The sequence below is a fragment of the Bacillus cereus group sp. MYBKT14-1 genome, from assembly GCF_051915185.1.
In the GTDB taxonomy this organism is placed as follows: domain Bacteria; phylum Bacillota; class Bacilli; order Bacillales; family Bacillaceae_G; genus Bacillus_A; species Bacillus_A cereus.
Genome location: NZ_JBQAEF010000001.1, coordinates 1 through 57,671, shown reverse-complemented (window position 1 = coordinate 57,671; position 57,671 = coordinate 1). Strand labels below are relative to the sequence as shown.

Here is a 57,671-nt window from a genome sequence, read left to right as displayed (position 1 = left end):
GCTAGTAAAGTAGATTTAATTATCGTCTTTGGTGGTGACGGCACTGTATTTGAATGCACAAATGGCTTAGCACCTCTTGAAACTAGACCTACACTTGCAATCATTCCAGGCGGAACTTGCAACGACTTCTCTCGCACACTTGGCGTTCCGCAAAACATTGCAGAAGCGGCAAAACTTATTACAAAAGAACATATAAAACCAGTTGACGTTGCAAAAGCAAATGGACAACATTTCTTAAACTTCTGGGGGATTGGTCTCGTATCTGAAGTATCAAACAATATCGATGCAGATGAAAAAGCAAAGCTTGGTAAAATCGGTTACTATTTAAGCACAATTCGAACTGTAAAAAATGCTGAAACATTCCCAGTAAAAATTACTTATGACGGACAAGTATATGAAGACGAAGCTGTCCTTGTCATGGTTGGAAATGGTGAATATCTTGGTGGTATTCCATCCTTTATTCCGAACGTAAAATGTGATGACGGAACACTTGATATTTTCGTAGTCAAATCAACAGGTATTCAAGCATTTAAAGATTACATCGGAAAGAAACTATTCGAGGATTCAAATGAAAATGACATCTTCCACGTAAAAGCAAAATCCATTCATATTGAAACGAAAGAAGAAAAAGAAGTAGATACAGATGGAGAAAGTTCGCTTCATACACCTTGTCACATTGAATTATTACCAGGACACTTTACGATGATTTATAATCCTGCGGTTGTGTAAAGAAAAAAACGAGTGCTAGCACTCGTTTTTTCTCTTCTAATCTAGCTATGTCTTTGAATCATTTCTTGTATTTCTTTAACTCTCTCTAAAGTAATTCCATTTCTTTGTTCGATTGCTAAAGGATGCTCGGTTGGCTCTAATTCAACATACGGTGCCGTTCCAACTTCTCTTATATGTACATTTGTTTTTAAATTTAATGTTTCTGGATAAAATGGTATTTCTACAGATAACCAACCAAAATAAGGATCACTATTTTCTCGGCCTCTCTCATCCCACTTTTCTAATACTTCATCATAACTTTCTTTACTAAGTGATACCCAAACAGTCCATATGAAATTTTCGTGGTAATCAATGATAGGAAGCTCTAAACATCCTCTAATAAAATAATGTTCATCATCCATTACACAAAGATCCGATGTTAAATGGAAGCGTCCCTCTCTTTCATGGGGCGCTACCTCGTAATAATAATATGGCGCTTCACTTCCGTAGCATAGAGGTAGTGCAAAACGATGCATTTGTACTTTTTCTCCGGATTTTCTTCTTCTTTTCATTTGTTATTCTTTCTCCTATCCTTTTCAGTCACAATCAAACGCTACCCAATTTCTCCAATGCGTATTAGCATTTTCATTCACAATAACACTTGGATCTTTCTTCTCTATTGCAGAGGCTACTGATTGGAAGAATTCATTTTCACTTACTTTTTCGTCTTCAACATGTTTCCATTCTTCCGTTTCATACGCTAGTTCCCAATTACCTTCTAAACCGAACTCTTCTAAAATCTCTTCTTTACTCCACCATAATAATGTTCTAACTTCTTCATTAGTAGCAAGCATACGCATAAAGTATGTTGGATAATGCTCTGTCGTTTGTACTTCTATTCCATTATTTATATAATCCTCTTCTGTAAATTCATATTCAAAATGATGCTCACGAATTTTTAAACTGCCGTTATAAATATTCGGCATAAATTCACCTTCATCATCAAACAACTCATAATTGCCATCATTTAATTGTAAAATGCAATCATCACCCATTGAATGAGTAATTCTATCTCCATATACTTGAATATCATTACATACACCTAATGAACCTACACCAACAAGTTGAAACACCATTAACCAATCCTTAGTATCTTTAAAGAAAAGAGAGAATTTCACTTGCGAAATATCCATATATTCATTATCAAATGCAGGAAATTCATAGTTACTTTGCTTTTTATCTAATAGTTTTAAAATATCTTTTTGCATAATAAGACCTTTCTAAGTATAGAGAGCATTTCTTAATAAAAACTCGTGCGGTTTCTTAACTTTTTCTTAATGTCACAGGGCTTTGCATCAGCACTTCGATAAATAAAGCCATATTAATAATAAAAGGAGGCTGCCGCCTCCTTTATTTACTCATCACTGTATTTCTTTTTTGTCTGTAAAAATAAAACACACTCACAATCAATGCAATACTCCCGCCAAAATACAAACCATACTCTATCGCAGCTGCTACAATCCTTTCAATATGTTGTCCAAATAAAGAACCGAGCACAAAATAAACGAGTGTCCAAACAAATCCTGTCGTATAGGAATACAAAGCATATATCCGAAATGACATGTTATTCATCCCAACTAAATACGGTACGATATGTCTTACAACTGGTATGAAATAGCTTGTAACTAACGCGTACTGTCCGTATTTATCAACCATTTCTTGTGATTTCATCAAATACTTCGCTTTTTTCTTTTTCATTAATTTATGGAGTACCTTCGTTCCAAAAAACTTCCCTAATATATATCCTAAAGAAAGCCCTGATACAACACCTAAATATGTTAATACGAATGAAGGAACAACACTTAATATACCTACTGAAGATACGAAACCACCACTCATAACAATCATTTCATCTGGAATTGGCATACCGATAATCCCTAACCATAAACAGAAAAATAAAGCCCAATAACCGTATTGTTCAATATAAGATAATAATTCATGTAATTCCATTATGCATATGCTCTCCTTAGTTCTTTTTTGCAACTAAAGACGTAGGCTGGCGGGAAATTGAGCCATACTTTTTCTAGTGTAATTTCAGGGAAGAAATGCTGTATAAACCCTTTTTTCACAAGTGAATATTGAAATGTAATGAACTCACCATTCTCATGTATCGCTTCCATCGCATTATTTAAAATGCGCTTTGAAACTTCTTCTGGTAAAGAAGTGAAAGGCAACCCTGATAAAACGTAATCAATGCATTCTATATTGAGCTCCTCCATATACTTCTTTATATTTTCAGCTGAACCGTGTACAACAATGACATTCTGCTCATCTTTAAACTTTCTTTTTAATTCTTTGAAAAATACTTCATTAATTTCAATAAGAAGAAATATCGTTTCCTTCTTTTTTCTCTTCATAATCTCTTTCGTAAAAACCCCTGTGCCAGGCCCTAACTCTACAATACATTTCGCTTTATTAAAATCAATTACATCGACCATTTTCTTTGCTAATATTTTTGAACTTGGCGCAATTGCACCAGTATGTTTTGGATGCTTTATAAATTCATGTAAAAATGTAATGAGCTGCATGTAAACCTCTCCTCATTCGTTCGATAGTTTTTAACTTGTGTCTAAGTATAACTATCGTTTCTTAATAAAAATTGAGGAAGTTTCTTAAGATTTTATGAAGAATAAAAAAAACAGCTATCGCGTGTAGCGATAGCTGCCCCTTATTACTTCACACTCACGATCTTATAATAAGAACGAACCGTTAAGAAGTAATATCCAATATAGATGACACCGTATACTCCAATACTAATGAGAAGCGGAATCATAATCTCAAATGGTAATATATTTGATAAACCTTTTAGTGCAAATAAACTGTGTAAAATACCGATTACTAACGGAATAGCGAAGATAAAGCTTACTTGTTTTGCGATAGCTTTCTTCATTTCTTGCTTCGTTACACCAACTTTATGAAGGACAATGTAACGATCACGGTCAGCACTTGCTTCTGTTAATTGTTTAAAGTAAATGATTGAGCCTGTTGCTAATAGGAATACTAATCCTAAGAATAACCCAATAAACATCATTAAGCCTGTCGTTTCAAGCCCCATTTGGAATCCTGTATAGAAATCGTTAAATGGTTTTAAAACTTCTGATTCTCCAGCTGGCATAATACTTGCTAATTTTGCTGTTAACTCTTTACTATTTCGCTCACCTTTTACATCAATATTTTTTACAGTACGCGTTTCGTTTACTTGTTTCACTTGCTCATATGTTTTATCAGGAACGATTACAAATAGTTCATTTAAATTTGTAAGGCTTCTATTATTTACACCTTTAATTTTTAATTCTTTTGACTCATTTCCAACAGGGAATACAGCTGTATTTCCTGTATAAAGAGGACCAAAATCAAGTTTCTCAATATATAAGCTATCATATACGAAAGCTTCATTCGCACTCAAATTTACAGGTTCTACATCTAAATGTTTCACATGTTTATTAAAGATTGATTGAGAAATAAGCTGGTACTGATTCGTAACATTATAGTGTGTGTTCAGAACTTGATCAGCTCTTTCACCTTTAAATGTTCCTTTCACAGGAATCATTTCAACTTCTGATTCATATGTGACTGGGTGATTATTCTTCTCTCCAGCAAGTATTTCATTTACTTTTTTATCTAATGCTGCATCTTTTTTCTCATAGGAATAACTATACGGCGCAGCAACTTTTGATTGCGTAAATGTGTTGTAATACATCGTAACTGACGTACCAACCGCTGTTAATGTAACTGCACTTAAAATAGCGATTGTCGCCAATGATTTCGCATTTCCTTTAATACGATATAGTAACTGCGATGTCGTTACCATATTCATACCATTATAAAATGCTGACTTATTATTTCTTGCACGTTTCAATACAAATACTGTGAAGAACATGAACAGTAAATAAGTCCCTGCTACTGTCGCTAATAAAATATATAATGCAACGACCATAAAGTCTGCATACATAACTGCTTTCATGTACATTAGCGCTAAAAAATAACCTGAACCGATTAAGAAAACTGAAATTAATGCCATGATGACAGATCCTTTTGGCATTGCTTCTCCTTCACGTTCTGCGCGGAAAAGTTCAATTAACTTAAAGCGATAAATTAAACGATATCCTTGAAGTGATGTATATAAAATAATCACAAAGAAAATAATTGCTGTATCAATAATGGCAGCCATCGGTACTTCAAAATGAACATTTAAATTTAATCCCATCATATTTACTAATAACTCAAGGAATAATTTCGAAAGGACACTACCAATCGCAATACCGATAATTAAAGACATTAATCCCATTAACATATTTTCATAAAAGAGCATTTTACCAATTTGTCTTTTACGAATACCTAATAACGAATATAAGCCAACTTCTTTTTTACGTTTACGTGTAAAGAATCCGTTCGAATATATAATGAACACTGCTACGAAAATGATAAGCATCACACTGGAAACTTGGAACGCTCCGCTAATCTTTTTAGAAGCTTCTGCTGCTTTTTCCATTTGTGAATTATATTGCAGTGCTTTAAATGTAAAATAAATAACGATACTAAAAATCATAGATGCGAAATATACAAAGTAGTCTTTAAAGTTCCGCTGTATGTTGCGGAGGGCAATGCTAGATAAGGTCATCAGCCATACCTCCAGAAATAGAAGACATTACGTCAACAATTTTTTGGAAGAACTGTTTACGCGTTGATTCACCACGGTGCAATTCTTTATATAGTTCACCATCTTTAATGAAAATAACTCGTTTACAATAACTTGCTGCAAATGCATCATGCGTTACCATTAAAATTGTTGAGTTATCATATTCATTTAATGACTTCATACTTTCAAGTAAATCTGTTGCAGATTTAGAATCAAGCGCTCCAGTTGGCTCATCCCCGAAAATCATACTTGGATTCGTAACGATTGCACGTGATGCTGCGCAGCGCTGCTTCTGTCCACCAGATACTTGATATGGGAACTGACTTAAAATATGATCAATGCCAAATTTCTTTGAGATTTCAAGAACGTGGCGATCAATCTCACTCGCTTTCACCTTTGATAACGCAAGTGGTAAAGCAATATTCTCTTTCACTGTTAACGTATCTAATAAGTTATAATCTTGGAAAATGAAGCCTAAATGATCGCGGCGGAATAATGCTAACTTATCATCATTCATTTTCACAATATCTTTTCCATCAATTAAAATTTCACCGTTCGTCGCATTATCAATTGTAGAAAGAACATTTAGTAAAGTCGTCTTACCAGAACCAGAAGGTCCCATAATTCCAACGAACTCACCTTCTTTTACTTGTAAGTTAATACCTTTTAACGCTGCAAATTTATTACCACCCGTGTCATATACTTTTTCAATATTTTTTGCTTCTAATACTGTTTTCATCTCGACATCCCTCATTTCTTCTATTCTCTATTTTCAACTATATACACTCTCTACTCTTGCCACTATCGATGTTTCTTACACAAACATGACAGTTATGTAAGGCACATAAGTAAAGAAATCAAAAAGTTAACGTAATGAATTAAAGTACTTTGTTACTATAACATTGGGATATCATACCATCCATTCATTCTCCTTACAGGAACATTACAATTTTGTAAGGTAAAAAATGCACCTACAAAGTTGTGCACGAAATGTCGGATGGAGCTATTTCGTTCCTGCTATTCTATGTACAGAGGAGGTCATAATATGGATTCACTTAAAAATATGAATGCTGCAATGCGCTATATTGAAGATAACCTTACGAATGAAATTGATTTTAAAGAAGTTGCGAGGCTAGCTCTTTGTTCTGAGTATCACTTTAAAAGAATGTTTTCGTTTTTAGCAGGTATATCACTATCTGATTATATTCGCTGTAGACGTCTTACTCTCGCTGCCTTTGAACTAAAAAACAGCAATGTAAAAGTCATTGATATCGCTATAAAATATGGATACAACTCACCAGATTCATTCGCTCGTGCATTTCAAAACTTGCACGGTATAACACCTTCAGAAGCCCGAAATAGTAGCCATTCTTTGAAGGCTTATTCACCAATGACCTTCCAATTATCCATTCAAGGAGGAAATGAAATGAATTATCGAATTGAAGAAAAAGAGCCATTTCGAATTATAGGTATTACAAAACGAGTACCAATCGTTTTTAACGGTGTAAATGAAGAAATTGCTTCTATGTGGAAAAGTTTAAACCCAGAGTCTATTCAAACATTAAAGTCCCTTTCGAACATTGAACCTACTGGAATTATTAGTGCTTCTACTAATTTTTCTGAAGGAAGAATGGAGGAAAAAGGAGAACTTGATCACTATATTGGAGTAGCCACAACAAAGGATTGTCCAGAGCAATTCGCGCAACTTGAAGTCGCAGCTTCAACATGGGCTATATTTGAAGCTGTCGGTCTATTTCCTGATGCATTACAAAATGTGTGGGGGCGTATTTATTCTGAATGGTTCCCTTCTTCGAACTATGAACTAGCGGAAGGACCGGAAATATTGTGGAATGAACAGAAAGATATATCTTCTCCAAACTTTAAAAGTGAAATTTGGATACCGGTTTTGAAGAAGTGATAAAAAAAAACAAAGCTGCTCTTCCCTAAAAGGAAAAGCAGCTTTATTTACATTTTCAACTCTTCTTTATAAATACTATATGACTTTATTGTTGATACGATAATACATATTAATATGATTCCAATCCCCATAAAAATATTAAATGGATCTGGAAGCAAAGCCCCGGCATATATACAAAGTGAACCTATTACAAATACCCTCGAAGCAAATCTATGTGTTTTTCTCCAAACTACAGGATTTTCTAATGTCCAGTCCATTCGGATGCCTACTAACCCGTTCGGCTTCGTTTGTTGCATGTAATTACCTAGTACAAGAAACAATGTTCCAAGTCCAAAATTAAATGCAATTGAGCCCGATGCAATATAATTAGACGCTGCTAATAGTGCAAATATGTTACATCCAAATCCGATAAAGAGAATGGCATAATTAATCGCTGAAAGAACTTTGGATTGCTGTGTAGACTTATCTTTTATGAATCCAAAAACTAGCCATATCATATAGAGCACTACCATACTACCTATCGAGAATGAACTTGCTTCTATTTTAGAAAAATATCCATCTACTACTCCTGCTGCATTATAATGGCGTGGAATTTGTTCTGGTAAATATGGCCATACAATATACCATCCAATTGCAATGCCAATAATTAAACTCCATGGTACTACGTGTCTTTTCATCCTCTCTCCCCCATAATTTTTTATTAGGCCCCTATTTCTTTTTTATAAGCAATATATGAATATCCCATCGTTAATCCTACTGCACCAATAATAATTCCAACCATTACGAAAGATTTCCACGCCACTGGTGCAAAAACACTTAAAATCATAATGATCCCCAATGCAACAAACACCTTTCCGCTAAAACGGTGCGTTTTTCTCCACACTTCTTCGTTACTTAATGTCCACGGTGTTTTTATACCTACAAAGTAGTTTGGTTTACATTGTGGTAAATAGTTTCCGATGACTATAAATAAAATACCCACTAATAATTCCGGCACGCGATTAATGAATAAATTGTATCCTAATCCACTTGTAATAATATCTATATTCCCTACAAATAGTAGCAGTAGTATCCCGTTATTCATCATCATAAAAGCTTTAGAAAACTTCTCGTAGTTCGCTTTCTTTGGATCAATCTTTGGTAACACGTTTAGAAAAATATATAAAACAATCATAATTCCAACCATAGAAAGCATTCCATACAATTTAGAAGAATATCCATCTACTTTACCGCCGCTCCAATGCGTTGCAATTGTATCCGGTAAATGTGGCCAAGCAAACGCCCAAGCTAAACAAGTTATAACAATTAATAAGATTGCAAAAAGATGCTTTTTCATTTCCCCTCTTCCCCCTTATTCGTAAATGTAAACACCCAAGTCAATAAATCTTGAAAGACCGTTGTGTTTAAAGAGTACATAACGAATTGCCCTTTCTTTTCATCTTGAATAAGTTCAGCATTTTTAAGTGCATTTAAGTGGTGTGAAATACTTGGTTTTGTCATATTGAAATGTTCAGCAATCTCACCAGCGGTTAGATCGCCTTCTTTTAATAAGTCTAAAATTTTTCGCCTTGTTGGATCTGCTAATGCTTTGAATGCTTGATTCAATGTCTTTCTTCCTTTCGATAATTAGACATTTAGATATTTATCTAAATATTAAACCAATTACCGTTATTTGTCAATTTCATCCAGCGCCCTTTTTACTTTTCTCACTTTTAACCTATACTGTTTACTAGCTTATCTTTCAACATAATGAAAAGACTTGAAACACATGATACACTATAGCTACAATTGTTTTTTTGAGGAGGAATATACATATGTATAAAATTTTAATCGTTGAAGACGATCCAAATATTTCATCATTACTGCAATCTCACATTCAGAAGTACGGTTATGAGGCTGTGGTAGCGGAGAATTTCGATGATATTATGGAATCGTTTAACGCAGTGAAACCACATCTTGTTTTACTTGATGTAAACTTACCGAAATTCGATGGTTTCTACTGGTGCCGTCAAATTCGTCATGAATCTACTTGTCCAATTATTTTCATTTCAGCGCGTGCTGGTGAGATGGAACAAATTATGGCAATTGAAAGCGGTGCGGATGATTACATTACAAAACCATTCCACTACGACGTTGTAATGGCAAAAATTAAAGGACAATTACGCCGTATTTACGGTGATTATGCACCAAATATTTCTGAACGTATCGTTGAAGTAGAAGGTTTAAAACTATTCCCTGAACGTCCAGAAATTCATTTTGGATCTGAACAAGTTCTTTTAACGAAGAAAGAGGCAATTTTAGCAGAAATGTTATTATCTAAATTCCCTCGTACAGCGAGCCGTGAAGATTTATTAGCTGCGCTTTGGGATGACGAAAGTTTCGTTGAGGAAAATACATTAAACGTAAACATTACACGTCTTCGTAAAAAGTTTAATGAGCTTGGCATTGAGAACTCTATTGAAACAGTACGTGGACTTGGGTATCGTTTTAACGCAACTTGGAGTGAATAAGCATGAAGCTATTTTTACGTGATCATTTTGCATTTTTCCTACTGTACGTATTAAACTTCGGTATCATTTTCGTTCTTTATGATGCAGTAGATGGATTTCAAAACAATAAATTTTACTTCGTCGTTTTAAGTTTATACTTATTTATTTGTTTCCTCGCTTATCGTTACGTTCGCAATCGTAGAATGTACCATAGATTAAGTGAGCAACCAGAAAAAATGGAAGATGCGTTTATTGAAAGAGCGACTGCTCCGATGCCTCACGGTGTCAATGAACTCGTGCGTACGCAGTACCGCCTCTTCCAAAAAGAACTACAATCGTATGAAGTAAAACAACAAGAACATCAATTATTTATTAACCATTGGGTACATCAAATGAAGACACCTGTATCCGTTATGCAGCTTATGGTGCTCGAAATGGAAGATGAGCATTTGATTCCGAAATTCAAAAAAGAATTAGAACGATTAAATCAAGGACTCGATATGGCTTTATATATGGCAAGGCTAAATAACTTCCATGAAGATTTCCATGTTGAGACAATTTCATTAAAAGATACAGTAACAAAAAATATTAACGGATTAAAAGAACTATTCATTCGTAATGGTGTCTTCCCTGTTTTAGAAGTCCATTCGGATTTAAAAGTTGCTTCTGATGCGAAATGGCTAAAATTTATCATCTATCAGTTAATGACAAATGCTGTTCGTTACTCTGGGGAACGCGGAAAGAAAGTATTCTTATCTGCTTACCGAAACGGAAAAGATATTATTTTAGAAGTTCGCGATGAAGGTGTTGGTATTCCGCAAGAAGATATTCGAAGAGTATTTGAACCATTTTACACTGGGAAAAACGGTCGCGCGTTCGGAGAATCTACTGGTATGGGACTTTATATTGTAAGTAAAATTTGTGATTATTTAGGTCACTCTGTCAAACTAGATTCTGAAGTTGGTAAAGGAACGACGATTAAAATCATCTTCCACAACGCTGCAAATAATCAAGCAGAACATACGGAGAAGGTGACCGAGGCATGATCGTAACATATGCAAGCAAAATGTATGAGAACTCACTCTCATACATTTTTTGCAATACAACTACTTCTATATCTTCTAGCCGGAGGTATAATCTATGACATTTTGGCAATTTGCATTTAAAAACGTCACGCGCAACTCAAGAGCTTATTTTGCTTACTTTGTAAGTAGCTCCTTTTCCATTGCTGTGTTCTTTTCGTTTGCTGTTTACTTATTCCATCCGAAATTACAAAACTTTGACATGACCTCTGAAATTTCAGCATTAATGATATTTTCAGAAGTAGTAATTGTATTTTTCTCTTTCTTCTTTTTACTATATTCCATTGGTACTTTTTTAAAAGTTAGAAAAAAACAATTTGGTATTTTGACCATTTTAGGAATATCGAGAAAACAATTACATCGTCTTATTTTTATGGAGAATATGTTAATCGGGATTTTATCTATCTTTTTCGGCATGCAGTTTGGAGTTGTTTTTTCTCAATTTTTCTTATTAGTAACAGCCAAACTTACCCATGTTCCAGGAATATATTTATACGGGCCTACTAACGCGTTTATTTTAACAACCATTGTTTTCCTTAGTCTTTTTATCATTGTATCTACATTCACACCAATGCTTATTCGTACAAAAAAAGCAGTACACCTTTTAAAAACAAATGGTGGAAAACAAAAAGAAAGAAAACCATCCATACTTGTTTCATTATTTGGTGCGATTTGTTTATTTGGTGGTTATGCGTTAGCTGGAAATCCTAAATATTTCGTATCAGTAAGCCCGCAAATCGGTGTTATATATATGGTTTCAAGTATTTTCGTTATCCCAACGCTTGTTACAATTGGAACATATTTCTTCTTTTCACAAATTAGTTTCTTACTTATTTATATTTTAAAGAAAAGAAGGAAGTTTTATATGAAACGGATTAATATGCTTTGGATTTCGGATTTAGCGAGCCGTATTCGAACGAATATTAATATGCTGTTTATTGTAGCGATGCTATCTACAATTGCTTTCACAATGATTACGTTTCTATATGGATTCGGGAAATTTATTAAGCTAGAGGTGAATAGAACTTCTCCTTTTCCAATTTCTTATTTTTCTTATGATGCGAACCCTTTTGTTACAGAGCATTTAAATTGGCTTGAACAACAATTACAAAAAGAGCATTTCCCTTATCAACAAATAAAAGCTGATATATATGAAACACCACTAAAAGAAGATAAAGATATAGCTATTTATAATGACGTATACGCAATTAAGCAAAGTGACTATAACAAACTTGCAGATTCTTTACGAATGAAACAACTATTTATGGATGATAACGAAGCATATGTGCTAACAGGGACATCTTATATCACCATATTCAACGAATTTGAGCAAAGCTACAAAAGAGATTACATTACACTCTCTAGTACAAATACGAAATTACGAGTAAAAGGTTATGAGCATGTAAACGCAATCCCATCTGACTTTTCATATCAAACGATAGTGTTGCCTGATATTATCGTAAATAACTTACCTAACACCATAAAACATATATCAGCATACAATTACAAAATTCAAAACTGGGAACAGACATATGAAATTGCTGATAATTTTATAGAAAAAGTGCAAAAAGATCGAAATAAATCCCAGTATGAAGGACCTCTTATTCGTTCCTTTGAATCAGCAGGATCGTTATACAAAATAACATCAGGCAGTGCTGCATTTTTCCTAATTGGGACATTTTTAGGAGTTATTTTCTTCATTGGAGCTGGTAGCGTTCTTTACTTTAGAATGTATACGGATTTGACGAACGAACAAGAGAAATATATAACGATTTCTAAAATCGGTGTAACAGATACAGAGATGAAACGATCTGCAACCATTCAACTTAGTATTTTATTTTTCATTCCGTACATTATGGCATCCATTCATACAATGTTCGCAACAAAAATGCTACAAGATGTAATTGGTTTATCTCTGTTCAAAGAAGTTTCAGCCGTTCTTATTATTTTTGGATTCGTTGAAATCATATTTTTCTTATTCATTCGTTCACTTTATATGCAAAAATTATCACATTACACGAGTGGACAAAATATTTAAAACAAACTTGATGAAAAGAGTATCTCTCATACTCTCTTCATCTTCACCCTATTAGGAGGTTTAGGTGAATGACATTTTGGCAGTTTGCATTTAAAAACGTCACAAGAAACGCCAGAGCTTATTTCGCCTATTTTGTAAGCAGTGCGTTCTCCATCGCAATCTTTTTCTCATTTGCAGTTTATTTATTTCATCCTAAATTGCATATGACAGACGTAAATTATTCTCTGAACATATTAATGACAATTTCAGAAGTTGTCATTGTGTTCTTTTCATTTTTCTTTTTACTGTATTCAATCGGGACGTTTTTAAAAGTACGAAAAAAACAGTTCGGGATTTTAACAGTACTTGGCATATCTCAAAAACAATTAAAGCGACTCATATTTATAGAAAATATGTTAATTGGTGCTCTTTCTATATTTTTTGGCATTCAACTTGGAGTTGTCTTTTCACAGTTCTTTTTATTAGTTACCGCCAAAATTACACACGTACCTGGTTTATATTTATATCCGCCTACAAGTGCTATCGTTTTAACTATCATCATCTTTCTTGGGCTCTTCATTCTCGTATCATCTTTTACACCGATGCTCATTCGTACGAGAAAAGCCGTACGTCTTTTAAAAGAAGGAACACAACAAAAAGAAAGAAAAGCATCCGTGCTCATCTCTCTATTTGGTGCGACGTGTTTAATATGTGGATATGCGTTAGCCGCAAATCCGTTGTATTTTATGTCGCTAGGTGACATCATTGGGCTTTTATATGCCGTCTCTAGTATATTTGTCATCCCATCGCTTATTGCAGCTGGAACATACTTTTTCTTTTCACAAATTAGTTTTTTACTTATTCGTATTTTAAAAACGCGAAGAACGTTTTATATGAAACGAATTAATATGCTTTGGATTTCCGATCTAGCATCACGTATTCGGACAAACATTAACATGCTCTTTATTGTAGCGATGCTATCGACGCTCGCTTTTACAATGATTACATTCTTATATGGATTCGGGAAGTTTACAAAGTTTGATGCGATTAGACAAAACCCTTTCCCGTTTACGTATTTATCGCATACTGAAAATACATTAGCTGATGAACATTTAAACTGGTTAGAGCAGAAATTTAATGAAGAGCATTTTACTTATACGAAATTTAAAACGGATATATATGAAGTATCTTCAGCTGAAGATAACACGCAGCTCTATTACGCAATTAAACAAAGTGACTATAATGTACTTGCTAAGACTTTAAATTGGGAAACGCTCACGGTAAATAAGAATGAATCTTATATTCTTATGAAAGACTTAGATGATCAAGTTATTGGAACACTTCATAATAAAGAACAGAAAAATACTCTTACACTTACTCAAAACAATTTACAACTACAAGTGAAAGAATATAAAAGTTATAGCCCATTCCCAAACAGCTTAATATACAAATTACTCATACTATCTGATGAAAATGTAGAAGCCTTATCCACAGTTTCCAAACAAATGAGTGTATATAACTTCAAAGTTACGGATTGGGAAAAAGCACATAATATCGGTTCATCGTTTATAACAAAAATCGATAACGATAATGCAGCAATTCAAGCAGAGCACCCACCTTTCCATGCAAGTGAAGCGAGCGATTCTCTATATAAGAAAAAACTAAATGTTGCCTCATTCTTCTTAATTGGTACTTTCTTAGGTGTTATTTTCTTTATCGGTGCTGGTAGTGTTCTTTACTTCCGAATGTATACAGATTTAACAAATGAGCAAGAAAAATATATAACGATTACGAAAATTGGCTTAACTGAGACTGAAATGAAACGTTCAGCGACAATTCAGCTTGCGATTCTTTTCTTCGTGCCTTACATTATGGCATCAATCCATACGATGTTTGCGACAAAGATGCTACAAGAAATATTACATCTCTCGTTCTTCGCTGAAATTACAGTCGTACTTATGATTTTTGGAACAGTTGAAATTTTATTTTTCCTTTTAATTCGTTCCTTTTATATGCAAAAATTATCACAACACATTAAGTTTTAAAAAGTAGAAAGGTGATTACTATGGAAGAAGTATTACACATAAAAAACGTCTCAAAAGTATATGAGGGAAAAGTCCCTCATACTGCTTTAAAAAATATAAATTTACACGTGGATAAAGGTGAATTCGTTGCCATTATGGGACCATCTGGTAGCGGGAAATCTACATTTTTAAACGTTATCTCTACAATCGATTCTCCGACTTCTGGTGATGTCGTGATTAACGGAAAAAAACCGCACACATTTCGTAGAGAGAAGTTAGCTATTTTCCGCCGCCAAGAGTTAGGATTTGTTTTCCAAAACTTTAACCTACTAGATACACTAACAATCGGTGAAAATATCGTACTACCTTTAACATTAGATAATGTTCCATTAAAAGAAATGGATGAAAAGCTTGATAACATTTCAAAAAAGCTTGGAATTGATCATATTTTGGACAAGCGTATTTTTGAAGTTTCCGGGGGACAAGCACAGCGTACCGCAGTAGCACGTGCTGTCATTCATCATCCTTCACTTCTACTTGCCGATGAACCGACAGGAAACTTAGATTCAAAAGCGGCAATTGACGTAATGGAGCTATTTACGAAATTAAATAAAGAAGAAGATGCAACGATTTTAATGGTTACGCACGATCCGTTTGCAGCAAGTTATTGTAACCGTGTTATTTTCATTAAAGATGGAGAGCTTTACAATGAACTACACCGCGGATTGTACCGTGAGAAATTTTATCAAGAAATATTAGATGTTTTAGCATTATTAGGAGGAAGACGTGGATGACATTTTGGCAATTCGCATTTAAAAATGTCTCACGTAATTCGAAAGCATATTTCGCCTACTTTGTAAGTAGTGCGTTTTCTATCATGGTTTTCTTTTCATTTACTGTATACGCGTATCACCCGCGGTTACAAAGTGTACAAAGTTTCCAAGAACGTGATCCTCTAATGAACTTAGCTAGTACAGCACAGCTTGTGATTGTTATGTTCTCGTTCTTCTTTCTCTTATATTCAATTGGAACATTTTTAAATGTACGGAAGCACCAATTCGGGATACTCACCATTCTCGGTATCTCACAGAGACAATTAAAGAGACTGTTATTTACTGAAAATATGATAATCGGGATATTGTCTATCTTTATCGGCATTCAAGGTGGACTTGTATTTTCTAACTTTTTCTTATTAGTCACTTCGAAATTAACAAACGCGAAAGGTCTCTATTTATATTGGCCAACAGAAGCGATTATCGTTACAACCGTAACGTTTATCATCTTATTTTTAATCGTTTCTACATTTACACCAATGTTTATTCGTACTCGAAAAACAACGAAGCTTATTAAGGGCGTTAACAAAGAGAAGAGCGAAAAAAAACCATCTATACTGATTTCACTATTTGCTTTAACTTGTTTAGGACTATGCTATTATATTGCTGGTTATCCGCAAGGCTACATAACGGAAAAAAATGCACAAAATGGATCTGTATTCTTAATTATGCTATCTATTTTACCGCTTGTAGTAGTTGGGACGTATTTATTTTTTTCACAAACATTTCTTCTCTTTATCTATATTTTAAAGAAACGAAGAAAGTTTTATTTAAAACAAATAAATATGTTATGGATTTCAGATTTAGTTTCTCGTACACGCAGTAATATTAATGTACTCTTTATTGTTTCTATGCTATCTGCACTTGCATTTACAATTATTATCGGGTTATTTGCTGCAAACAATAATACGAAAGCACCCATACTAGAACGATATCCAATACCATTCACCTATACATCAGAAGGTGTTAATGTATTTGAACAAAAGCATATTACTACGATTGAAACTGAACTTACAAATGCTAATTTTCAATATGACAAATATAAGTTTACCGTTTTAAAAGATACAGCTTCAAAAGAATCAATTGCCATTATGAAAATGAGTGATTATAACGCAATAGCACAGCAATTAAACAGACCAAAAATCACTCTCGATTCTTCACAAGTTTATAATATTTCTCGCTATTCACCAGTGTTATTAAATCTCGTGTCTAACCCATTTGCGAAGCAGAACACGATTACACTTGGCTCTAATAAAAAGGAATTTCAAATTAAAGGTTTTATTAATAGAGGAATTGAGCCTCCCTTTGCATTACCTCACTTAATTGTGATGCAAGATGAAGTAATTGAAAATATGATTCCTCATATTGAAACAATTACAGTCTATAACTACTTCGTGGAAAATTGGGAAAATGCAATTGTCCCAACAAAAAATATATTAAAAAGCTTAAATCATGATGCAGAAACCTTGTATGAAGCACATAAAAATGAAGAAGATTTCATTAAACCATTTTATATTTATACAGCTACGGATGAACTCGTTCATAGTAAAGGAAATGCAGTCGCTCAATTCTTTATTTGGGCATTTCTCGGCTTTATTTTCTTTATCGGAGCAGCTAGTGTTTTATATTTCCGTATGTATAATGACTTAACAACTGAAAGACAAAAGTATATTACGATTACAAAGCTTGGCTTAACTGAATCAGAAATGTTTCGCTCTGCAACGATTCAATTAGGAATTTTATTTTTCGTTCCTTATATCGTTGCTGGTGTTCACACATTATTTGCGGTTAAGTTTTTACAAAGCATGTTTTCTTTCTCCTTATTAAAAGAGACATGTATCGTACTCACCTTTTTCGGGATTATCGAGATCATTTTCTTCTTCTTAATCCGTTCTCTTTACATTAATAAATTATCACAGCATATAAAAATATGAATAAAATAGCCTTGTGCAATATGCACAAGGCTATTTTCAATAGTTTTTAATAATTAGCAGCAATATCCGCCGTAGCCGCCAGCATAACCGCCATAACCACCATAGCCACAACCGCCGCCTCCGCCGAAGCAGCTAGCACCGATGATAATTAATAAAATAAACAATACGATTAGAAGCGCAAAACCGCCTCCGCAACCATGTCTGCGGTTACAATCATCATGTCTGTGTTCACACTTTTCGCTCATTACCCTATTCCTCCTTCAGTATCATTCATAACAAGTTCACCTTGCTCTAAATGAGGGGATTCCATTTATATTATGTTTTCAGGGCGAATAGGAAGCTTGGCTTACCTAAAAACGGGCTTGTTTTAGGAATTGGGCTTAATCAAAAAAAAGATACCTATTTAGGTATCTTTTAAAGAAACATATTCAACAAAAGAGCAAAACCAAATGCAATAAATGATAACAATGTCTCGAGTACCGTCCACGTTTTAAACGTTTCCTTCACCGTCAAACCTAAATACTCTTTTACAAGCCAGAACCCTGCATCATTTACGTGAGAAAACATTAATGAACCTGCACCGGTTGCAATAACGAGAAGCTCTAAATTCACACCAGACATGTGCTGAATAACTGGTGAAACAATCCCTGCTGCTGTCGTTAATGCTACTGTAGCTGAACCTGTTGCAATTCGAATTAAACCAGCTACCATGAAAGCTAATACGATTGGTGATAACGAAATATGTTCTGCCATTTGTGCAATAGCTGTTCCAACGCCGCTTTCAATTAATATTTGTTTAAATCCACCGCCTGCACCAATTATTAAAATAATAGAACCGACAGGCAATAAACTTTCATCTGTTAATTTTTTAATCATCTTTTTATTAATACCTTGTTTGATACCAAGTAAATAAAATGCTGCGAAACATGAAATAAGTAAGGCGATTACTGGACTTCCTATAAATACGAAAAATTCAGTCAATTTTTTCGGTAATGAAATATATGGTGCAACTACTGATAAAATCATCAATACAACTGGTAGTAAAATAATAAAGAATGAAACTTTACGACTTGGCAAATCAGTTGAGACAGTCGTAACCCGAATAAGCTCTGGTTCATTTTCAGGTATCACCCTTTTATGTACCCACTTTGCAAATATCGGTCCTGCGATAATGGCTGTTGGTAACGCGATAATTAATGAATATAAAAGTACCTTTCCTAAGTTCGCGTTATAAATACCGATTGCTGTCATCGCCCCTGGATGCGGAGGCACGAGCCCGTGAACAATAGATAATCCTGCAATGACAGGTAACGCAATTAATAATATATTTTGCTTCGTCGTTTTTCGAATGGAAATAACAAGTGGTAATAAAATGACGATCCCCACTTCAAAAAACACTGGAATCCCTATAACAAATCCTGCAAATAACATAGCCCAAGGTAGTTTCTTTACACCGAAAAATCGAATAAAGAAATCTGCCACTTGCATGCCGGCCCCTGAATCGGACATCATTTTCCCTAAAATTGTTCCGAGAGCTAAAATACCAACTAAATGCCCTAGTACACTACCAACACCAGTTTCATAGGCAGTCACTATTTTCGTTAAGTTCAGTCCAGACATGATAGCTAAAAACAAACTCGCAACTGTTAAACTAATAAATGCATGCCATTTCCACCATGATACCCCTAAAATAACAATCGCAATTGCAAGTAACGTGACAATTAATAAGTATATATCCATCTCCCATTCTCCTTACTTTATAAAAAAAGAGGGAAAATCCCCTCTTTTTTATACGTCATAATTCACTACATAATGCTGCATTTCTGTATTGTAGTAGCCTTCGCTATATTCAATTACTTCGCCAACTTCATCGTAAGAATAACGCATGCGTTTTAATAGCGCTGTCCCCTCTTTTTCACCTAGCGCTTCTGCAACGAAACTAGGCGCGAGTCCAACTGCGAATTCATCTCTGAAGTTTTCTAAATGAATACCTCGGTCTTCAACTAAATCATAAAGCGATTGCAAGTCAAAATCCGATAAATCTGAACTTGCCATTCCTGCTGAGAAATAGTGCGTATAATGAATGTACGGTGCATCATTTAACGTATATAAACGTTCAATACGAAAACTCTCCTTACCGAATAATCGAAATGGCACTGTTCCTTCTTCATTCTGCACAATTTCTGCTTTTAGCAATTTCTTCTGTACTTTATATCCTTCTTCCACTAACACTTCAGTAAATTTCTTACCCTTTGACAGTTTTGTCGCAGAAGTATTGCGGATGACTTTCGTTCCTTTACCGCTTTTCTTTTCCAAATATCCTTCTTGAGCGAGTTCTTTAATCGCATTTCGCACTGTAATTTTACTCACTTTGAACTCTTCTTCTAACTGCGGTTCGGAAGGGATATTCGTATGAATCGCATATACACCATGCAATATTCGATCACGAATAATATTTTTTATTTGCAAATATAATGGTCCTTTTTTTCTCGTTACGTTCACCGTTACACCCACTACCTTTCTACATCACCTACTGATGCCGTCATTGCCCGAAGTATATCCTTCTCTGATGACATTGGCGTATCACCGACGATTGTATGTGCTAGCATTCCAGCTGCTGACGCAAATGAAACAGCTTTCTCTGGTGCGAACTCCTTTATCTCGCCATGAATAATTCCGCTCGTATAAGCATCTCCAGCACCTATTCTATCATATACAGAAAACGTAAGTGTTTTTGCAAAAGTGAACATTCCATCTTTACATATAAACCCGCGAAGCGAATGTGTATTATCACTGTTAATAGAGCGATGAGTACCAGCGATTGTAGCGATATGATACGTTTCAGCTACCTTTGGAATAAGATCAACAAGTTGCGCCTCTCGCTCCGTTTCTTCGGTTTTTATTCCTAAAACAAACATTGCATCTTTTTCGTTCATCATAACGATATCAGCAAGTCCCAGCATTTCTTCATAATGCGGTTTTGCCTGTTCATATCCGTCTTCTCCCCAAAGTGATGGACGATAATTACAATCAAAAACGACGGTTCCTCCGTTTTCTTTAACTGCTCTCGCTAAAGACTTCATATGATGGCGCACCGTATCATTCATCGCAAGTGTAATACCGCAAAAATGAACGATATCAATTTCCTTAGCAATTTCTTCAAATTGGTATATCTCTTCAGACGCCGTATTGAAGCTACTTTCTAGTCGATTCGAATACGTAACGCGGCTTGCACGTGCACCGAATCCATTTTCTAAAAAATACATACCTACATATTTACCACCTCTTGAAACAAGAGAAGTTTGAATTCCTAACTTTTGAATGTAAGATACAGCTGCATCTCCAACCGAATTTTCCGGTAAAGTTGAAATAAGAAGCCCTTCATGCCCTAAGTGAGAAAGTGCCGCTGCAACGTTCACACCTGTACCTGAAAATGAGTAATTTAACGTGTTAGCTTGCGACAACAATTCATATCCAGGTACTTGCAGGCGCATCATTACTTCGCCGAACGCTGCAATTTTCTTACGCATATTGATCAACTAGCTTCTTCACGACTGCTAATAATTCACGCACATCTTCTACTTTCGTGTTACCAGTTTCTTTATCAATAATAGAAGAGTACACGTGCGGGATAACTTGCTCTACATTTGCCTCAAGCGCAATACGTACAATTGTTTCGAAGTTTTCTTTATCAATTCCGCCTGTTGGCTCTAATGCGAATCCTTCTTCCGCACAAGCTTTCGCAACTGCACGATATTCTTCTTCATAGGCTAGCCCTTTCATCGGGAAGTACTTCAATGAATTTCCGCCCATATCACGTACAAGTGCAATCGCTGTTTTAATTGGAACGATTGCTTTTTCTTCTCCAGCCGCACTAATTGGGCCAGTAGAAATATTTACGTAACCTACTTTTCCTGTTGGCGATACTAAACTATTAATCCAGCTATCTTTTTCGCCAAGATTTGCACGTGTCGCTCCAACTGAAGGAAACACTTGGTTAATATGGCTACCAGGATAATGCTTCGCAATTTCAGCCACAACTGCCGCTTGGCGATTATCTCCTGCGCCTAGTCCGATTGATACAGCGTCATCAATTTCTTTTCCGTATGCTTTCATCGCTGTAACAGCTTCTTCTACAGTTGCATAATCTTTTGATAAAACACCTACTACTACATATCCTTCTGCTGCTTCAAAAATATCTTTCGCATTTTGGATATTGTTTGCCAATACATTTAATGCTACGCGGCCTTTATAAAAACGTTTTTGAATGTTTGTCATTTTAGTTTCCCCCTACAATTTCTCTCAATTTTTCTTCAATCACATGTATGTCATCACCTTGAAGTGGACGTGGATCAATATCAAAGAATCCTTGTCTTACTCCGTAATCACGTGTATAAATGGCAATTTCCCCTTCGCGTAATGCAGTCACAACATCTTTTGCTGATTTATTTAATTCTTTCTCGTTAATATGAATACGAGCTCGAAAGATTGCTCTTCCAGCTTCATCTTGAACGATCGTTACATTTACACCATTTAATTCTTTTAGCGGCATAAGTACTTGTAGCAATTCTTTTTCTTGCTCGCTCTTATCTTCTTTTACTCCGTACTCATCAAGTGCTTGAAGTAAACCAAAAGTTGTTTCTTTCCCAACCTTCATACTTCTTCCAATGCAATGTAATTGCACTTTCAGCCACTCAATATATTTTCGTTTCCCGCCAACAATACCAGAAGTAGGTCCTTCAATCGCCTTTGAACCGCTATAAATAGCAAGATCTGAATACTTCACATATTTTTGAATGTCTTCTTCAGCTGCTGCATCCACGATAAGCGGTACTTTATTTCGCTGCGCAACTTCCCATGCTTCTTCAACAGAAATCATATTTTTTTGCACTGCATGATGTGATTTCACATACAGAATCGCTGCTGTATTTTCACCAATTGCATCTTCAATATGCTCTGCTTTCCCTTCATTTGCATAGCCAACTTCTACAAGTTTACCGCCGCCTAAGTAAATCATCGTTTCAACAGGAGCACCGTATTGAACGTTATGACCTTTTAACATAATCACTTCGTTTTTCGCGATTACTTCTTGATGAAGTCTTTCACTTTTACGGCGATTTCCTTCTGTAACGATACCAGCGATAGAAAGCGCAATTCCGCTCGATGCTGAATTCACAACGACCGCTGCCTCTGAATCTAGAATTCTCGCAATATGGTCTCCTGCTTTATCTACTAAATCAGCAATTTCCACATAATTTTGTCCACCATGTTTCATCGCATCCATTACTGTATCTGTAGGAGCAGATACACCTAAAATACTCATTCTACCGCTCGCATTAATTACTCTTTTTAATCCGTACTTAGCATTCAATGAATGACCCATTAATTACAACCCCTTTTGTATCAATTCTTTTTTTAGCAATGCGCTGGTCCCCTTCTGAATCGATTAACGTAATCTTCTCATCTTTCACCGTAAATAAAGTTAAGTTTGCAATATCGCCTTCTTGAATACGGCCAAGCTCTGGTTTCTTAAGCCACTCTGCCGCATTTTTCGTAACCGCATCAATCACTTCTTCTAGCGGATAACCTAAGTAAAGGAATTTCGAAAGAACGTGAGCCATACTATACACTGGACCGTGTATACGGTTCTTTCGGTAAATATCTGTACTAATTGTATGAAAGGCAATACCGTGACGCTTCGCTGCTTCTGCTACTTTAAAAGAAAAACTAGCATTACCGTGACCAACATCTAAATGTACGCCGCGATTCACTGCATCTAGTAACACAGGTAGTGGTTTGCCTTCTTCATCAAATAAATTATTTTCTTTCCCGTTTAAGTAATGTGTAATAACATCATCTTTTTCTAAAAGAGGTACAACTTCCTCAATGCGAGGAGGCGCTGAACCGATATGTACCATAATCGGTAATGATGTTTCACGGGATAAAGAGCGCGCTACATGCAGCGGTTCAATTCCACTATCACAAACGACGCTTTTACTCATTCTCGCCTTTAACCCAATGATTACATCTTTATACTTTTCTACTGCTTCTATCACTTTCTCTTTATCTATCCATTCCATATTGGATAATTCATCAATTCGTTTCAAACCGATGCGAGAAATATTTAAAAAGGCAAATAAATTTGTCTTTGCCTGTTCTCTACTTTTTACTAAATCTGCAATGCGATCAGCTCCGCAGCTACCCGCATCAACAATTGTCGTTACCCCTTGCTTAACACCAATTTCATCCACTTCATCGCCATACGGATCAAACTCTGGAAAAGCATGAACGTGTAAATCAATCCAGCCACTCGATACGTAAGTACCAGAGTAATCAAGAACCTTTCCACCCTCACCAGCACCAGCTTTCGTCACCTGTGCAATTTTATTATTTTCAATTACAATGTCAATCTCTTCCCCGTTCACACGTTTCACATTACGTAGTACGAATCGTTCTGTCATTGTACTTCCACCCTTTTCTATAAGAAGCCGTAAGAATACGCTTACATTAAAGTTTCATTTTATGTCTCTTTCACACGTTTAGCGTAACACAAAAAAAGGGAGAAGTAAATATAACGTTATAATGTTTAAAAGCGAATAAAAAGATGCTCCTCCAAAATGCTAATAGTATAGGAAATTATATCAACGATTTTTTGAATATATCTATCATAACTTACAATATATCAACGATTTTTCAATTATATCTATCATAACTTATAATATATTAACGATTCGACAAAGAATATCGATTTACCGACAAAAAACGTCACTTCCTTTCTTATATAAGAAAAGGCTGTCCCAAATGGCACAGCCTTTTTCTCTATTCCTGAACCGTCACAATAACCCCATCCATATTGTTCCCGGAAATTTCATACTGCTTGTTTGCTGGAACGTTCACTTTCGTATTCTCAGAAACTTTATAATAAGAAACAGTATATTTCTTACCTTCTACTTCAGTTGAAACCTCTTTTTCCTCTTTTAAAAACTCTAAATATTCCTCTAGTGTGAAATTCTTTTTTTGCATAATTGCGCTATGAGGTAAGCCTACATAACGTATATGCCATGGCTCATATTGAATGCCTGTAATGTTACTTTTATTTTTCGGATAACGTAATACAAAGCCATGCTTCCATGCGTTCTCTTCAATCCATTTTCCTTCAGGCGCTTTCTCCATTTTCTTTTGAGTAGACCCAATGTCCAGTGATAATCCTAAATTATGTTCACTGTATCCTGCTGGAAGTGCATAATCAGATCCCATTTTTTCATATAGCTGTTTTTGCTCTTGGAAATCTCTATAACCACTACTAATCAAAAAATGGTTAACACTTTCTTTTCCAGCCGCATCGACAACGTTCAAAAACTTTTTCACAACATCCTTTGATAAACGAAGATTCCTATCAAATATTACATAGCCTCTCACTAATTCACTATTATGATTTACATTTATAATATCAGACCTAATGCTATCTTTTTTAACTGGATAATCCCTGTTAACTAATAATAAATCACCCTTATAAATTTGTTCCTTCGTAATCTCTTTCCTCTCAGTGTTTGCCGCCTTTACTAGCTCATCTTTCCCGACAATTTTAACATCGATTTCCTTTTGAAATAACGGTGATATATAAACGCCTACACATACTGTGCATGCTATAAAAAAAGAAATAAATACCCACTTTTTCATTTCTAGTTCCTCCTTAACGTAACTTACGTATAGAATAGAAAAAACTATTAAAATAAAAAGTGGGGTAAAGTTTAAATTTTTATTAAATTGTTACGTTCTCGTCTTTTGGCAATCGCACTTCAAACATTGTTCTAACTACATTACTCTCAGCAGAAATCGTACCGTTATGTTGCTCGACAATATTTTTCGCAATGAATAGTCCAAGGCCTGTCCCGCCACGGTTCTCAGTTCTTGCTTTATCACCTGTATAAAACATATCAAAAAGATACGGTAAATCTTCTTCCGGGATGCTATCTCCGTAATTCATAATTTGTACGACAACTTCTCCATTATCAACATACCCATTCATATCAACAAATTGTCCATCATACCCGTAACGAACGGCATTTGTTAACAAGTTTTCAAATACTCTAGCTAACAATTTTCCATCACCGTGCATCGGTAAATGAGGATCCACATTCAATCTAGCTTCTAAATGATGTTTTTCTAATAACGGATACAATTCCTCCTCTAACTGTATAAGCAACTCACTTATATCAATCGGCTTTTTATCTAGTTTTAGCATGCCATAATTCATACGTGTAATTTCAAATAGCTCATCAATTAAACTTTCCAGTCTTTGCGATTTTGTATATGCAATTGTGGAGAAATGTTTAATTTGTTCTTTTGTTAAATTTTCATCTTTAAGAATTAAATCTAAATATCCTAACACGGATGTTAATGGTGTTCTTAAATCATGAGCTAAATTCACAACGAGCTGATCTTTACTACTTTCAGCAAAATCTCCTCTTTCAACAGCTTCTTTTAACTTTTCACTTGCAACATTTATTTCACGCGCGATATTTCCAAACTCATCATTTGATGAAACTTGAACTTTATTCGTAAAGTTACCGTTCGCAAGATGATGAATCCCATTAGAAATTTCATCAAAGTATTTTAAATACGGTTTTGTCAAAAAGAAGAAAAAGATAATAGATAACGGAATAAAGAAAATTAAAAAGAAGTTAATGTCTCCAAATTCCCTTACCATTGACCTAAATTGTGCTAAAGGCTCTTCGTAGCGAACCATCGTTTTATAATACAGCTGCAATCCTTTATAAATTATATAAGTTACAGTTGCTGCAAGCACCATACTTAACGCAAATAAGGCAATCATTTTAAATCGAAAACTTTTCATCATATTAGCCATTAAAAGTATAACCTACTCCCCACACTGTTTTTATTAATTTATCCTTTCTTTTATCTTCCCCAAGTTTTTTCCGCAACGTACGAATATGTACCATAACTGTATTTCCGCCTTCATAATAATCATCTGCCCATACTTGCTGAAAAATATTTTCCACATTGTACACTTTCTTCGGGTGACTCGCTAATAAATATAAAATATCGAACTCTTTCGGTGTTAATTCAACTTGTTCTCCGTACACATTTACCGTTCTTCGCTCAGGATCAATCACGACTCCGCCTACCTCTAAAGCAGATTTATTCTCCGCTACTTTCGGCTGATTTAACGTAAGAAATCGGCGTAATTGTGCATTTACACGTGCAACTAATTCAATCGGTGTAAAAGGTTTCGTCATATAATCATCTGCGCCTAGCACAAGACCTGTCACCTTATCAAAATCAGACGTTTTCGCACTTAAGAAAATGATTGGCATATGGTGCTTCGCCCGAATTTGACGCGTCACTTCATACCCATCCATTTTTGGCATCATAATATCTAAAACCACTAAATCGATTCGCTGCGTTTCAATAATATGAACCGCCTCTTCCCCATCCGCTGCCTTCACAACATGGTACCCTTCTTTTTCTAAATGTATCTCAATTAAATCAGCAATTTCTGCCTCGTCATCCGCTATTAAAATTGAAATGCGCTTCATTTTACTCCCCCTTTTTCATTCCATTTTTATACGCTCGATTGTAAACTAGTCTATCCAATTTGTACAATACAAAAAGGCTACTCGTTAGAGTAACCTTGGTAAATAAAATTATATCAGCGATTTTCCAATTATATCGACCGTAACTCAAATTATATCAGCAATTATTGAAATATATCGACTTACCGACAATGAACGACAAAATCCTCTCGCTATTTGCGGGCATCCTAATGAAACTTCCATTTACCGCTCAAACACAATCCGCTGCTTCGTAATTTCTTCCAATCTTCCGCGATCTACTTCATACTCAGCATCAACGCTTTGCGGCACCATCACTTTCCCGCCCTCAAGCATCACTTCCGGCCAAATAATATCCTGCTCCCAATGTCTACTAGAAGCAGATATATCTCCTGGAATCGTAAAGTTAGGCAATGACGCAAGAGCAACATTTTGCGCTCGTGAAATCCCCATCTCTACCATACCACCGCACCAAACGGGTACGTTATGTTCCATACAATAATTATGGATTTGGATTGATTCTGTTAATCCGCCCACTCGCCCTGGTTTAATGTTCACAATTTGGCAGCTGCCAAGCGTAATCGCAACGCGTGCATCTTCTAAACTATGAATACTTTCATCTAAACAAATCGGCGTTTCAATTTTCTTTTGCAATTCCGCGTGATCAAGAAAATCGTAATCCGCTAACGGTTGTTCAATCATCATTAATTGGAATTCATCTAGTCGTTTCAGCCTCTCCGTATCCCCTAATGTATATGCTGAGTTTGCATCAGCCATTAACGGGATACCTGGGAACTCTTTACGAATCTCTTTCAATAATTCGTAATCATGCTCTGGCTTTATTTTCACTTTAAAACGCTCGTATCCTTCTTCCGCGTACTTCTCGATTTGTTTTAACATAACTGGAATCGTATTAAGGCCAATTACAACGCCGACTTCAATTTCATGACTAGTTCCGCCAAGTACTGTCGCTAGCGATTTCTTTTGACGCTTCGCATATAAATCCCAAACAGCCCCCTCTATTCCGGCTTTTGCCATTCGGTTTCTTTTTATATGTTGAAATAGACCCGGCACCTCATTCGGATGAGAAATTTCAGTCTTTAATAAATCAGGTATTAAAAAGTCTTGCAGTACATGCAGCGCTGTCTTCACCGTTTCTTCCGTATACCACGGTTCAGAGAATGCAACGACTTCCCCAAATCCAATGTACCCGTCCGTATCCTCTAATTCAATAACGATACTCTCACGCTTTTCGTAAGTCCCGTAGCTTGCAGCAAACGGGATTACGAGTGGCATTTCCGTTATATACAGTGTCGCTTTTTTTATTTCCACCTACATCTCCTCCACTAATTGTCTTAACTCTCGTCTTAACAATTTTTTCGAAGCGTTACGTGGTAATTCCTCTAAGAAACATGCTTTCTTCGGCACTTTATATTTCGCTAACTTCTCCTCGCAAAAATGAAGAATTTCTTCTTCTGTTACCGCCCCGCTTTTCACAACAAAAGCAGCTGGTACTTGTCCCCATTTGTCGTCAGACATACCGACAACGCCAGCTTCCGCTACTGCCGGATGGGAGAGTAACACTTCTTCAATTTGAGCTGGGTATATATTCTCTCCGCCAGAAATAATTAAATCACTGCGGCGATCTAATACGTATAAAAACCCTTCTTCGTCTAAATAACCGAGGTCGCCAGTATGAAGCCATCCGTTTTGAATAGTCTCTCGCGTCGCATCTTCACGGTTAAAGTAACCGCCTGTTACGTTCGGTCCTTTTACTACGATCTCGCCTTCTACTAACGGCGGTACTACTACGCCATCTTTTTCAATACGAAGTTGGCACTGAAATAGTGGTTTCCCGGCTGACCCTACTTTTGTTAACATGTAATCCGCGGATAACGTACAAATTTGCGAAGACGTTTCTGTCATACCGTACGTTTGATATACAGGAATTCCTTTATCTACACACGTTTCTAATAACGGTTTCGGCGCTGGTCCTCCGCCAAGTAACATACATCGTAAAGAAGATGGATATGTCTCTGCCCCAAGTCTCTCTAATAAATCAGTTAACATTTTAGAAACGACAGAAATAATCGTAACGCCTCTCGTTTGAAGTGCCTTATGAATAAAATCAGCATCATATTTCGGAACGAGTAAAATGCGCATGCCGTACATAATATTTTTCATTAAAAGAGATAGCCCGCCAACATGGAACATCGGCATACAAGCTAACCAGCAATCATCATCACGAAGTCCTAAATTAAGCGACGAACCGACTGCGCTTGCCCAATGATTGCCGTACGTTAAAATAACGCCTTTCGGTTTGCCTGTCGTCCCAGACGTATAAATAATTGTCATCGCTTCTTCTAAAGAAAACTCTTCTTGTATAGAGGCTTCCTCTTTTGGTCCATTCATCACTTCGGCGAATGAATAAACAGGAACATCTTTAGCATCAAAATCTTGATCCGTTACTAAACAAACAACTTCAGCATCATCCATTTGCCAAAGTAGCTCTTCTCTTGAAAGACGCGTATTTAAAAGCACAGCTACTGCACCTACATAAGATAGGGCGTGAATAACTGTAATCATCTCCATACCATTTTTCATCAGAACAGCCACCTTTTGCCCTCGCTCCACTCCAACATGCGTGAGGTGTTCACAAACAGATACTACTTTTTCATGCAGCTGCACAAAAGTAACTTTCTCTTCCTCTATTTCAATTGCAGTGCGATCTGGTGTTAAAAATGCACGTTGCATTAACCAATTTGGCATCGTCTCCATCATTCATTCTCCTTTCATGAAAGAAAGAGACTTGATATGATATCAAGTCTCTTAGTTGTTTTGTTTCCGGTTTGACCTTTTCGTTGCGTCTCACTTTATTGGCGAGCCGCTTCCGCTTTTGGTTTGATCACGGGAAACGAGGGAATTGACCGAAGTCCGGACTGCGTTTTTCTTTGAACGCGTCACGACCTTCTTTTGCTTCGTCAGTTGTGTAGTACAATAACGTTGCATCTCCAGCTAGTTGTTGAATACCAGCTAGACCGTCTGTGTCTGCGTTGAATGCAGCTTTTAGGAAACGAAGTGCCATTGGGCTGTTTGCTAAAATTTCTTGTGCCCATTGTACTGTTTCTGCTTCAAGCTCTTCTAATGGTACTACAGTGTTTACTAAGCCCATATCAAGTGCTTCCCCAGCACTATATTGACGGCATAGGTACCAAATTTCGCGAGCTTTCTTGTGGCCTACCATACGAGCTAAGTAACCAGCTCCGTATCCACCGTCAAAGCTTCCTACTTTAGGACCTGTTTGTCCGAATACAGCGTTGTCTGCAGCGATTGTTAAGTCACATACGATATGAAGTACGTGTCCTCCACCGATTGCATAACCTGCTACCATTGCGATAACTGGTTTAGGAATTGCGCGAATTAGACGTTGTAAGTCTAATACGTTTAGACGTGGGATTTGGTCGTCACCTACATATCCGCCATGACCGCGAACTTTTTGGTCGCCGCCAGAACAGAATGCACGTCCACCTTCACCTGTTAAAATGATAACGCCAACATTTGCATCATCACGAGCTTGTGCAAAAGCGTCGATTAACTCCATTACCGTTTTTGGACGGAATGCGTTATGTACTTCAGGACGGTTAATCGAAATTTTTGCGATACCATTGTATGTTGAATAAATAATATCTTCGTAATTGCCTTCTTTTACCCATTCAATACCCATTACAACTACCTCCTTGTATATTTCTGATTTCACCTATAAGCGTGGCTTCCTTCTTGCTGAAAAAAGTATCACTGCATAGTTTTTAGAAATCCCTTTACTATTGTATCAAACTTTTCCGGTTGTTCCACATGAATTGCATGGCCAGCACCATGAATTTTGACAAATTTCGCATCAGACACGCATTTTTCGATGTTTTTTAATATGCGGAAGAACTTTTCATCATATTCTCCGTTCATTAAAAGAACAGGTATTTTTAAGTTTTTCAGCTCATCCCACCATGAAGGCTGAGCCCCAGTTCCCATGCCGCGCAAGCTATTTGCGAGCCCTTTTGGGTTGTTAGCAAGCCGTTCTTTTCGCACCGCTTCTTGTACGTTTTGTGCTAAACGTTTTTGCGTTTCAAAAAGCGGAATATTTTCCCACATGGATACAAAACTTTCTATGTCTTCTCGCTCAATTTTATCGGCAAGTCGATCATCTTTTTCACGACGTTCTTTTCTATCTGCTTCGTTTTCGAGCCCAGCTGTACAATTTTCTAATAAAAGAGAGTGTACATAATCTGGATATAGACATGCCATCGTAATCGCCAATCTACCGCCCATTGAATAGCCAAGTATATGTGCTTTTTCAATATGAAGGTAATCTAATAGTTCTTTCATTTGCAATGCCACATTTCGGATATCATAATGCGCAACATCTTCAGGACTCTCCGTCTTTCCGTGCCCAACAAGATCAACTACAATAACTTGAAACTGCTCACTCCATGAAGAGATAAAAGAACGCCACGTTTCCATGCTTCCCGTAAAACCATGAAGAAGTAGAAGTGGTTCCCCGCTTCCGACTACTTCATATTCATACGATACACCTTGCAGCGTTACGTTCATTTTGATTCACCTTGCAACGATGTAGTAATTACGTCCTGTGTTTTTGCCCATAACGTACGGTGCAATGTTAAGTTTTCATCACGATTCGTACAAATTTCCACAACGTGTAAACCTTCTGTCGTCGTTCCTTTTCGAACTTCTTCTCGGAATTGCTCCCAACCATTTACACGGCTAAATGAACCGCCGTACATTTTGACAACATGCTCATAATCAAGTCCAATTGGTGTTCCAAATAATGATTCAAAATGTTCCTTTTTCTCATACTGTGGTAAGAATGAGAAAATACCCCCACCATCATTATTTACAACGACAATTGTTATGTTTAATTCATGTAATTTCGCTGCTAACAGCCCGTTTAAATCGTGATAAAATGATAAATCACCAATTACTAATACAAGTGGATCGCAAATAACGCTTGCTCCTAGAGCTGTCGAAATGATTCCATCAATACCATTTACACCACGGTTTGCCATCACATGGATGTTTTTATCCGATGTGAAGAAGAATGAGTCTGTATCACGAATTGGCATACTATTGCTCGCAAATAACGTTGCGTCTTCTGGTAATACGCGCACAATATCTGTAATAACCTTTCCTTCAAATGCAGTTTCATATGTTTCCATTTCACGAAGCGTTTCCTTCGTTTTTTCGTTTATATGTTGCCACATTAGGGACCAATCATTCTTTTTCATAACTGGCATTTTTTCTATTAATGCCTTGCAGAATTCAATGTCACTTGCTTGCACAACTTCTGTCGCAACAAGAGCTGGATCTCTCCATTGTCCTGATTCATCGACAACGATATGAACTGCTTTCGTTTGTTTTTTTATGAACTGGGTTAATGATTTAGAAACAGGCATACCACCAAAGCGAATTAAAACGTCCGGTTTCCACGTTTCTTTTAACTGTTCATTTCGTAAAAATGTATCGTAACAGTCAATTACCATCGTTTTATCGTGGTGTCCGCTACGAATATTAGAAAGTGGGTCTGCTAATATAGGATAGCCAGTTTTTTCAGCTAGTTGCGTTGCAAACTTTGCGATTTCTGCATGACTATCATCTCCACAAATAATAAGCCCCTTTTCCATATGTGAAAGGCGCCCTACAAGAGAATCTACATATTCACTCGGCATCACCGCGTTTCCTTGTTGAACTACTCCTGTATATTCACTACGTCCTTTATCCCATAAGCTTTCTAGTGAGAAATCAGGTATAAGTGGCTCGCGAACTGGAAAATTAAGATGAACAGGACCCTGCGGCGCTAAACAAGCATTTGCTACTATACGCTGCGTCGTCATACGAGCGTAATGATACATCGCTTCACTTGCTTCTGGCAGTGCCATCTCTGTAAATTGTTTCACAAAAGTACCGTATAAATTAAATTGATTCATTGCTTGTGGTGCACCCACATCTCTTAATTCATGCGGTCTATCCGCTGTTAAGACGATAAGCGGGACCCTTGAATGAAAAGCTTCACATACAGCTGGATAATAGTTCGCTGCTGCTGTTCCTGACGTACATAATAATGCTACTGGGCGTTTTTTTGCTTTCGCAATACCGAGCGCGAAAAATCCTGCTGATCTTTCATCTACATGTAAATATGTGTTCATTCCTTCGTGTTGTTCCATTAGTAAAGCAATCGGCGTTGACCGTGAGCCTGGACTAATGACAACATCACATACATCTAGACGCGTCAGTTCATCCACGAACGCGCCTAAATAATATGATAATGCTTCTATATGATTGTTCATTTCATTAATTCCTCCAAAGCACCAAGCATCGGTCTAAACTTCAAACTGGTTTCTTCATATTCAAGCTGTGGGACTGAATCAATTACAATACCACAACCGGCAAATAAGGATGCTTTCTCGCCGTTTAATAATCCGCAGCGCAGCGCAACCGCAAATTCACCATTTCCTTCATCATCTATCCAGCCAATCGGTGCACCATACAACCCTCTGTCTAACAATTCAACATCACGAATCAGTTTCATCGCTTCCAAACGAGGGGTCCCGCCAAGAGCTGGTGTTGGATGTAATTCTTCTACCATTGTTAAAAGACTCGCATCGCCTTTTGCTTCTACAGGCGTATATAAGTGAATTAGGTTTTTCGTTGTTAATAAACCTGGGCTTTCCGGAATATTAACGTATTTGCAATGTTCATTTAGTACCGAGCGGATCATGTTAACAACATACCCATGTTCAGCTAAATTCTTTTCATCATGAAGAAGCGCATTACTATTTCGCTTACTTTCTTCTATAGAATGACCATGACCGATTGAACCCGCGAGACACATCGATGTAAATTTCTCATCTTCTTTGCGAATTAATCTCTCAGGCGTCGCTCCTAAGAAGCATGCTCCTTTATAATCAAAAGAAAATACGTAACAATCCGGTTGACCAATACGAAGTGCTTCTAAAACAAGAGCAGAATCAATCGAATGATTCACCTCTACTTTTAGTTCCCTCGCCAATACAACCTTCTGCACGTTCCCCTGCTTCATCTCATCTTGTACTTTTTCAATTGCTTTCATCCAGCCTTTCGGATCCACTTCCACTTTAGAAATAACAGTCAATTTCGATCCGTTTAGCGCACATTTACTCTCTCCCAAAATTTTCTCTTCTAAAGAAATCATTTCGTTATAAAGAGTTTCTGCACAATCTGCTGCTGAAACAAATGTATTCATCGTTAACCATGCTTTTTCATTTTTTACAGTTAATAAAAATGCTGGTAGTGAAAATGTCGTATCTTTAAACTCTTTCCATAGGTCCGTTTTCTCTTTTTCTGGATCAAAGGAAAAACCACCAAATAAAAGCGGACCCGTTCCAAATTCATATTCATCTCTTTGGACAAATGCATTCTCTCTTACTTTCTCCCACTCGTCGCGAGCGGTTTGAAAGCGCTTATGAGAAGAATTTGCTATAGTGAAAACAGAGCCAATTCCTGCAAATATTACACGCTGAGCCGGATCTGCAAAATAACATCTATTTTCGAATGAAATCCTTTTTCCTGCTGCATAGAACAGAAGCGGATCCACCCAGTCTATTTGTTTTACAAAACTAACTAATGTTTTTTCGTTAGTTGCACGCTTGATGGCTGCAATAAGAACTTCTTGCAAGCCTTTTTGTTTCGTTTGAATCACAATTGTCTCCCCCCTATGGGCGAAAAATAGTCATAATTACGCTTGATTTTAAGATACACCTCAAACGAAAGGCCTGTCAACGTTTAGCATTTCTGAGAAATCCACCTTCTCTTCCTAGAAAATAAACGTTGACACTAAATGATGCTTTTTCTACACTTAGTTGTGTACAATATGTGACCAAAGGAGGATTCAACATGGAAATGAACGTCGAAACGAATTCCTCTCCTACGGCGCCAAAGCCAAGTAAGCAAACAGGCTGGCGCATCTGGTGGAGTTTACTACGTCCCCATACATTAACAGCAGCCTTCGTGCCTGTTTTCATCGGAACAGCATATTCGATGCAGGTCGGAGGTATAAATCAAATACATCTTCCTCTTTTCCTTATGATGCTTCTTGCTTGTCTTCTCATTCAAGCAGCAACAAACATGTTTAATGAATACTTTGATTATAAAAGAGGACTCGATCACGAAGGTTCAGTTGGTATCGGCGGCGCTATCGTTCGCGATGGCATTCAGCCAAAAACAGTGCTTAACTTAGCATTTGGATTTTTCGGCATCGCAATACTATTAGGTGTTTATATTTGTATAAATTCTAGCTGGTGGCTTGCTGCAATCGGTCTTGTTTGTATGGCCGTTGCTTACCTTTATACAGGTGGCCCACTTCCAATTGCATATACACCATTTGGAGAGTTGACAGCCGGATTATTTATGGGTGTCATTATTATCGGGATTTCATTCTTTATTCAAACTGGAACTGTAACATCAGAAGTCATTTTACTATCTATTCCAAGCTCCATTTTAATTGGTGCCATTTTACTAGCCAATAATATTCGTGACTTGGATGGCGATAAAGAAAACGGTCGTAAAACGTTAGCAATTCTCGTTGGACGCGAGCGAGCGGTTGGTGTACTTGCTTCGATGTTCATCGTTTCCTACATTTGGACAATTGCTTTAATTATCGTGGGCATCGTATCACCATGGATGCTTATCGTATTTTTAAGTGCGCCGAAAGCATTTAAAGCGACGAAAGGCTTTATCGGCAAAAGCATTCCGATGGAAATGGTACCTGCGATGATTGCAACAGCAAAAACAAATACAATCTTCGGTTTCCTAATGGGAATCGGATTATTACTTGGATACTTTCTATAAAAGGAGCTGCTTATGCGGCTCCTTTTTCATATCTAAAATTCATCTCATAATTCCTACTCTCAACGCTCATACTATGTAAAGAAACTGAATTGTAGGAAGGTGGACGACTATGTTAACTCCACAACAAGTAGGTCAATTTAAATCCATTTTAGAAAAACAAAAACAAGAACTAGAGCAAACGATACAAACTCATGAAAATACAGATCGTGCTTCTGAACGTGACTCAGTAGGAGAACTGTCTAGCTATGACAACCATCCAGGTGATATGGCTACAGAGCTATATGAACGGGAAAAAGACTTCGGGCTTATTGAACTTTGGCATAAACAGCTTGAGGACACGAAACATGCCTTGCAAAAAATAGAAGCGGGTACGTACGGCATTTGCGAAGTGTCTGGCGAAGAGATTCCATTTGAAAGATTGGAAGCAATGCCGACTGCTACAACATGCATCCAGCACGCGACAAATAAGTTAAATATGAATACACGACCAGTTGAAGAAGAAGTGTTGTCTCCTTCTTTCCACAAGCATGATGAGGACAATTCTGTTGAGTACGATGCGGAAGATGCGTGGCAAGATGTCGCAAATTACGGAACATCTGAAACGCCGTCTGATTTAGAAAGACAAGATTCAAAAAACTATAATGGCATGTATGTAAATAGTGAAGAAAACGTAGGCTACGTGGAGGATTTTGAAAACTTTATCGGTACGGATATGTACGGGAAAAACCCACAAGTTTTCGCTACAGAAGAGCATGAAGAATATGAACAAATGCTTGATGATTTTGAAGAACGTACCTTCAAAGGTGAATTATCTTCAAATGAATCTAGTTCCAAAGAATAAAAAAAAGCATTCCGAAAATCGGAATGCTTTTTATCGCTAGCTAATTAGTTTTTTGTAACGTTAGCAGCTTGTGGTCCACGGTTACCTTCAACGATTTCGAAAGAAACTTCTTGACCTTCTTCTAAAGTTTTGAATCCGTCACCTTGGATAGCTGAGAAGTGAACGAATACATCGTCTCCACCTTCAACTTCGATGAAACCGAAACCTTTTTCGCTGTTGAACCATTTAACTTTACCTGTTTGCATGTCATGTACCTCCTAAATAAAAATGAAACTATGAATCCACATGAAAAGGTGGATATAAAGGACATGAATGTATAACAAGCTTACAGCCTTTAATTCAACGTGCTTTATTTCCGTACCACATTATGTAGCTCAATAGTGATTTCACTATATCACGCTATATCCAAAACGTCAAATGAGAACACTTTCATTCCACCATTTTTTTATAATTTTAATATAATGTTGAATTTCCATATTCATATATTATCCCGCCATTTGTGGGCAGCTTGATTGGCGGGAGCTGATAATCAGTTTTGGCTGGTTCCACTTTATTTGAAAATTAACAAAACTAAAGTATTCTAATCCTATTAAATTCTGTACAATATAAGTATCTATTACATACGAGGTGAAAAAAATGAGAGCACACGAAATCGAGTATAAGTTATATGGCGATGATATGCAGTTTGTTGAAATTGAGTTAGATCCAGAAGAGAGCGTGATTGCAGAAGCTGGCGCAATGATGATGATGGAAGATTACATAGAAATGGAAACAATCTTCGGTGATGGTTCTGGCCCATCTGGAGGTTTATTCGGAAAATTAATGGGGGCTGGTAAACGTCTCGTTACAGGCGAAAGTATGTTTATGACTGTATTTACAAATACAGGTCACGGCAAACGCCACGTCTCATTTGCTGCTCCTTATCCTGGTAAAATTATTCCTGTAGATTTAACAGAATATCAAGGAAAAGTAGTTTGTCAAAAAGATGCCTTTCTTTGTGCCGCAAAAGGTGTTTCCATCGGAATTGAATTTACGAAAAAAATAGGAACTGGTTTCTTCGGTGGTGAAGGTTTCATCATGCAGAAACTTGAAGGTGATGGCCTTGCTTTCATGCACGCAGGTGGAACTGTATATAAACGTGAATTAAAACCTGGTGAGAAACTTCGCATCGATACAGGTTGTCTCGTTGCTATGACAAAAGACATTAACTATGATGTCGAGTTCGTCGGTAAAGTAAAAACAGCTCTATTTGGCGGCGAGGGTTTATTCTTCGCAACATTAGAAGGTCCTGGAACAGTTTGGATTCAGTCCTTAACACTTAGCCGCTTAGCGGCACGCCTTACAAGCCCAGCAGCGCAAAGTACTGGCGAAGGTAGTGTATTAGGTGGACTTGGTCGTTTATTAGATGGGAAAGAGTAAACTGTGCCCTTATGTAGGCATGGCCATCAACTAATAAAATAATAAAATTAAAACACCCTTGCTTGCAGTAATTAAAGTGAAAGGGTGTTTTAATTTACGTCTACAAACGAGAAAAAGCAGTTAAAATAAAGTAATAAGGTTTACTTCAGGAAAATAAGGTATATTATATTTGTTGAATAGATTCTCTTTAGAGACAAGAAAAGTAGGTGAACAAAGTGGGAAAATATCAATTGGATTCCAAAAGTCAGGTAGCTGTGGCAAAGTTCCATGAAAAACAGAAACCTGCCAAATTTGATAAAAAGCAACAACTTGAAAAATTGCGTACGGAGTATTTGAAAAAGAAGCAAAAACAAACAGATAAATAATACGTTTTGTTTTTCAAATTTTTCTGTATATAGTGTAAACAAACACAAGAAAATAGGTAAGTTATTCATCGTTCAAATATATACAGGCTATTTTTTCAAACCTCTTACTTATGCAACTAACGCATGCGTCAGTTCATTAAGAATAACTAAAAAAGTCGATTCCTTGAGATGAAAAAGAGTAAACAGTGCCCTTATCAGGCACTGTTTTATTTTGACGTTATAATTTCCTCCACTGATTTAGATAAGCGATACAAGCTATTCCCCACCTCCAAAAGAATGAATCAAGTTCCTCACTGCATATATTGAACTATACTTTTTCTTAAGGAGGGCTTCCTTAATGCGTACTCCTTTATCCTTTGATAAAGACACTGCCATACTGTTAGCTTCTTGTTGTGAGTTAACGTATGAACAATATAAACAAAATGGCATTTTCGAAATACCAGATGGTTTTCAATATGTACAAGGGTTTCAAGGAAAGGCCATTCAAACAACAGAATGGTTCGGATTTATATTAGAATCTGAGGATACAATTATTGTTGCCTTCAGAGGCACTCAAACAGATCCAGATTGGATTATTGATTCTCTCGTCAATCAAAAACCTTATCCTTATGCTTTAAATGGCGGAAATGTCCATAACGGTTTTCTCTCTATTTATGAGTCTTGTCGTGATTCTATTATGGATATGCTCGTATCATTGCCAGCACATAAAAAACTGCTAGCTACTGGGCATAGTCTAGGTGGCGCGCTTGCCACATTACACATATTAGATGCACGTATAAATACTGCCTTCGCACAGTATGGACTTTATACATTCGCTTCTCCAAAAGTAGGAGATATCGCTTTTCGAAATTATTATAAACTACAAGTAGCTAGTAGCTTTCGTTTCGTCAACTTGTTCGATGTCGTCCCACTTCTCCCTCCCCGAAACATAAATTTTAATGATCATGATTGGGAGTATGCACACGTCCATCACAACATGACATTTACAAAAAACACAAAATCCATTACAAATAATCATTCCATTACAACATACAAAACATGTCTGACTTCTCATTTTTAACCAGTAAACAATTGGAAATAAAATATTCGTATACTATAATAATGTATGAAGTTATTTTTGGATGAGGGGACCTTACATGTTAAAATTTATCTTCGCACTTTTTCTTATTGTAATTTTTACGGTTACAGGTTTCTTTACATTTTCATACTTTGCAACAGGAGAGTATGATGGGGCAGGTATCATATATACCACTGTTCCATTTCTTTCTTAAGCAAAATAAATAAAACGAGCTTAATTTTATTAAGCTCGTTTTATTTATTAATATCCATTTTTGTTGGTAAATCGATAATATATCTCCCAATATAGCAACCTCTTTAAAACTGTTTAACTGCATTACCGATACCCCAAATTTCATTACTGTACTGCAAAATCGTTCGATCGCTCGCAAAATGACCAGACTGTGCAATATTTAAAATAGACATTTCTAGCCACTTCGTTCGGTTCTCATAAGCTCTACCAACAGCTTCTTGTCTTTCAGCATACGGACCAAAATCTCGCAGAACGAAATATTCATCGTTTTGAATAACGAGAGAATCGTAAATCGCTTCAAATTCAGCTCCCGATTGTGCAAAGAAACCATTTGTTAATTGATCAACTACTTTTTTAATGTGCCTATTGTGGTGATAATAATCACTTGCACGATACCCACCATTTTGATAGTAATGAAGAACCTCTTCGGCTGTTAAACCGAAAATAAAACAGTTATCCTCACCGACCCGGTCTTTTATTTCAACGTTAGCACCGTCTAGCGTTCCGAGTGTAATCGCACCATTCATCATAAATTTCATATTACCTGTTCCCGATGCTTCTTTACTCGCCGTTGAAATTTGTTCACTTACATCCGCTGCTGGGAATATATCTTCAGCTAAAGAAACTCGATAGTTTTCTAGAAAGATAACTTTCATATATTGACTGACATACGGGTCATTATTTACTTTTCTTGCGAGTTCATTTATTAATTTAATAATTTTTTTCGCGTAATAATAGCCAGGTGATGCTTTCGCTCCAAAAATAAAAGTACGCGGATAAAATGTAAAACTAGCATCCTCTTTCAAACGGTTATACAAATATAAAATATGAAGAACATTTAATAATTGTCGTTTATAAGCATGTAATCTTTTCACTTGCACATCAAAAATAGAATTTGGATCAATGGTAATCCCCATTGTATTATGAATACGTTCCGCTAAAATCTCTTTACGCTCTTGTTTTACCTCTGCAAATTTCTCTTGGAAACTTGCATCATATTGAACTAATTGTAGCTCTTGAAGCTTAATCGGTTCTTTCTTCCACTCCGTTCCAATCGCCTCTGAAATGAGATTTGTTAACTGTGGATTTGCTTTCATAAGCCAGCGCCTATGAGCAATTCCATTCGTCTTATTATTAAACTTATCTGGATAAAATTCATAAAACAATCGCATTTCCCGCTGCTTTAATATTTCCGTATGAATTTTTGCTACACCGTTTACGCTATGGCTACCGACAATCGCTAAATGAGCCATTTTCACAAGGTCATGTGCAATAATCGCCATTGCTTCAATACGATCCCACTCATACGGATACTGTTCCCACAGTTCATGACAGAAACGTTCATTAATCTCTTCAATAATCATATAAATTCTCGGTAATAACGGTTTAAAAATGTGAATTGGCCACTTTTCGAGCGCTTCTGATAACGTCGTATGATTCGTATAAGAAATCGTCTGCGTCGTTATGTGCCAAGCTTCTTCCCATGCTAACTTTTCTTCGTCTAGTAAAATACGCATCAGTTCCGGAATTGCTAAAACCGGATGTGTATCGTTAATGTGGATCGCAATTTTTTCATGTAGTTGACGAAGGTCACCATATCTTTCTCTATGCATTCGAACGATATTTTGCAAACTTGCTGATACGAGGAAATACTGTTGTTTTAAACGAAGTATTTTTCCCTCATCATGCGTATCATCTGGATATAAAAACTCCGATACAGCCTCTGTTTCACGCTTATATTTCAAAATATCTTTGCAGTTTTGCGGGAAAGGAACTGGTTCAGCATTCCAAAGTCTAAGTGTATTTACAGTACTCGTCTCATAGCCAACTACCGGCACATCATATGGCACGGCCATAATGACTTCTGCATTTGTATGCCTAAACTCTAAACGCCCGTCAATTTCTAGCGGTTCAACACTGCCGAAATAACTTACTTCTACAGCTTGATCATACCTTCTTACTTCCCATACGTTTTCATGAAGAAGCCACTGTTCTGGAAATTCAACTTGATAACCATCAACAATTTTCTGATCAAACAAACCATGTTTATAACGAATTCCACAGCCGTGTCCTGGTAAGTTTAAAGATGCGAGTGAATCGAGAAAACAGGCTGCTAAGCGTCCAAGCCCACCATTACCAAGGCCTGCATCTGCTTCCACTTCTTCTAACTCTTGTAACGAAATCCCTAGTTCAGATAACCCCTGCTCGCATACATCTCGAATACCTAAATTCAAGATGTTACTTCCAAGCAAACGTCCAAGCAAAAACTCAATAGACAAGTAATACATTTGCTTTTGCTCTCCGGATCGATAACTCTCGTTCGTTGCAATCCATTGACTATTCATATACTCACGTACCATATGGCCGAGCGTATTATATTGATCACGAGTTGTAGAATCTTTAAAACTTTTACCATACATCGTCTCTAACTTTTCTAGAAAAGTTGATTTAAAACTTTCAACATGAGTAAACATTTTTTCACCACCTACATGTTATTCCATGAGACTTTTATACAATTCCTTATAAGCAAGAGCCGATTGCTCCCAGCTATAATCTTCAGTCATCGCTTGTTTTACAAGCTGCTCCCACACTGGTTTATCATGATAGAATTCAATCGCACGATGAATCGTATGCAGCATGTCATGTGCATTAAAATTCGTGAAACTGAAACCATTTCCTTCTCCAGTTTCTTCATCATAAGAATGTACCGTATCGTTTAACCCACCTGTTTCTCTTACAATTGGAATCGTACCGTATGCTAATGCGATAAGTTGTCCAAGTCCACACGGTTCAAACAGCGATGGCATTAAAAACAAATCGCTTCCCGCATACACTTGGTGAGCTAATTCTTCATTAAATCCGATATAAACTTTTACCTTCTCCGGATACTCATATGCCATCCACTCAAAGAATTGCTCATATTCCGAATCACCTGAACCTAAAATAATACATTGTATATCTTCTTCCATTATTTCGCGGAATACAGTACGTACTAAATCAAGACCTTTTTGCTTCGTTAATCTCGTTACCATTGAAATAATTGGTGTATCCTCTTTTTCTGGCAAACCAAAATAACGCTGCAAGGCGCGTTTATTTTCACTCTTTTCATATAATGACTCTGCATCATACTGGGCCTTAATATACGAATCCGTTTCTGGATTATATACGCTCGTATCAATACCATTTACAATGCCGCTAAGCTTATCATTATATTTTCGCAGTAATCCATCTAACTTCTCACCGAAAAATTCATATTGAATTTCTTCTTTATACGTCGGGCTCACCGCTGTAATTTGATCCGAAGCAATAATACCGCCTTTCATAAAGTTTACGTTTCCATAAAACTCTAGCTGCTCACTATGAAAATATTCATCACCAAGCTCTAACAAGTCGTACATCACTTCAGGAGGAAATACACCTTGGAACTGCAAGTTATGAATCGTATATACCGTTTTAATACGCTCATATAACGGGTTATCTTGATACTTTTCACGAAGTAAGAAATTAACCATAGCCGTATGCCAATCATGGCTATGAAGAACATCCACTTCAAAATCAAGGTGCGGAATACACTCTAACACTGCTTTTGAGAAATAAGAAAAACGCTCTCCGTCATCGTAATGACCATACAGAGAATCTCTCTTAAAATAATATTCATTATCTATTAAGTAATACGTAATTCCGTCTTGCTCACCTTTTAAAATTCCACAATATTGATTTCTCCACCCAAGAGGGACGTTAATTACTTTATGTAACGTACATCCATCTCTTAACTTTTGCGGAATGAGACTATAATTCGGAAGTATAATACGAACGTCCACTCCTAATTTTTTTAGCTCTTTTGGGAGCGCACCCGCTACATCAGCTAATCCTCCCGATTTCACAAACGGTACACATTCTGATACTGCAAATAAAATATTCACTTGTTGTCCCACTGCGCGAAAAGTTTTTATTACTCCTCTTGCAGCTTCCTCCCTTCGAGTTTTCATTTAAATTAAAACTTTAATCAGTGGAGGAAAAAGCCCCCACTGATTCTTTAGGAATAACTATTAATCGTACTGTTTTGTACGCTTCCTTTTTCTACAACATACGGCTCATCGGCGCTTCCTTTTAATACGACACCGTCGCCAATTTTCACGTCTTTATCAATAATAACACCGTCTATTATACAGTTATCTCCAATTTGGCTCTTTTGCATAATAATACTGTTACGAATAATTGAACCTTTTCCAATTTTAACCGAACGGGAAACAACACTATTTTCGACTTCCCCTTCAATAATACTGCCATTTGCAATCATTGTATTTTTCACGACTGCACCCTTTAAATAACGAGTTGGTGGCTCATCTTTTACTTTCGTAAAGATCGGTGCTTCTTTCTTAAATAATTGCTTCCAAATAGCAGGTTGCAAAATTTCTAAGCTATGTTTATAGTAACTTTCAATCGAGTCAATAATTGCTACATATCCAGTATGTTCATATGTAGCAATGTGTAATGATTTCCCGCGCTTTTCTCTCACTACATCAAATAAACTGTATTGTTCCACACCTTTATATGACTCAAATAAGTCTAACAATAATTGTTTCTTTAACACGTATGTTTGAAGCGAAACCCCTTCATGGCAAACTTCTGTAATATCAGCTGCCGTATGTATATGTCGCTCTAACACCGCTTGAAAATTTAATGCTGTTACGAGATGGCTATTCGTAATAACAACGTACTCTTCTCTGCTTCTTAGAAAATAATCAATATGTCTTCTAAAGTGTGCAAAAGACCCAAATTCATCTTGGTCACATTGGCAGTTTGGCGGGAATAAAAATAGTCCGTCTCGTTTTCTATCTAAATCCCACTGTTTTCCTGAACCAACATGGTCCATTAACGAACGATTTTTATGGCTTGTAAAAACTGCCACACTATGAATACTAGAATTCACCATATTTGAAAGCATGAAATCAATGAGTCGATAACGGCCCCCAAACGGTAACGCCGCTAGTGAACGATGCCCTGTTACTTTCTTTAAGGAAGGAAAACTTCCCGTTGCATTAATAATTCCTAACATTTTTTCTCCCATTCATTTCATCCCCCTTTTCTATTTCCCTTCAGCAATTAATACTACATCGTCAACATTCTTTTCTGGACGAATGATTGTTCCATCTTCGATAACCATTTCTGATCCAACAATCGCTCTTTCAATCACAACATTTTTACCAATCTTAGCCCCTGGCATAACGACAGAATCAATCACCATACTTCCTTCTTCCACCGTCACTCCTTGGAATAACACAGAATGCTTCACGTCCCCTTCAATGACGCATCCTTCGTTAATAAGCGATTCTTCTACTTTCGCCTTTTCAGCAATATATTGAGGCGGTTCGTTTGGATTGACAGAGTAAATACGCCAATTACGATCGTTTAAATTCAGTGATGTTTCATCGCGAAGCAAATCCATATTCGCTTCCCATAAGCTCTTCACCGTTCCAACATCTTTCCAATATCCTTCAAACGGATACGCCATTAACTTCTTCCCTTCATCCAATAAAAGCGGAAGTACGTCTTTTCCGAAATCGTTACTAGATTCAGGGTTTCTTGCATCCATCTCTAAATACTCTTTCAAAATTGACCAATTAAAAATATAGATTCCCATTGATGCAAGATTACTTCTTGGAAATTGTGGTTTCTCTTCAAACTCAACAATCTCCATTTCTTCATTTGTATTCATAATGCCAAAGCGACTCGCTTCATCCCAAGGTACTTCAATAACAGAAATGGATACGTCCGATTCTTTCTCAATATGGTAATCTAGCATCTTACTGTAATCCATTTTATAAATATGGTCGCCTGATAAAATAAGAACATACTCTGGTTCATATTGACTTAAATAGTTTAAGTTTTGATAAATGGCACTTGCCGTACCTGTGTACCACTTCACACCTGAAGACTCCGCATAAGGAGGTAATACTGTGACTCCACCGCTTACTCGGTCTAAATCCCATGCATTGCCGATTCCGATATAATTATGAAGTTCTAGTGGTTGATATTGCGTTAAAATCCCAACCGTTTCAATACCAGAATTTGCGCAGTTACTTAGCGTAAAATCAATAATGCGATATTTACCACCAAATGGAACAGCTGGCTTGGCTAAATTTTTTGTTAATGCACTTAATCGACTACCTTTTCCCCCTGCTAGTAACATTGCTACGCACTTTTGTTTTTGAGCCATCTTGTTTTTTGCTCCCCTTTCTCGTCTTCACTGGTCGTAATATGGATACGCCAAATGGTGGAATTGTAATCTCTACATGTGCTGCTTGATTATGGTACGGTTCTAGAATCGTCTTAAGACGTTTCTTATTCACTTGCCCCGAACCGCCATATTGCTGTGCATCACTGTTTAAAATCTCGTTATAATACTCGAAATCTGGTACACCTACTTTATAGTTTTCATATGTAGCTTTCGTAAAATTACATACGATAACTAACGCATCCTCTTGTTTATCCCCTTGGCGGATAAACGAGAAAATACTTTGCTCGTTATTATTAGCATCAATCCACTGAAAACCTTCAGGCGAATGATCAAGCTGCCAAAGTGGTTTTGAGCGCTTATACAATGCTATGAGTTCTTTAAAGTAATCATGCATATAACGATGCATTTCAAAATCATGTAAATTCCAATCTAAATCTTCAAGGTCTTTCCACTCATCAAACTGTCCGAATTCCCCTCCCATGAAAAGTAATTTCTTTCCTGGGTGAGTAAAGAAATATCCATATAATAAACGAAGCTGAGCAAACTTATCCCAGTAATCACCTGGCATTTTATTTAATAACGACTTTTTCCCATGAACGACTTCATCATGAGAAAGCGGTAATATGAAGTTTTCAGAGTACGCATATAGCAAAGAAAACGTCATTTTCTCATGAATGTGTTTCCTATATTCAGGCGCACACTCCATATATTTCAGCACGTCATTCATCCAGCCCATGTTCCATTTGTAATTGAATCCAAGCCCACCTTCATACGTTGGAGTTGTTACAAGTGGCCAAGCTGTTGAATCTTCTGCCGTCATAAGAAAATCTTCATCCTCTGCAAACACTGCTTCATTTAACTCTCTTAAAAATGAAACAGCATGCTCATTACTTTGCTCTTGTCCTTCTTTATTCCAGTACAACATGTTCGCAACTGCATCAACTCTGAAACCATCAATATGGAAATATCTCATCCAAAATAACGCATTTGAAATTAAGAAATTACGTACCTCTCTCTTTCCTAAATCAAAATTGACAGTTCCCCATACTGGATTTTCTTGTACATCTTTATCTTTATATTCATAGGTCGGTGTACCATCAAACAAATATAAACCGTGAGCATCTTTACAAAAATGCCCCGGCACCCAATCTAAAATGACACCGATTCCATATTTATGACATTCGTCGACAAAATGCATTAAATCATGCGGCGTACCAAATCTACTCGTCGCTGCATAATATCCCGTTCCTTGGTATCCCCAAGAACGATCATATGGATGCTCAACAAGCGGCATAATTTCAATATGTGTAAATTGATGTTCCACCACATACGGGATGAGCTCTTCAACCATTTCCCTGTAAGAGTACAGCGTTCCATCTTCTTTCTTTTTCCAAGAACCAAAATGTAATTCATAAACTGTCATCGCTTCTTTATAAATCGATTTTTTCTTTTTCTTACGATTCCAGTTTTTATCATTCCATTCATATCCTTTTATATCAAAAACTACAGATGCCGTATTCGGTCTTACTTCTGCATATACAGCATACGGATCTGCCTTTAAAATGACGTCACCAGCCAATGTTTCAATCGCATATTTATATATTTCTCCTTCTTCAATATGCGGTATAAATAAGGACCAAATGCCTTCTTCTGTCACTTGTAGCATCTTATGTTGCTCATAATCCCACTCATTAAAATCCCCAACAACACTCATTGCTTTCGCATGAGGAGCCCACACTGTAAATCGTACCCCTTGAATCTCATCTTCCGTCACAACATGCGCGCCAAAGATGTTATAACTTTCATAGTACTTTTCTGTATGAAACTCATCTCGTTTCACTTCTTCACAATTTATTACATTCAATATGCTCACCTCACTTAGATGACAGAATTTTTTATACTTTAACTATTTCTGCGAAAAACTGCAATATCCTTGTTAATTTATAAAAAACATTCGTTTTTTTCTTAAAAATGTTAGTTTTTCTTCACATTTCCGTGTAAAATATCGAATTTTGACGAATATTCATTGTAAACGCTTCATTCTACTTCTATATTTCCTCCTATTATTTTTTTCTCAACCTTTATTTTATTAGGTTTATACTATTTTTCATGCTATTTTCCACTCAAAATCAAAACAAAATAATCTGTAATAAAAAAATGTTTCTCAACATTTTTTGTCATATTTTTATTGAAACGCGAAATTCATAAGCATATACTTGTTCTCAATAAAGAACCCTGATCTTTCGTAACTATAATTCATAGCGGACTACTATGTTTACTTATTTATCCTTGTTGCGAACGGTTGCTATACAAATTTAACTAGGAGGCTTTCTTATGTCATTAAAACAAAAAGTAGGAATGGGAATTATCACCGCTTCACTTGGCTTATCCCTTACATTCGGCGGTGTAATCGTTAATGTAAAAGATTTAAAACCAGGTGATTTTATTGAAAGGAACTTCAAGCTTGAAAATAAAGGTACATTGGATATCGCAAAAGTAGCACTTGAAACATCATATGAAGTTACAGATGCAAAGCAAAATAATGACGGTGAAGATTTAGGTGATCACATTATCGTCAAGTTTCTAGTAAATGATGGACAGCCATCTAATCCAAACGATGATCATGAGATTGTGTGGGAAACAAAACTATCACAATTAAAAACTATGAAACCTGAAGATGTCGCTACGTCTCTAGAACGTCATAACTTAATAGATGGTATTAAATCTGGTGAAACAGATTACTTACACGTCCTCTTCTCATTTGAAGATAACGACCGAGATCAAAATAAATTTCAAGGTGATTCCCTGCAGCTAAACTGGACATTCCATACTGAGCAAACAGCTGGCGTGGAGAAATAATTTTTAAAAATATAAATTACCGGAGGCCTATAAATGAAAAAGAAAAATCGTTTTGTTACCGGAATTGTAACAGCTGGCGTTTTGTTTTCAACTGCTATTCCGTTCAATGTACTTGCTGAAAATCCTATTAACCAAATTGAATCTTCAAATGCTCATTCTATATTATCTAAGCTTTCTAAAGAACAACGCCTGGCATTACAAACGGTAGATGCCAACCCTGGTTTTACAATTTCACCAGATATTAATACGAGTAGTTCTGAGCCTGTAAATATCATCGTAGAATTTCAAACTGCTCCAGTAAAGATTAATGAATTAAAACAAAAAGAAAAAGGATTACAGTCTGCTCCTGAAAATATAAAAGCACGTATTGATCAAGAACATGAAGAATTCGAAAAAGGACTAAAACGTCTTTATCAATTCAGCCCATCAGTAAAATCAGGAAACTTCCAGTCTGTACAAATTAAACGTTCTTATAAGCATGCGATAAATGGTGTTGCGATGACATTACCAGCAAATACAGTAGAAGAATTGTTACGAATTGGCGTTGTAAAACGTATTTGGAAAGATTACGAAGTGAAATTAAATTTACCAAAACAAGCTGAGCAAAAAGCGCCTCAAAAACTAACAGATAGCATCCCGCAAATTGGAGTAGATAAGTTACATAGTGAGGGCATTACCGGAAAAGGAATTAAAGTTGGTGTATTAGATACAGGTATTGATTACAATCATCCTGACTTAAAAGACGTATATAAAGGCTATCGCGCGAAACCTGGTGAGGACTCTAGCAAAGTAGACCCAAACTCAGTAAAGGGTTGGGACTTTATTAATAATGATGCAGATCCAATGGAAACTACTTATTCAGAATGGCAACAATCTGGTGCTCCTGAATTTGATAACCGTGGTTCTTCCTTCTACACAGCCCACGGCACTCACGTAGCAGGTATCGTTTCTGCTCAAAAGAAGAACCAATCTGATTCAGCAGTAAAAGGTGTTGCACCTGACATTGAACTGTATAACTATCGTGTACTCGGTCCATACGGAAGTGGAGATAGTTCAGGTATTATCGCTGCAATTGATAAATCCATTTCTGACGGTATGAACGTTATTAACTTATCGTTAGGTGATGATAGCAACAATCCACTCGATCCAACATCTATCGCTGTTAATAATGCAATGCTTTCAGGCGTTGTTACAGTCGTTGCTGCTGGTAACTCTGGACCAAATCCATCAACACTCGGATCACCAGGTGCTTCACCATTTGCAATTACGGTTGGAGCAAGTGATAGCTCTATTTCCTTACCGAAACTATCAGGTCATGCTGGACAATTACAATTTCCTAACCTAATTCTATTCGGCAAAAACTTCACTGATAAAATAGAAGATTTCAAGGGACAAACTTTACCTATTGAATATGTAGGAATTGGTACGCCTGACGAGTTTAGTAAAAAAGATGTAAAAGGAAAAATCGCTCTCGTTGCACGCGGTACACTGTCATTTGATGAAAAAATTGCTAATGCAAAACAAGCAGGTGCAAAAGCCGTTATTATTTATAACAATGTGGATGGAGAAATTCCTTTCTACGTTGGCGAAAGTACAAAATACATTCCAGCATTCCGCCTAACGAAAGAAGAAGGTGAAAAACTAAAAGCTCAAATCGAACAAGGTAGCACCTCCTTAACTCTCGATGAAATTAATTACATTCAAACAGAAGGCGATCATCTTGCAGACTTTAGCTCACGCGGTCCTGTTACAGCAAATGATGATATTAAGCCTGATATTACAGCGCCTGGTGTCGCTATCCTTTCAACAGTTCCTGAATATATTAACGACCCGCAAGAGGGTGAAAACTACGCTGTTTCCTATGAGCGTATGCAAGGAACATCTATGGCTTCTCCTCATATCGCTGGCGTTGCTGCTCTAATTTTACAAGAACACCCAGACTACTCTCCGTTCGATGTAAAAGCGTCTCTTATGAACACAGCTAATGATTTAAAAGAAAAATATTCCGTATATGAAGTTGGAGCTGGGCGAGTAGATGCTTACAACGCCGTTCGTACAGAAACAAGCTTTAAAGTATTAGATACGACACAAACTGTTGTAAATGATGAAGTAATTGAAGTACCCGAAGAAACTGGATCTATTGCATTCGGTAAGTTTTATCAAAAAGACGGTGAAGCTCTTGAACAAAAACGAAATATAAAAGTAACTAATCATAATAAACAAGAGAAAAAAGAATTTAAAACAGAAATTTCTTATACACCAGCATCGTCTACTATTAACGATGCTGTCGCAAACGGTGTAAAAATCTCTGCTCCAGAAACAATTACTCTTGATGCTGGCAAAACAGGTGAAATTGAAGCAAAAATTAATGTTCCAGCCGGTGTGAAACAAGGCCGATATGAAGGGTACATTCATATTACGAACACAAAAAATAAAGAAGAAACATATCAAATCCCATTCTCTATTCGTGTATCAGAGCCTGGTATTGAAAATGCAATACTATCAAGAAAAGCAATTTCAACTGATACATCTAAATTCAATCCATACGGTGAATCGTATGTTCACGGAGCATTCCAATTAAACAGCGAACTTGAAACGTTAGATCTTATCGTAAAAGATTCCAAAACAAATAAAGCTCTTGGCTTCATTGGAACATTAAACACGAGTGGCCTAAAAACTGATGTGTATTACTACTTAGATTCATTCTTTAATGGAAAAGTGTATCCTTTTACAAATGATCCTGCAAAACCAATCGGTAATGAGAAAATCAACTTACCAGAAGGAGACTACACAATTGAGTTTGTCGGTTATGATAAGGCTGGGAAAGCACGTGTAAAAGGTGATTATGTTGTAATTGATAATACACCACCAGAAGTGAAATTAACTGGATTAAAACCTGGTATTTACGAGTTAAATGAAGAAAATTATACAGTAGAAGATGGCAAAAAAGCACTATGGATTAAAGGAAATGTATACGATTCAAACGTTGATTACTTAAAAGGAAAAGGATTAAACATTACGCAAGAAGCGAATGGCGTTATGTACTATGACTATTCTCCATACTTGCATAAGTTTTTACCGATTAATGCAAATGGCGACTTTAAAGTTGGCATTACACCTGACTCCTTCAGAACGGAAGGTCCAATGAACACAGGCGTATATATTTTCGATTATGCAACTGCAGGTCCTGACTATCCAAACGGTGTAAATAACTACTGGTTTATCCCGCAAGGTGCTCAATATGCAAAAACTAGTTACGATAAAAAAGAATTATATAAAAATGACGAGTTCACAGTAACACTAAACGCGAAACACGTAAAACAATTTGTTGCTGGGCAATTTAATGTAAACTTCCTAGAGAAGAACTTCAAATTTGCAAATGCGAAATTTAATCCTGCTTTTGAAAAGCTACTTTCCCAAAAAGGGGTAACCGCAAAAGTAAATGAACCGAAACTAGAGGCAGGCTCTGTTACAGTTGGCGGAGCTATCGATGACAAAAATTTTGCTGGATTAGATGGTGATTTCCCGTTCATTGATGTAACGTTCAAAGTAGAAAATGATGAGTTTTATGAAGCAAACGCTCAATTAGAATCACCAATTTTTGTTTACTGGAAACAAGGTGAATCAGAACCAAATAGAATGCGTGTACTTCAAGATCAAACATTCTCAGTTATGTCCTTAAACTCATTAGTAGAAGGAAATATTAAACCTGGTGCATTCTTAAATGAACGCGGATATTTAGATGAAAAGTTCGATTATACAAAGCTTGGCGTAAAAGTATATGCGACTGATTCTTACCGTCATAAGTTTGAAGGCTCACTAGATAAATACGGATACTTCAAACTAAATGGACTTCCAGTTAATAAACGCGACTATAACTTATATGTAGAGGTGCCAGGACATTTAACAAGCCGCCTAACAACGAAACTTGGTACTGAAAAAGACGGTAAGTTGCTTGGCCAATATTATTATGCAAGACCTGACGAAAACCTTGCCGGCGATGTAAATGGTGATAAAGTAATCGATATTAAAGATGCTGAAATCATTGCTAGCAACTATGGTAAAAAAGGACTAACTGTAAAAGACGGAGATCTTAATAAAGATGGTATTGTCGACGAAAAAGATATTCGCTCCGTTGAAAAGAACTTCTTGAAAAAAGGGCCAGATGCATCTAAATCACAAACACCTGTAGAAAAATCAAAAAGCGGTACACTGGCAGATATTTTAAAGAAATTAGGATTAACGCCTAAAAAATAATAAAGTGAAACTTTAATCAATTGAGGTTTTACTGCCCGGCAAATAGCGGAATAATAAAGAGCACTCTACGTAAAATAGAGTGCTCTTTTTCTATAAACGACCCTTATCCAGCAAAAGGGGTATATTGGGGATATACAAGGGAAACCGGAAAAGGAATTTATATTAAATTATATAAGTTCAGAGGTAAGAAGCAGTTTCCCACCTCTGAACTATTTAGCAATTATTATAGTACTGGTGCCATTGTTTCTTTTAATACTTTTACAGAATGAGCGAACTTCGCTTTTTCATCTTCATTTAGCTCAAGTTCTACGATTTCACGTACACCTTCGCGGTTAATTACAGCTGGAACACCTACGTAAGCATCTTTCTCGCCGTATTGACCTTCAAGGTATGCAGATACAGTTAATACGCTGTTCTCGTTGTTTAAGATTGCTTTAGTTACACGAAGTAGTGACATACCGATTCCGTAGTAAGTTGCACCTTTACGCTCGATGATATGGTAAGCTGCATCACGTACGTTTTCGAAGATTTTGTCTAAGTCTTCTTGTTTGTACTGTTCGTTGTTAGCTAAGATTGTTTCTAATTTTTGTACACCGATAGTAGCGTGGCTCCATACTGGAAGTTCAGTGTCACCGTGTTCACCAACGATGTAAGCATGAACGTTACGTGGATCTACATCTAAGTAGTCACCTAACATGTAACGGAAACGAGCAGAGTCTAAAGTAGTACCAGAACCGATTACGCGCTCTTTCGGTAAACCAGATTCTTTCCAAGTTACGTAAGTTAAAATATCAACTGGGTTAGTTGCGATTAAGAAGATTCCATCGAATCCGCTATCCATAATGCCTCGAACGATTTGTTTAAAGATCTTTGTATTTTTCTCAACTAAGTCTAAACGAGTTTCACCTGGCTTTTGTGGTAACCCAGCAGTGATAACAACTAAATCTGCATCTTTACAATCTGCATAGCTACCGCTCCAAACTTTTGTTGGTGATGGAGAGAATGGTACCGCATGGCTTAAGTCCATTGCTTCCCCTTCTGCTTTTGCTTCATTAACATCTACTAATACGAATTCTTCAGCTACACCTTGGTTGATCATTGAGTAAGCGTAACTACAACCTACAGCTCCTGTTCCTACTAATACTACACGATTGATACCTTTTTTCATGGTAATTTCCCCTCTCTATTGTTCACATATATTTTTTTATGATTGTTTAAGTAATTAATTAAAATACTAATTTAATGTTGTTTAACTTCTTTACATTCATATTGTAGCACGTATTATTGTGAATTACTTCACAAATTATGACCTATTTGTGAACTTTTTCACATAGAGTGTAAAGTTATTGGAATAGGTGTGGAATCCATTTCAATGGAGGCGTTTTCTTTAGATTGTGAAAGGGATTTTCTTGTGGTTTTTGTCGGTAAGTGAAATTATACCAGCGATTTTTAGAATATATCGACCGTAACTCCAAATATATCAGCGATTATTAAAATTTATCGATCGTAACTCAAATTATATCAGCGATTTTTGCAATATATCGACTTACCGGCAAAACTCGACAATACTGACAACATAAAAAAACTGTCTTCAGTAGATCACAGCTATTGAGAGAAAGCAACTTCTTCTATATATTATTTATTTTCCACAGTAGCTCCCAGATGCATTTTTCATCGGTTTCTCCAAGTGTAGGAGGCTACAGCCATACAGCTGGGGTAAAAGTTCAAGTTGAAGTTAATTCCTTCATATTCATACAGGTCCAAATAATTAACATGATTGTATTTACGGCTCTCTATGTACCCAACTGCAACAGCGAATACTTCATATTTCTTCTATTGCATAAAAAAGCAGACTATCCAAAGTCCATTTTTATACAACAAAAAAGAGATAGCAGATTATGCTATCTCTTTTAGTATGACCCGTACGGGATTCGAACCCGTGTTACCGCCGTGAAAGGGCGGTGTCTTAACCACTTGACCAACGGGCCAGTTCTGGCAGAGAAGAAGGGATTCGAACCCTCGCACCGCGTTCGCGATCTACTCCCTTAGCAGGGGAGCCCCTTGAGCCACTTGGGTACTTCTCTATAAATATGGCTCCGCAGGTAGGACTCGAACCTACGACCGATCGGTTAACAGCCGATAGCTCTACCACTGAGCTACTGCGGAACAATTATGGTGGGCCTAAATGGACTCGAACCATCGACCTCACGCTTATCAGGCGTGCGCTCTAACCAGCTGAGCTATAGGCCCATAATTGAAAAGCGGGTGAAGAGAATCGAACTCTCGACCAGAGCTTGGAAGGCTCTTGTTTTACCACTAAACTACACCCGCATTAAATTGTAAATGGTGAGCCATGAAGGACTCGAACCTTCGACCCTCTGATTAAAAGTCAGATGCTCTACCAACTGAGCTAATGGCTCATTTTGAAAGTGGTGCCGACTAGAGGACTTGAACCCCCAACCTACTGATTACAAGTCAGTTGCTCTACCAATTGAGCTAAGTCGGCTTGCGACTTCAAAATGGTGGCTCGGGACGGAATCGAACCGCCGACACGAGGATTTTCAGTCCTCTGCTCTACCGACTGAGCTACCGAGCCTTTATGTAAAAATGGCGGTCCCGACCGGGGTCGAACCGGCGATCTCCTGCGTGACAGGCAGGCATGTTAACCACTACACCACGGGACCATTTGGTTGCGGGGACAGGATTTGAACCTGCGACCTTCGGGTTATGAGCCCGACGAGCTACCGTGCTGCTCCACCCCGCGATGATAAAATATTTACTTTAGAAAAAATGGAGGAGGTAGAGGGATTCGAACCCCCGCGCGACTCTCGCCGCCTGTCGGTTTTCAAGACCGATCCCTTCAGCCGAACTTGGGTATACCTCCGAGATATATACGTCTAATGGTGGACCTTGTAGGACTCGAACCTACGACCGGACGGTTATGAGCCGTCTGCTCTAACCAGCTGAGCTAAAGGTCCTTTATGGTAGCGGCGGAGGGGATCGAACCCCCGACCTCACGGGTATGAACCGTACGCTCTAGCCAGCTGAGCTACACCGCCATAAATGATATTAATATAAGTGGAGCCTAGCGGGATCGAACCGCTGACCTCCTGCGTGCAAGGCAGGCGCTCTCCCAGCTGAGCTAAGGCCCCATGTTTTTTAGGAATATCGGGAAGACAGGATTTGAACCTGCGACCCCCTGGTCCCAAACCAGGTGCTCTACCAAGCTGAGCCACTTCCCGTTAATAAAAGCGCGCCCGAGAGGAGTCGAACCCCTAACCTCTTGATCCGTAGTCAAACGCTCTATCCAATTGAGCTACGGGCGCATATGGTGCCGAGGGCGGGGGTCGAACCCGCACGGTGGTCACCCACCGCAGGATTTTAAGTCCTGTGCGTCTGCCTGTTCCGCCACCCCGGCATGTCATATTGAAAATTGGAGCGGAAGACGGGATTCGAACCCGCGACCCCAACCTTGGCAAGGTTGTATTCTACCACTGAACTACTTCCGCAAGACATGTATGAGTTATTTAATTAAAAGTGCGGGTGAAGGGAGTCGAACCCCCACGCCAAAGGCGCCAGATCCTAAGTCTGGTGCGTCTGCCAATTCCGCCACACCCGCATATTAATTTATTTAAGAAAAATGGGGCGACTGATGGGAATCGAACCCACGAATGCCGGAGCCACAATCCGGTGCGTTAACCACTTCGCCACAACCGCCATGATTTCTGGTGCCGACTAGAGGACTTGAACCCCCAACCTACTGATTACAAGTCAGTTGCTCTACCAATTGAGCTAAGTCGGCTAAATGGTGGAGGATGACGGGATCGAACCGCCGACCCCCTGCTTGTAAGGCAGGTGCTCTCCCAGCTGAGCTAATCCTCCATTTGCCTGGCAACGTCCTACTCTCACAGGGACAAGGTCCCAACTACCATCGGCGCTAGAGAGCTTAACTTCCGTGTTCGGTATGGGAACGGGTGTGACCTCTCTGCCATCATTACCAGACTGTATTCATTTAAGACAAGAATTATTGTAACTCATTTACTTTCGAAAGTCAACAAGTTTTTTATATTCTTTCAAAACTAGATAACATTGCTTCATATTATATGGTTAAGTCCTCGATCTATTAGTATTCGTCAGCTCCACATGTCACCATGCTTCCACCTCGAACCTATCAACCTGATCATCTTTCAGGGATCTTACTAGCTT

At 37.1% G+C, this 57,671-nt stretch carries 48 protein-coding genes, 22 tRNA genes and 2 rRNA genes (1 of these 72 running past the window's edge); 16 read left to right on the top strand and 56 right to left on the bottom strand.

Translation table 11 applies throughout. The features are described 5' to 3' along the window. Positions 1–729, top strand: the 3' portion of a protein-coding gene (locus ACTFO4_RS00360; protein WP_000167897.1) for a diacylglycerol/lipid kinase family protein. It extends 174 nt beyond the left edge of the window; 729 of the gene's 903 nt are visible here — the last part of the coding sequence; the start codon falls outside the window, past its left edge; its stop codon occupies positions 727–729. A gap of 41 nt (positions 730–770) precedes the next feature. Here the strand turns inward: ACTFO4_RS00360 and ACTFO4_RS00355 are convergent, their stop codons facing one another. The 6 genes from ACTFO4_RS00355 to ACTFO4_RS00330 all read right to left on the bottom strand — a co-directional run bounded on the left by ACTFO4_RS00355 (position 771) and on the right by ACTFO4_RS00330 (position 6,146). Continuing rightward, the gene (locus ACTFO4_RS00355) at positions 771–1,280 is read right to left on the bottom strand and encodes a DUF2199 domain-containing protein (protein ID WP_440013305.1); all 510 of its coding nucleotides are present in this window, start codon (positions 1,278–1,280) and stop codon (positions 771–773) included. A 24-nt stretch (positions 1,281–1,304) separates the two neighbouring features. Continuing rightward, a complete protein-coding gene (locus ACTFO4_RS00350; protein ID WP_440013307.1) occupies positions 1,305–1,976 on the bottom strand; it encodes a DUF7003 family protein in 672 nt (223 codons plus the stop codon). A 142-nt stretch (positions 1,977–2,118) separates the two neighbouring features. Then, on the bottom strand, positions 2,119–2,718 hold the full coding sequence (locus ACTFO4_RS00345) for a DedA family protein (RefSeq protein WP_086692028.1): 600 nt from the start codon (positions 2,716–2,718) through the stop codon (positions 2,119–2,121). Further along, positions 2,718–3,296 (bottom strand): class I SAM-dependent methyltransferase, encoded by a 579-nt coding sequence (locus ACTFO4_RS00340; RefSeq protein ID WP_001176064.1) that lies wholly within the window; start codon positions 3,294–3,296, stop codon positions 2,718–2,720. The genes ACTFO4_RS00345 and ACTFO4_RS00340 overlap by 1 nt, the downstream gene beginning before the upstream one ends. A gap of 143 nt (positions 3,297–3,439) precedes the next feature. Then, a complete protein-coding gene (locus tag ACTFO4_RS00335; protein WP_440013309.1) occupies positions 3,440–5,389 on the bottom strand; it encodes an ABC transporter permease in 1,950 nt (649 codons plus the stop codon). Further along, positions 5,376–6,146 (bottom strand): ABC transporter ATP-binding protein, encoded by a 771-nt coding sequence (locus ACTFO4_RS00330; protein ID WP_440013311.1) that lies wholly within the window; start codon positions 6,144–6,146, stop codon positions 5,376–5,378. Before ACTFO4_RS00330 ends, ACTFO4_RS00335 begins: the two co-directional genes overlap by 14 nt. A gap of 306 nt (positions 6,147–6,452) precedes the next feature. Here ACTFO4_RS00330 and ACTFO4_RS00325 point away from each other — a divergent pair, with 306 nt between their 5' ends. Continuing rightward, positions 6,453–7,325 (top strand): AraC family transcriptional regulator, encoded by an 873-nt coding sequence (locus ACTFO4_RS00325; protein WP_000377716.1) that lies wholly within the window; start codon positions 6,453–6,455, stop codon positions 7,323–7,325. Between the two features lie 47 nt (positions 7,326–7,372). Here the strand turns inward: ACTFO4_RS00325 and ACTFO4_RS00320 are convergent, their stop codons facing one another. The 3 genes from ACTFO4_RS00320 to ACTFO4_RS00310 are packed head-to-tail and all read right to left on the bottom strand — an operon-like array spanning position 7,373 to position 8,930. Continuing rightward, positions 7,373–8,002: an SdpI family protein gene (locus tag ACTFO4_RS00320; protein ID WP_000820683.1), complete on the bottom strand. Its 630-nt coding sequence runs from the start codon at positions 8,000–8,002 to the stop codon at positions 7,373–7,375. A 23-nt stretch (positions 8,003–8,025) separates the two neighbouring features. Next, on the bottom strand, positions 8,026–8,661 hold the full coding sequence (locus ACTFO4_RS00315; protein ID WP_000716355.1) for an SdpI family protein: 636 nt from the start codon (positions 8,659–8,661) through the stop codon (positions 8,026–8,028). Next, positions 8,658–8,930, bottom strand: coding sequence for an autorepressor SdpR family transcription factor (locus ACTFO4_RS00310; RefSeq protein WP_001070523.1), 273 nt, complete (start codon positions 8,928–8,930; stop codon positions 8,658–8,660). Before ACTFO4_RS00310 ends, ACTFO4_RS00315 begins: the two co-directional genes overlap by 4 nt. Before the next feature lie 209 nt (positions 8,931–9,139). Here ACTFO4_RS00310 and ACTFO4_RS00305 point away from each other — a divergent pair, with 209 nt between their 5' ends. The 6 genes from ACTFO4_RS00305 to ACTFO4_RS00280 all read left to right on the top strand — a co-directional run bounded on the left by ACTFO4_RS00305 (position 9,140) and on the right by ACTFO4_RS00280 (position 17,704). Continuing rightward, complete coding sequence (locus ACTFO4_RS00305; protein WP_000276738.1) at positions 9,140–9,835, top strand: response regulator transcription factor; 696 nt, start codon at positions 9,140–9,142, stop codon at positions 9,833–9,835. A gap of 2 nt (positions 9,836–9,837) precedes the next feature. After that, positions 9,838–10,860 (top strand): sensor histidine kinase, encoded by a 1,023-nt coding sequence (locus ACTFO4_RS00300; RefSeq protein WP_000765341.1) that lies wholly within the window; start codon positions 9,838–9,840, stop codon positions 10,858–10,860. A 94-nt stretch (positions 10,861–10,954) separates the two neighbouring features. Beyond that, positions 10,955–12,934: an FtsX-like permease family protein gene (locus tag ACTFO4_RS00295; RefSeq protein WP_416809564.1), complete on the top strand. Its 1,980-nt coding sequence runs from the start codon at positions 10,955–10,957 to the stop codon at positions 12,932–12,934. A 68-nt stretch (positions 12,935–13,002) separates the two neighbouring features. Continuing rightward, positions 13,003–14,958 (top strand): FtsX-like permease family protein, encoded by a 1,956-nt coding sequence (locus tag ACTFO4_RS00290; protein WP_440013314.1) that lies wholly within the window; start codon positions 13,003–13,005, stop codon positions 14,956–14,958. A 20-nt stretch (positions 14,959–14,978) separates the two neighbouring features. Next, entirely contained in the window at positions 14,979–15,731 is a 753-nt protein-coding gene (locus tag ACTFO4_RS00285; RefSeq protein ID WP_000393250.1) for an ABC transporter ATP-binding protein, read from the top strand. After that, on the top strand, positions 15,728–17,704 hold the full coding sequence (locus tag ACTFO4_RS00280; protein WP_410987705.1) for an FtsX-like permease family protein: 1,977 nt from the start codon (positions 15,728–15,730) through the stop codon (positions 17,702–17,704). Before ACTFO4_RS00285 ends, ACTFO4_RS00280 begins: the two co-directional genes overlap by 4 nt. A gap of 53 nt (positions 17,705–17,757) precedes the next feature. Here ACTFO4_RS00280 and ACTFO4_RS00275 read toward each other — a convergent pair whose 3' ends face one another. The 16 genes from ACTFO4_RS00275 to ACTFO4_RS00200 form a co-directional block, all read right to left on the bottom strand. Continuing rightward, complete coding sequence (locus ACTFO4_RS00275; RefSeq protein WP_001290392.1) at positions 17,758–17,949, bottom strand: YjcZ family sporulation protein; 192 nt, start codon at positions 17,947–17,949, stop codon at positions 17,758–17,760. Between the two features lie 169 nt (positions 17,950–18,118). Continuing rightward, entirely contained in the window at positions 18,119–19,444 is a 1,326-nt protein-coding gene (gene gntP / locus ACTFO4_RS00270) for a gluconate permease GntP (protein WP_000356166.1), read from the bottom strand. Between the two features lie 48 nt (positions 19,445–19,492). Then, on the bottom strand, positions 19,493–20,218 hold the full coding sequence (locus ACTFO4_RS00265) for a GntR family transcriptional regulator (protein WP_000539278.1): 726 nt from the start codon (positions 20,216–20,218) through the stop codon (positions 19,493–19,495). Further along, on the bottom strand, positions 20,218–21,234 hold the full coding sequence (locus ACTFO4_RS00260; RefSeq protein WP_017674556.1) for a sugar kinase: 1,017 nt from the start codon (positions 21,232–21,234) through the stop codon (positions 20,218–20,220). Before ACTFO4_RS00260 ends, ACTFO4_RS00265 begins: the two co-directional genes overlap by 1 nt. Beyond that, positions 21,227–21,982, bottom strand: coding sequence for a 2-dehydro-3-deoxy-phosphogluconate aldolase (gene dagF, locus ACTFO4_RS00255; RefSeq protein ID WP_017674557.1), 756 nt, complete (start codon positions 21,980–21,982; stop codon positions 21,227–21,229). Before dagF ends, ACTFO4_RS00260 begins: the two co-directional genes overlap by 8 nt. A 1-nt stretch (position 21,983) precedes the next feature. Further along, positions 21,984–23,087, bottom strand: a complete 1,104-nt coding sequence (locus ACTFO4_RS00250; protein WP_149149983.1) for a DgaE family pyridoxal phosphate-dependent ammonia lyase — start codon at positions 23,085–23,087, stop codon at positions 21,984–21,986. Further along, positions 23,065–24,165, bottom strand: coding sequence for an amidohydrolase/deacetylase family metallohydrolase (locus ACTFO4_RS00245; protein WP_078187172.1), 1,101 nt, complete (start codon positions 24,163–24,165; stop codon positions 23,065–23,067). Before ACTFO4_RS00245 ends, ACTFO4_RS00250 begins: the two co-directional genes overlap by 23 nt. 358 nt (positions 24,166–24,523) lie before the next feature. Then, positions 24,524–25,384: a M15 family metallopeptidase gene (locus tag ACTFO4_RS00240; protein WP_017674560.1), complete on the bottom strand. Its 861-nt coding sequence runs from the start codon at positions 25,382–25,384 to the stop codon at positions 24,524–24,526. A gap of 82 nt (positions 25,385–25,466) precedes the next feature. Then, the gene (locus ACTFO4_RS00235; RefSeq protein WP_017674561.1) at positions 25,467–26,573 is read right to left on the bottom strand and encodes a sensor histidine kinase; all 1,107 of its coding nucleotides are present in this window, start codon (positions 26,571–26,573) and stop codon (positions 25,467–25,469) included. Next, positions 26,566–27,264, bottom strand: a complete 699-nt coding sequence (locus ACTFO4_RS00230; protein ID WP_017674562.1) for a response regulator transcription factor — start codon at positions 27,262–27,264, stop codon at positions 26,566–26,568. Before ACTFO4_RS00230 ends, ACTFO4_RS00235 begins: the two co-directional genes overlap by 8 nt. A 240-nt stretch (positions 27,265–27,504) precedes the next feature. Continuing rightward, positions 27,505–28,611 carry an o-succinylbenzoate synthase gene (gene menC / locus ACTFO4_RS00225; RefSeq protein ID WP_440013319.1) on the bottom strand — a complete coding sequence of 369 codons (1,107 nt, stop codon included), beginning with the start codon at positions 28,609–28,611 and terminating at the stop codon, positions 27,505–27,507. Then, positions 28,612–30,057: an o-succinylbenzoate--CoA ligase gene (locus ACTFO4_RS00220; RefSeq protein ID WP_440013322.1), complete on the bottom strand. Its 1,446-nt coding sequence runs from the start codon at positions 30,055–30,057 to the stop codon at positions 28,612–28,614. A 127-nt stretch (positions 30,058–30,184) separates the two neighbouring features. Further along, positions 30,185–31,003, bottom strand: a complete 819-nt coding sequence (menB, locus tag ACTFO4_RS00215) for a 1,4-dihydroxy-2-naphthoyl-CoA synthase (protein ID WP_440013324.1) — start codon at positions 31,001–31,003, stop codon at positions 30,185–30,187. 68 nt (positions 31,004–31,071) lie between these two features. Next, positions 31,072–31,884: a 2-succinyl-6-hydroxy-2,4-cyclohexadiene-1-carboxylate synthase gene (gene menH, locus ACTFO4_RS00210; RefSeq protein WP_440013326.1), complete on the bottom strand. Its 813-nt coding sequence runs from the start codon at positions 31,882–31,884 to the stop codon at positions 31,072–31,074. After that, positions 31,881–33,635 (bottom strand): 2-succinyl-5-enolpyruvyl-6-hydroxy-3-cyclohexene-1-carboxylic-acid synthase, encoded by a 1,755-nt coding sequence (gene menD, locus ACTFO4_RS00205; RefSeq protein WP_440013328.1) that lies wholly within the window; start codon positions 33,633–33,635, stop codon positions 31,881–31,883. The genes menH and menD overlap by 4 nt, the downstream gene beginning before the upstream one ends. Continuing rightward, entirely contained in the window at positions 33,632–35,026 is a 1,395-nt protein-coding gene (locus tag ACTFO4_RS00200; protein ID WP_000616741.1) for an isochorismate synthase, read from the bottom strand. The genes menD and ACTFO4_RS00200 overlap by 4 nt, the downstream gene beginning before the upstream one ends. A gap of 194 nt (positions 35,027–35,220) precedes the next feature. Between ACTFO4_RS00200 and ACTFO4_RS00195 the strand changes: the two genes are divergently transcribed. Next, positions 35,221–36,174: a 1,4-dihydroxy-2-naphthoate polyprenyltransferase gene (locus tag ACTFO4_RS00195; RefSeq protein ID WP_000425762.1), complete on the top strand. Its 954-nt coding sequence runs from the start codon at positions 35,221–35,223 to the stop codon at positions 36,172–36,174. A 109-nt stretch (positions 36,175–36,283) separates the two neighbouring features. Then, positions 36,284–37,015, top strand: coding sequence for a yteA family sporulation protein (locus tag ACTFO4_RS00190; protein WP_000957396.1), 732 nt, complete (start codon positions 36,284–36,286; stop codon positions 37,013–37,015). Positions 37,016–37,059: 44 nt separating this feature from the next. Here the strand turns inward: ACTFO4_RS00190 and cspD are convergent, their stop codons facing one another. Then, a complete protein-coding gene (gene cspD / locus ACTFO4_RS00185) occupies positions 37,060–37,260 on the bottom strand; it encodes a cold-shock protein CspD (protein ID WP_001193054.1) in 201 nt (66 codons plus the stop codon). A gap of 391 nt (positions 37,261–37,651) precedes the next feature. On the opposite strand from cspD, the gene ACTFO4_RS00180 reads away from it, so the two are divergent. The 4 genes from ACTFO4_RS00180 to ACTFO4_RS00165 all read left to right on the top strand — a co-directional run bounded on the left by ACTFO4_RS00180 (position 37,652) and on the right by ACTFO4_RS00165 (position 40,070). Then, complete coding sequence (locus ACTFO4_RS00180; protein WP_001201257.1) at positions 37,652–38,434, top strand: TIGR00266 family protein; 783 nt, start codon at positions 37,652–37,654, stop codon at positions 38,432–38,434. Between the two features lie 215 nt (positions 38,435–38,649). After that, positions 38,650–38,799, top strand: coding sequence for a hypothetical protein (locus ACTFO4_RS00175; RefSeq protein WP_000521639.1), 150 nt, complete (start codon positions 38,650–38,652; stop codon positions 38,797–38,799). 337 nt (positions 38,800–39,136) lie between these two features. Beyond that, a complete protein-coding gene (locus ACTFO4_RS00170) occupies positions 39,137–39,859 on the top strand; it encodes a lipase family protein (RefSeq protein WP_001260111.1) in 723 nt (240 codons plus the stop codon). A gap of 76 nt (positions 39,860–39,935) precedes the next feature. Beyond that, complete coding sequence (locus ACTFO4_RS00165) at positions 39,936–40,070, top strand: hypothetical protein (protein ID WP_000911075.1); 135 nt, start codon at positions 39,936–39,938, stop codon at positions 40,068–40,070. A 103-nt stretch (positions 40,071–40,173) separates the two neighbouring features. Here the strand turns inward: ACTFO4_RS00165 and glgP are convergent, their stop codons facing one another. From glgP to glgB, 5 genes are all read right to left on the bottom strand, one after another. After that, complete coding sequence (gene glgP, locus ACTFO4_RS00160; RefSeq protein ID WP_000494109.1) at positions 40,174–42,582, bottom strand: glycogen phosphorylase; 2,409 nt, start codon at positions 42,580–42,582, stop codon at positions 40,174–40,176. A gap of 18 nt (positions 42,583–42,600) precedes the next feature. Further along, positions 42,601–44,031 carry a glycogen synthase GlgA gene (gene glgA / locus ACTFO4_RS00155; RefSeq protein ID WP_071739813.1) on the bottom strand — a complete coding sequence of 477 codons (1,431 nt, stop codon included), beginning with the start codon at positions 44,029–44,031 and terminating at the stop codon, positions 42,601–42,603. A 113-nt stretch (positions 44,032–44,144) separates the two neighbouring features. After that, positions 44,145–45,179, bottom strand: coding sequence for a glucose-1-phosphate adenylyltransferase subunit GlgD (gene glgD / locus ACTFO4_RS00150; RefSeq protein WP_000504168.1), 1,035 nt, complete (start codon positions 45,177–45,179; stop codon positions 44,145–44,147). Positions 45,180–45,197: 18 nt separating this feature from the next. Continuing rightward, positions 45,198–46,328, bottom strand: coding sequence for a glucose-1-phosphate adenylyltransferase (glgC, locus tag ACTFO4_RS00145; protein WP_000057619.1), 1,131 nt, complete (start codon positions 46,326–46,328; stop codon positions 45,198–45,200). Then, positions 46,276–48,213 (bottom strand): 1,4-alpha-glucan branching protein GlgB, encoded by a 1,938-nt coding sequence (gene glgB, locus ACTFO4_RS00140; protein WP_001100880.1) that lies wholly within the window; start codon positions 48,211–48,213, stop codon positions 46,276–46,278. Before glgB ends, glgC begins: the two co-directional genes overlap by 53 nt. A 470-nt stretch (positions 48,214–48,683) precedes the next feature. Here glgB and ACTFO4_RS00135 point away from each other — a divergent pair, with 470 nt between their 5' ends. Continuing rightward, positions 48,684–49,208 carry a TasA family protein gene (locus tag ACTFO4_RS00135; protein ID WP_440013334.1) on the top strand — a complete coding sequence of 175 codons (525 nt, stop codon included), beginning with the start codon at positions 48,684–48,686 and terminating at the stop codon, positions 49,206–49,208. A 33-nt stretch (positions 49,209–49,241) separates the two neighbouring features. Further along, the gene (locus tag ACTFO4_RS00130; RefSeq protein ID WP_440013335.1) at positions 49,242–53,465 is read left to right on the top strand and encodes a S8 family serine peptidase; all 4,224 of its coding nucleotides are present in this window, start codon (positions 49,242–49,244) and stop codon (positions 53,463–53,465) included. Between the two features lie 223 nt (positions 53,466–53,688). On the opposite strand, the gene ACTFO4_RS00125 is transcribed toward ACTFO4_RS00130, so the two are convergent. The 25 genes from ACTFO4_RS00125 to ACTFO4_RS00005 form a co-directional block, all read right to left on the bottom strand. Further along, positions 53,689–54,633 (bottom strand): L-lactate dehydrogenase, encoded by a 945-nt coding sequence (locus ACTFO4_RS00125; protein WP_000715338.1) that lies wholly within the window; start codon positions 54,631–54,633, stop codon positions 53,689–53,691. A 748-nt stretch (positions 54,634–55,381) separates the two neighbouring features. Continuing rightward, a tRNA-Glu gene (locus ACTFO4_RS00120) sits at positions 55,382–55,453 on the bottom strand. Positions 55,454–55,458: 5 nt separating this feature from the next. Next, positions 55,459–55,549, bottom strand: a tRNA-Ser gene (locus tag ACTFO4_RS00115). Positions 55,550–55,556: 7 nt separating this feature from the next. Continuing rightward, positions 55,557–55,631 (bottom strand) — tRNA-Asn (locus tag ACTFO4_RS00110). Between the two features lie 7 nt (positions 55,632–55,638). Continuing rightward, a tRNA-Ile gene (locus tag ACTFO4_RS00105) sits at positions 55,639–55,715 on the bottom strand. A 10-nt stretch (positions 55,716–55,725) separates the two neighbouring features. Next, a tRNA-Gly gene (locus tag ACTFO4_RS00100) sits at positions 55,726–55,796 on the bottom strand. 13 nt (positions 55,797–55,809) lie between these two features. Then, positions 55,810–55,885: transfer RNA gene (locus ACTFO4_RS00095), tRNA-Lys, on the bottom strand. Positions 55,886–55,895: 10 nt separating this feature from the next. After that, positions 55,896–55,971 (bottom strand) — tRNA-Thr (locus ACTFO4_RS00090). A 14-nt stretch (positions 55,972–55,985) separates the two neighbouring features. Further along, a tRNA-Phe gene (locus tag ACTFO4_RS00085) sits at positions 55,986–56,061 on the bottom strand. A 12-nt stretch (positions 56,062–56,073) separates the two neighbouring features. Next, a tRNA-Asp gene (locus tag ACTFO4_RS00080) sits at positions 56,074–56,149 on the bottom strand. 3 nt (positions 56,150–56,152) lie between these two features. Beyond that, positions 56,153–56,229, bottom strand: a tRNA-Met gene (locus ACTFO4_RS00075). Positions 56,230–56,256: 27 nt separating this feature from the next. Then, a tRNA-Ser gene (locus ACTFO4_RS00070) sits at positions 56,257–56,349 on the bottom strand. 17 nt (positions 56,350–56,366) lie between these two features. Continuing rightward, positions 56,367–56,443, bottom strand: a tRNA-Ile gene (locus tag ACTFO4_RS00065). Between the two features lie 4 nt (positions 56,444–56,447). Continuing rightward, a tRNA-Met gene (locus tag ACTFO4_RS00060) sits at positions 56,448–56,524 on the bottom strand. Between the two features lie 20 nt (positions 56,525–56,544). Continuing rightward, positions 56,545–56,617 (bottom strand) — tRNA-Ala (locus ACTFO4_RS00055). A gap of 16 nt (positions 56,618–56,633) precedes the next feature. After that, a tRNA-Pro gene (locus tag ACTFO4_RS00050) sits at positions 56,634–56,707 on the bottom strand. Between the two features lie 10 nt (positions 56,708–56,717). Then, a tRNA-Arg gene (locus tag ACTFO4_RS00045) sits at positions 56,718–56,791 on the bottom strand. 3 nt (positions 56,792–56,794) lie between these two features. After that, a tRNA-Leu gene (locus ACTFO4_RS00040) sits at positions 56,795–56,883 on the bottom strand. Positions 56,884–56,899: 16 nt separating this feature from the next. Beyond that, positions 56,900–56,974: transfer RNA gene (locus tag ACTFO4_RS00035), tRNA-Gly, on the bottom strand. A gap of 29 nt (positions 56,975–57,003) precedes the next feature. After that, positions 57,004–57,084 (bottom strand) — tRNA-Leu (locus tag ACTFO4_RS00030). 22 nt (positions 57,085–57,106) lie between these two features. Next, positions 57,107–57,182: transfer RNA gene (locus tag ACTFO4_RS00025), tRNA-His, on the bottom strand. Between the two features lie 9 nt (positions 57,183–57,191). Then, positions 57,192–57,267 (bottom strand) — tRNA-Thr (locus ACTFO4_RS00020). A 4-nt stretch (positions 57,268–57,271) separates the two neighbouring features. Then, positions 57,272–57,347 (bottom strand) — tRNA-Val (locus ACTFO4_RS00015). Between the two features lie 4 nt (positions 57,348–57,351). Beyond that, positions 57,352–57,467, bottom strand: a 5S ribosomal RNA gene (rrf, locus tag ACTFO4_RS00010). A gap of 101 nt (positions 57,468–57,568) precedes the next feature. Continuing rightward, positions 57,569–57,671, bottom strand: a 23S ribosomal RNA gene (locus ACTFO4_RS00005); the annotation flags it as partial.

What these genes read in the sequence shown, in the direction of transcription:
- ACTFO4_RS00355 (WP_440013305.1), bottom strand. Translation starts at nt 1,280, where the DNA reads ATGAAAAGAAGAAGAAAATCCGGAGAAAAAGTACAAATGCATCGTTTT.
- ACTFO4_RS00350 (WP_440013307.1), bottom strand. Translation starts at nt 1,976, where the DNA reads ATGCAAAAAGATATTTTAAAACTATTAGATAAAAAGCAAAGTAACTAT.
- ACTFO4_RS00345 (WP_086692028.1), bottom strand. Translation starts at nt 2,718, where the DNA reads ATGGAATTACATGAATTATTATCTTATATTGAACAATACGGTTATTGG.
- ACTFO4_RS00340 (WP_001176064.1), bottom strand. Translation starts at nt 3,296, where the DNA reads ATGCAGCTCATTACATTTTTACATGAATTTATAAAGCATCCAAAACAT.
- ACTFO4_RS00335 (WP_440013309.1), bottom strand. Translation starts at nt 5,389, where the DNA reads ATGACCTTATCTAGCATTGCCCTCCGCAACATACAGCGGAACTTTAAA.
- ACTFO4_RS00330 (WP_440013311.1), bottom strand. Translation starts at nt 6,146, where the DNA reads ATGAAAACAGTATTAGAAGCAAAAAATATTGAAAAAGTATATGACACG.
- ACTFO4_RS00325 (WP_000377716.1), top strand. Translation starts at nt 6,453, where the DNA reads ATGGATTCACTTAAAAATATGAATGCTGCAATGCGCTATATTGAAGAT.
- ACTFO4_RS00320 (WP_000820683.1), bottom strand. Translation starts at nt 8,002, where the DNA reads ATGAAAAGACACGTAGTACCATGGAGTTTAATTATTGGCATTGCAATT.
- ACTFO4_RS00315 (WP_000716355.1), bottom strand. Translation starts at nt 8,661, where the DNA reads ATGAAAAAGCATCTTTTTGCAATCTTATTAATTGTTATAACTTGTTTA.
- ACTFO4_RS00305 (WP_000276738.1), top strand. Translation starts at nt 9,140, where the DNA reads ATGTATAAAATTTTAATCGTTGAAGACGATCCAAATATTTCATCATTA.
- ACTFO4_RS00300 (WP_000765341.1), top strand. Translation starts at nt 9,838, where the DNA reads ATGAAGCTATTTTTACGTGATCATTTTGCATTTTTCCTACTGTACGTA.
- ACTFO4_RS00295 (WP_416809564.1), top strand. Translation starts at nt 10,955, where the DNA reads ATGACATTTTGGCAATTTGCATTTAAAAACGTCACGCGCAACTCAAGA.
- ACTFO4_RS00290 (WP_440013314.1), top strand. Translation starts at nt 13,003, where the DNA reads ATGACATTTTGGCAGTTTGCATTTAAAAACGTCACAAGAAACGCCAGA.
- ACTFO4_RS00285 (WP_000393250.1), top strand. Translation starts at nt 14,979, where the DNA reads ATGGAAGAAGTATTACACATAAAAAACGTCTCAAAAGTATATGAGGGA.
- ACTFO4_RS00280 (WP_410987705.1), top strand. Translation starts at nt 15,728, where the DNA reads ATGACATTTTGGCAATTCGCATTTAAAAATGTCTCACGTAATTCGAAA.
- ACTFO4_RS00275 (WP_001290392.1), bottom strand. Translation starts at nt 17,949, where the DNA reads ATGAGCGAAAAGTGTGAACACAGACATGATGATTGTAACCGCAGACAT.
- gntP (WP_000356166.1), bottom strand. Translation starts at nt 19,444, where the DNA reads ATGGATATATACTTATTAATTGTCACGTTACTTGCAATTGCGATTGTT.
- ACTFO4_RS00260 (WP_017674556.1), bottom strand. Translation starts at nt 21,234, where the DNA reads ATGCGTAAGAAAATTGCAGCGTTCGGCGAAGTAATGATGCGCCTGCAA.
- dagF (WP_017674557.1), bottom strand. Translation starts at nt 21,982, where the DNA reads ATGACAAACATTCAAAAACGTTTTTATAAAGGCCGCGTAGCATTAAAT.
- ACTFO4_RS00250 (WP_149149983.1), bottom strand. Translation starts at nt 23,087, where the DNA reads ATGGGTCATTCATTGAATGCTAAGTACGGATTAAAAAGAGTAATTAAT.
- ACTFO4_RS00245 (WP_078187172.1), bottom strand. Translation starts at nt 24,165, where the DNA reads ATGACAGAACGATTCGTACTACGTAATGTGAAACGTGTGAACGGGGAA.
- ACTFO4_RS00240 (WP_017674560.1), bottom strand. Translation starts at nt 25,384, where the DNA reads ATGAAAAAGTGGGTATTTATTTCTTTTTTTATAGCATGCACAGTATGT.
- ACTFO4_RS00235 (WP_017674561.1), bottom strand. Translation starts at nt 26,573, where the DNA reads ATGGCTAATATGATGAAAAGTTTTCGATTTAAAATGATTGCCTTATTT.
- ACTFO4_RS00230 (WP_017674562.1), bottom strand. Translation starts at nt 27,264, where the DNA reads ATGAAGCGCATTTCAATTTTAATAGCGGATGACGAGGCAGAAATTGCT.
- ACTFO4_RS00220 (WP_440013322.1), bottom strand. Translation starts at nt 30,057, where the DNA reads ATGGAGACGATGCCAAATTGGTTAATGCAACGTGCATTTTTAACACCA.
- menB (WP_440013324.1), bottom strand. Translation starts at nt 31,003, where the DNA reads ATGGGTATTGAATGGGTAAAAGAAGGCAATTACGAAGATATTATTTAT.
- menH (WP_440013326.1), bottom strand. Translation starts at nt 31,884, where the DNA reads ATGAACGTAACGCTGCAAGGTGTATCGTATGAATATGAAGTAGTCGGA.
- menD (WP_440013328.1), bottom strand. Translation starts at nt 33,635, where the DNA reads ATGAACAATCATATAGAAGCATTATCATATTATTTAGGCGCGTTCGTG.
- ACTFO4_RS00195 (WP_000425762.1), top strand. Translation starts at nt 35,221, where the DNA reads ATGGAAATGAACGTCGAAACGAATTCCTCTCCTACGGCGCCAAAGCCA.
- ACTFO4_RS00190 (WP_000957396.1), top strand. Translation starts at nt 36,284, where the DNA reads ATGTTAACTCCACAACAAGTAGGTCAATTTAAATCCATTTTAGAAAAA.
- cspD (WP_001193054.1), bottom strand. Translation starts at nt 37,260, where the DNA reads ATGCAAACAGGTAAAGTTAAATGGTTCAACAGCGAAAAAGGTTTCGGT.
- ACTFO4_RS00180 (WP_001201257.1), top strand. Translation starts at nt 37,652, where the DNA reads ATGAGAGCACACGAAATCGAGTATAAGTTATATGGCGATGATATGCAG.
- ACTFO4_RS00170 (WP_001260111.1), top strand. Translation starts at nt 39,137, where the DNA reads ATGCGTACTCCTTTATCCTTTGATAAAGACACTGCCATACTGTTAGCT.
- ACTFO4_RS00165 (WP_000911075.1), top strand. Translation starts at nt 39,936, where the DNA reads ATGTTAAAATTTATCTTCGCACTTTTTCTTATTGTAATTTTTACGGTT.
- glgP (WP_000494109.1), bottom strand. Translation starts at nt 42,582, where the DNA reads ATGTTTACTCATGTTGAAAGTTTTAAATCAACTTTTCTAGAAAAGTTA.
- glgD (WP_000504168.1), bottom strand. Translation starts at nt 45,179, where the DNA reads ATGGGAGAAAAAATGTTAGGAATTATTAATGCAACGGGAAGTTTTCCT.
- glgC (WP_000057619.1), bottom strand. Translation starts at nt 46,328, where the DNA reads ATGGCTCAAAAACAAAAGTGCGTAGCAATGTTACTAGCAGGGGGAAAA.
- ACTFO4_RS00135 (WP_440013334.1), top strand. Translation starts at nt 48,684, where the DNA reads ATGTCATTAAAACAAAAAGTAGGAATGGGAATTATCACCGCTTCACTT.
- ACTFO4_RS00130 (WP_440013335.1), top strand. Translation starts at nt 49,242, where the DNA reads ATGAAAAAGAAAAATCGTTTTGTTACCGGAATTGTAACAGCTGGCGTT.
- ACTFO4_RS00125 (WP_000715338.1), bottom strand. Translation starts at nt 54,633, where the DNA reads ATGAAAAAAGGTATCAATCGTGTAGTATTAGTAGGAACAGGAGCTGTA.